General features: G+C 62.5%; 51 protein-coding genes and 3 tRNA genes (2 of these 54 only partly in view). 25 read left to right on the plus strand and 29 right to left on the minus strand.

The features are described from left to right. Together DKK67_RS11775 and DKK67_RS11780 are read right to left on the minus strand one after the other, a co-directional pair. Positions 1–84 carry the 5' end (the start) of an argininosuccinate synthase gene (locus DKK67_RS11775; protein ID WP_111496880.1) on the minus strand. It extends 1131 nt beyond the left edge of the window, so 84 of the gene's 1215 nt are visible here — the first part of the coding sequence; it begins with the start codon at positions 82–84; its stop codon lies off the left edge, out of view. A gap of 197 nt (positions 85–281) precedes the next feature. Further along, positions 282–1187 (minus strand): flagellar protein MotY, encoded by a 906-nt coding sequence (locus DKK67_RS11780; protein WP_111496520.1) that lies wholly within the window; start codon positions 1185–1187, stop codon positions 282–284. A gap of 171 nt (positions 1188–1358) precedes the next feature. Between DKK67_RS11780 and pyrC the strand changes: the two genes are divergently transcribed. Both pyrC and rnt read left to right on the plus strand, forming a co-directional pair. Then, positions 1359–2393, plus strand: a complete 1035-nt coding sequence (gene pyrC / locus DKK67_RS11785; protein WP_111496521.1) for a dihydroorotase — start codon at positions 1359–1361, stop codon at positions 2391–2393. Positions 2394–2471: 78 nt separating this feature from the next. After that, a complete protein-coding gene (gene rnt, locus DKK67_RS11790; RefSeq protein ID WP_111496522.1) occupies positions 2472–3107 on the plus strand; it encodes a ribonuclease T in 636 nt (211 codons plus the stop codon). A gap of 90 nt (positions 3108–3197) precedes the next feature. On the opposite strand, the gene DKK67_RS11795 is transcribed toward rnt, so the two are convergent. After that, the gene (locus DKK67_RS11795) at positions 3198–5183 is read right to left on the minus strand and encodes an SDR family oxidoreductase (protein ID WP_111496523.1); all 1986 of its coding nucleotides are present in this window, start codon (positions 5181–5183) and stop codon (positions 3198–3200) included. A 404-nt stretch (positions 5184–5587) separates the two neighbouring features. Here DKK67_RS11795 and DKK67_RS11800 point away from each other — a divergent pair, with 404 nt between their 5' ends. Then, positions 5588–5887 carry a hypothetical protein gene (locus tag DKK67_RS11800; protein ID WP_111496524.1) on the plus strand — a complete coding sequence of 100 codons (300 nt, stop codon included), beginning with the start codon at positions 5588–5590 and terminating at the stop codon, positions 5885–5887. Positions 5888–5966: 79 nt separating this feature from the next. Beyond that, positions 5967–8786 carry an insulinase family protein gene (locus tag DKK67_RS11805; RefSeq protein ID WP_228160583.1) on the plus strand — a complete coding sequence of 940 codons (2820 nt, stop codon included), beginning with the start codon at positions 5967–5969 and terminating at the stop codon, positions 8784–8786. 105 nt (positions 8787–8891) lie between these two features. Here the strand turns inward: DKK67_RS11805 and mtnA are convergent, their stop codons facing one another. Beyond that, entirely contained in the window at positions 8892–9956 is a 1065-nt protein-coding gene (mtnA, locus tag DKK67_RS11810) for an S-methyl-5-thioribose-1-phosphate isomerase (RefSeq protein ID WP_111496525.1), read from the minus strand. A 169-nt stretch (positions 9957–10125) separates the two neighbouring features. Between mtnA and DKK67_RS11815 the strand changes: the two genes are divergently transcribed. The 7 genes from DKK67_RS11815 to DKK67_RS11845 all read left to right on the plus strand — a co-directional run bounded on the left by DKK67_RS11815 (position 10126) and on the right by DKK67_RS11845 (position 15215). Then, positions 10126–11457 (plus strand): TRZ/ATZ family hydrolase, encoded by a 1332-nt coding sequence (locus tag DKK67_RS11815; protein WP_111496526.1) that lies wholly within the window; start codon positions 10126–10128, stop codon positions 11455–11457. Positions 11458–11510: 53 nt separating this feature from the next. Beyond that, on the plus strand, positions 11511–12269 hold the full coding sequence (gene ubiG / locus DKK67_RS11820) for a bifunctional 2-polyprenyl-6-hydroxyphenol methylase/3-demethylubiquinol 3-O-methyltransferase UbiG (RefSeq protein ID WP_204355778.1): 759 nt from the start codon (positions 11511–11513) through the stop codon (positions 12267–12269). Then, positions 12266–12928 carry an HAD-IA family hydrolase gene (locus DKK67_RS11825; protein WP_111496527.1) on the plus strand — a complete coding sequence of 221 codons (663 nt, stop codon included), beginning with the start codon at positions 12266–12268 and terminating at the stop codon, positions 12926–12928. Before ubiG ends, DKK67_RS11825 begins: the two co-directional genes overlap by 4 nt. Positions 12929–13089: 161 nt before the next feature. After that, entirely contained in the window at positions 13090–13833 is a 744-nt protein-coding gene (locus tag DKK67_RS11830) for a YciK family oxidoreductase (RefSeq protein ID WP_111496528.1), read from the plus strand. A gap of 28 nt (positions 13834–13861) precedes the next feature. Next, positions 13862–14101 (plus strand): glutaredoxin family protein, encoded by a 240-nt coding sequence (locus DKK67_RS11835; protein ID WP_111496529.1) that lies wholly within the window; start codon positions 13862–13864, stop codon positions 14099–14101. A 130-nt stretch (positions 14102–14231) separates the two neighbouring features. Further along, positions 14232–15005: a peroxide stress protein YaaA gene (gene yaaA / locus DKK67_RS11840; protein WP_111496530.1), complete on the plus strand. Its 774-nt coding sequence runs from the start codon at positions 14232–14234 to the stop codon at positions 15003–15005. A gap of 9 nt (positions 15006–15014) precedes the next feature. Beyond that, positions 15015–15215: a DUF2788 domain-containing protein gene (locus DKK67_RS11845; RefSeq protein WP_111496531.1), complete on the plus strand. Its 201-nt coding sequence runs from the start codon at positions 15015–15017 to the stop codon at positions 15213–15215. Between the two features lie 35 nt (positions 15216–15250). On the opposite strand, the gene DKK67_RS11850 is transcribed toward DKK67_RS11845, so the two are convergent. Then, complete coding sequence (locus tag DKK67_RS11850) at positions 15251–15763, minus strand: TetR/AcrR family transcriptional regulator (RefSeq protein WP_111496532.1); 513 nt, start codon at positions 15761–15763, stop codon at positions 15251–15253. A 72-nt stretch (positions 15764–15835) separates the two neighbouring features. On the opposite strand from DKK67_RS11850, the gene DKK67_RS11855 reads away from it, so the two are divergent. Continuing rightward, positions 15836–16765 (plus strand): DMT family transporter, encoded by a 930-nt coding sequence (locus DKK67_RS11855; protein ID WP_111496533.1) that lies wholly within the window; start codon positions 15836–15838, stop codon positions 16763–16765. 51 nt (positions 16766–16816) lie between these two features. Here the strand turns inward: DKK67_RS11855 and DKK67_RS11860 are convergent, their stop codons facing one another. The 4 genes from DKK67_RS11860 to DKK67_RS11875 form a co-directional block, all read right to left on the minus strand. Further along, positions 16817–19039 (minus strand): OsmC domain/YcaO domain-containing protein, encoded by a 2223-nt coding sequence (locus DKK67_RS11860; protein ID WP_111496534.1) that lies wholly within the window; start codon positions 19037–19039, stop codon positions 16817–16819. 204 nt (positions 19040–19243) lie between these two features. After that, entirely contained in the window at positions 19244–19828 is a 585-nt protein-coding gene (locus DKK67_RS11865) for an SCO family protein (protein WP_111496535.1), read from the minus strand. A 38-nt stretch (positions 19829–19866) separates the two neighbouring features. Further along, complete coding sequence (locus tag DKK67_RS11870; protein WP_111496536.1) at positions 19867–20307, minus strand: copper chaperone PCu(A)C; 441 nt, start codon at positions 20305–20307, stop codon at positions 19867–19869. 68 nt (positions 20308–20375) lie between these two features. Continuing rightward, entirely contained in the window at positions 20376–20723 is a 348-nt protein-coding gene (locus tag DKK67_RS11875) for a hypothetical protein (RefSeq protein WP_111496537.1), read from the minus strand. Positions 20724–21070: 347 nt separating this feature from the next. Between DKK67_RS11875 and rdgC the strand changes: the two genes are divergently transcribed. Continuing rightward, positions 21071–22006, plus strand: coding sequence for a recombination-associated protein RdgC (gene rdgC, locus DKK67_RS11880; protein ID WP_111496538.1), 936 nt, complete (start codon positions 21071–21073; stop codon positions 22004–22006). 139 nt (positions 22007–22145) lie between these two features. Next, positions 22146–22580 carry an REP-associated tyrosine transposase gene (locus DKK67_RS11885; protein WP_111496539.1) on the plus strand — a complete coding sequence of 145 codons (435 nt, stop codon included), beginning with the start codon at positions 22146–22148 and terminating at the stop codon, positions 22578–22580. Positions 22581–22698: 118 nt separating this feature from the next. Here the strand turns inward: DKK67_RS11885 and DKK67_RS11890 are convergent, their stop codons facing one another. Then, the gene (locus DKK67_RS11890; protein WP_111496540.1) at positions 22699–25434 is read right to left on the minus strand and encodes a bifunctional acetate--CoA ligase family protein/GNAT family N-acetyltransferase; all 2736 of its coding nucleotides are present in this window, start codon (positions 25432–25434) and stop codon (positions 22699–22701) included. Between the two features lie 222 nt (positions 25435–25656). Between DKK67_RS11890 and DKK67_RS11895 the strand changes: the two genes are divergently transcribed. Then, the gene (locus DKK67_RS11895) at positions 25657–26586 is read left to right on the plus strand and encodes a histone deacetylase family protein (RefSeq protein ID WP_111496541.1); all 930 of its coding nucleotides are present in this window, start codon (positions 25657–25659) and stop codon (positions 26584–26586) included. Here DKK67_RS11895 and DKK67_RS11900 read toward each other — a convergent pair. The 5 genes from DKK67_RS11900 to DKK67_RS11920 form a co-directional block, all read right to left on the minus strand. After that, positions 26576–27337 carry a substrate-binding periplasmic protein gene (locus DKK67_RS11900; protein WP_162628825.1) on the minus strand — a complete coding sequence of 254 codons (762 nt, stop codon included), beginning with the start codon at positions 27335–27337 and terminating at the stop codon, positions 26576–26578. The two genes, DKK67_RS11895 and DKK67_RS11900, sit on opposite strands and share 11 nt — an antisense overlap. An 81-nt stretch (positions 27338–27418) precedes the next feature. Continuing rightward, positions 27419–27826, minus strand: coding sequence for a flagellar export chaperone FliS (gene fliS, locus DKK67_RS11905; RefSeq protein WP_111496543.1), 408 nt, complete (start codon positions 27824–27826; stop codon positions 27419–27421). 36 nt (positions 27827–27862) lie between these two features. After that, positions 27863–29842: a flagellar filament capping protein FliD gene (fliD, locus tag DKK67_RS11910; RefSeq protein ID WP_111496544.1), complete on the minus strand. Its 1980-nt coding sequence runs from the start codon at positions 29840–29842 to the stop codon at positions 27863–27865. A gap of 279 nt (positions 29843–30121) precedes the next feature. Then, positions 30122–30553, minus strand: a complete 432-nt coding sequence (locus DKK67_RS11915) for a flagellar protein FlaG (RefSeq protein ID WP_111496545.1) — start codon at positions 30551–30553, stop codon at positions 30122–30124. A 72-nt stretch (positions 30554–30625) separates the two neighbouring features. Further along, on the minus strand, positions 30626–32065 hold the full coding sequence (locus tag DKK67_RS11920) for a flagellin N-terminal helical domain-containing protein (RefSeq protein ID WP_111496546.1): 1440 nt from the start codon (positions 32063–32065) through the stop codon (positions 30626–30628). 539 nt (positions 32066–32604) lie between these two features. Between DKK67_RS11920 and DKK67_RS11925 the strand changes: the two genes are divergently transcribed. Further along, positions 32605–34116, plus strand: coding sequence for a flagellin N-terminal helical domain-containing protein (locus tag DKK67_RS11925; RefSeq protein ID WP_111496547.1), 1512 nt, complete (start codon positions 32605–32607; stop codon positions 34114–34116). Between the two features lie 221 nt (positions 34117–34337). After that, positions 34338–36338 carry a tetratricopeptide repeat protein gene (locus DKK67_RS11930; RefSeq protein WP_111496548.1) on the plus strand — a complete coding sequence of 667 codons (2001 nt, stop codon included), beginning with the start codon at positions 34338–34340 and terminating at the stop codon, positions 36336–36338. A 32-nt stretch (positions 36339–36370) separates the two neighbouring features. On the opposite strand, the gene DKK67_RS11935 is transcribed toward DKK67_RS11930, so the two are convergent. After that, positions 36371–37018 (minus strand): TIGR04282 family arsenosugar biosynthesis glycosyltransferase, encoded by a 648-nt coding sequence (locus DKK67_RS11935; protein ID WP_111496549.1) that lies wholly within the window; start codon positions 37016–37018, stop codon positions 36371–36373. Continuing rightward, the gene (locus tag DKK67_RS11940) at positions 36996–37727 is read right to left on the minus strand and encodes a TIGR04283 family arsenosugar biosynthesis glycosyltransferase (RefSeq protein WP_322873914.1); all 732 of its coding nucleotides are present in this window, start codon (positions 37725–37727) and stop codon (positions 36996–36998) included. The genes DKK67_RS11935 and DKK67_RS11940 overlap by 23 nt, the downstream gene beginning before the upstream one ends. A gap of 142 nt (positions 37728–37869) precedes the next feature. Between DKK67_RS11940 and DKK67_RS11945 the strand changes: the two genes are divergently transcribed. Beyond that, positions 37870–37946: transfer RNA gene (locus DKK67_RS11945), tRNA-Arg, on the plus strand. Positions 37947–38141: 195 nt separating this feature from the next. After that, positions 38142–38786 (plus strand): hypothetical protein, encoded by a 645-nt coding sequence (locus DKK67_RS11950; RefSeq protein WP_111496551.1) that lies wholly within the window; start codon positions 38142–38144, stop codon positions 38784–38786. 21 nt (positions 38787–38807) lie between these two features. On the opposite strand, the gene DKK67_RS11955 is transcribed toward DKK67_RS11950, so the two are convergent. Continuing rightward, entirely contained in the window at positions 38808–39428 is a 621-nt protein-coding gene (locus DKK67_RS11955; protein WP_111496552.1) for an L-threonylcarbamoyladenylate synthase, read from the minus strand. Between the two features lie 44 nt (positions 39429–39472). Then, on the minus strand, positions 39473–39811 hold the full coding sequence (locus DKK67_RS11960; protein ID WP_111496553.1) for a BolA family protein: 339 nt from the start codon (positions 39809–39811) through the stop codon (positions 39473–39475). Positions 39812–39925: 114 nt separating this feature from the next. Here DKK67_RS11960 and DKK67_RS11965 point away from each other — a divergent pair, with 114 nt between their 5' ends. The 4 genes from DKK67_RS11965 (at position 39926) to DKK67_RS11980 (ending at position 47360) form a co-directional block, all read left to right on the plus strand. After that, positions 39926–42094 (plus strand): DNA topoisomerase III, encoded by a 2169-nt coding sequence (locus DKK67_RS11965; protein ID WP_111496554.1) that lies wholly within the window; start codon positions 39926–39928, stop codon positions 42092–42094. Between the two features lie 192 nt (positions 42095–42286). Continuing rightward, entirely contained in the window at positions 42287–43012 is a 726-nt protein-coding gene (locus tag DKK67_RS11970) for a response regulator transcription factor (protein ID WP_111496555.1), read from the plus strand. Between the two features lie 34 nt (positions 43013–43046). Beyond that, positions 43047–44708 (plus strand): FecR domain-containing protein, encoded by a 1662-nt coding sequence (locus DKK67_RS11975; protein WP_111496556.1) that lies wholly within the window; start codon positions 43047–43049, stop codon positions 44706–44708. Positions 44709–44741: 33 nt separating this feature from the next. Then, positions 44742–47360 (plus strand): CHASE2 domain-containing protein, encoded by a 2619-nt coding sequence (locus DKK67_RS11980; RefSeq protein WP_111496557.1) that lies wholly within the window; start codon positions 44742–44744, stop codon positions 47358–47360. Here the strand turns inward: DKK67_RS11980 and DKK67_RS11985 are convergent. Continuing rightward, on the minus strand, positions 47346–48497 hold the full coding sequence (locus DKK67_RS11985) for a fibronectin type III domain-containing protein (RefSeq protein WP_162628826.1): 1152 nt from the start codon (positions 48495–48497) through the stop codon (positions 47346–47348). The two genes, DKK67_RS11980 and DKK67_RS11985, sit on opposite strands and share 15 nt — an antisense overlap. Before the next feature lie 262 nt (positions 48498–48759). On the opposite strand from DKK67_RS11985, the gene DKK67_RS11990 reads away from it, so the two are divergent. Further along, complete coding sequence (locus tag DKK67_RS11990) at positions 48760–49257, plus strand: GNAT family N-acetyltransferase (RefSeq protein WP_111496559.1); 498 nt, start codon at positions 48760–48762, stop codon at positions 49255–49257. Positions 49258–49498: 241 nt separating this feature from the next. Here DKK67_RS11990 and DKK67_RS11995 read toward each other — a convergent pair. Together DKK67_RS11995 and DKK67_RS12000 are read right to left on the minus strand one after the other, a co-directional pair. After that, positions 49499–49575 (minus strand) — tRNA-Met (locus DKK67_RS11995). 91 nt (positions 49576–49666) lie between these two features. Then, a tRNA-Met gene (locus DKK67_RS12000) sits at positions 49667–49743 on the minus strand. 360 nt (positions 49744–50103) lie between these two features. On the opposite strand from DKK67_RS12000, the gene DKK67_RS12005 reads away from it, so the two are divergent. After that, the gene (locus DKK67_RS12005) at positions 50104–51156 is read left to right on the plus strand and encodes a DUF484 family protein (protein ID WP_111496560.1); all 1053 of its coding nucleotides are present in this window, start codon (positions 50104–50106) and stop codon (positions 51154–51156) included. Between the two features lie 6 nt (positions 51157–51162). Here DKK67_RS12005 and rnhB read toward each other — a convergent pair whose 3' ends face one another. The 7 genes from rnhB to bamA form a co-directional block, all read right to left on the minus strand. Further along, positions 51163–51828 carry a ribonuclease HII gene (gene rnhB / locus DKK67_RS12010; RefSeq protein ID WP_111496561.1) on the minus strand — a complete coding sequence of 222 codons (666 nt, stop codon included), beginning with the start codon at positions 51826–51828 and terminating at the stop codon, positions 51163–51165. Continuing rightward, positions 51818–53044 (minus strand): lipid-A-disaccharide synthase, encoded by a 1227-nt coding sequence (lpxB, locus tag DKK67_RS12015; RefSeq protein ID WP_111496562.1) that lies wholly within the window; start codon positions 53042–53044, stop codon positions 51818–51820. The genes rnhB and lpxB overlap by 11 nt, the downstream gene beginning before the upstream one ends. A 4-nt stretch (positions 53045–53048) precedes the next feature. Then, entirely contained in the window at positions 53049–53840 is a 792-nt protein-coding gene (gene lpxA, locus DKK67_RS12020) for an acyl-ACP--UDP-N-acetylglucosamine O-acyltransferase (protein ID WP_111496563.1), read from the minus strand. Beyond that, on the minus strand, positions 53840–54277 hold the full coding sequence (gene fabZ / locus DKK67_RS12025; protein ID WP_111496564.1) for a 3-hydroxyacyl-ACP dehydratase FabZ: 438 nt from the start codon (positions 54275–54277) through the stop codon (positions 53840–53842). Before fabZ ends, lpxA begins: the two co-directional genes overlap by 1 nt. An 11-nt stretch (positions 54278–54288) precedes the next feature. Then, a complete protein-coding gene (gene lpxD, locus DKK67_RS12030; protein ID WP_111496565.1) occupies positions 54289–55320 on the minus strand; it encodes a UDP-3-O-(3-hydroxymyristoyl)glucosamine N-acyltransferase in 1032 nt (343 codons plus the stop codon). A gap of 112 nt (positions 55321–55432) precedes the next feature. After that, complete coding sequence (locus tag DKK67_RS12035; RefSeq protein WP_111496566.1) at positions 55433–55927, minus strand: OmpH family outer membrane protein; 495 nt, start codon at positions 55925–55927, stop codon at positions 55433–55435. A 74-nt stretch (positions 55928–56001) separates the two neighbouring features. Further along, positions 56002–57671: the 3' portion of an outer membrane protein assembly factor BamA gene (gene bamA, locus DKK67_RS12040; RefSeq protein WP_111496567.1), read on the minus strand. Its footprint extends 649 nt past the window's final position; only the last 1670 of its 2319 coding nucleotides appear in the window; its start codon lies off the right edge, out of view; its stop codon occupies positions 56002–56004.

A 57671-nucleotide genomic window follows, 5' to 3' on the forward strand; every position in this document is an offset into this window, starting at 1 on the left:
GTAGGTGTCCTGGAGCCAGCGCACGATGACCGACGTGTCCAGGCCACCGGAATAGGCCAGCACCACCTTATTGATATTTGACATGTCCATGCTCCGACTCGATCAGAATAGGAACACCAGCGGCCGCCCCGAGGCGGTTCGCCAGCCGTTCCTACAATGGATGAACGACGCCCCGGCGTGTCAGCACCGGTGCGACCGATTCAGAATGAAGGCGCATATTGTACGGCAGCGCCGCCGCGCTTCCAATTGCAGCGTGCAAATGGTTGCCCGGACGGGCATGGTCAGCCGTTGCTGCGAGGGTCGATGTCCGCCTCGGCCTGCTGCAACGAGCGGCGCTCGCCCTCTCGCTCCAGGCGAACCGTGGTGCGGCGGTTGTCGGCCGGGTTACCGGAGGCCGGGTAGCGCTCGCCGTGGTAACGGGTGACGATCTTGTCGGCCGCGATGCCATTGGCCTTGAGATACTCCGCCACCGCATTGGCGCGGTTCTCGGACAGGGTGCGGTTGTGGATGCGGGTGCCGCTGCGATCGGTGTGGCCATCCACGAAGATCCGCGCAATGCTGCTGTCGGCGTGGATGAACTGGACGATCAGGTCGAGGCGATCCAGATCGGCATCGCTGAGCCGGGCGCTGTCGAGCTTGAAGTGAATCCGCGAGCGCTTGATCTGGTCGAAGTTCACCGGGAGCAGCCCGGCGACGCAGGTCTGGTAGTCCTGGTAGGTGCCGGCGAAGTTGATGTTCGACAGCTGGACCCGGACCGGCTCGCTGGAATAGCGGGCTTCGCTGGTCACCGTCGGCGCCATGCCCTTGAGCAGACCGTGAACCATGGCCATCGCCCGCGGCGTATCCACTTCCACCGAACGCTGCTCGGTGGTCACCTGTACCCGCCCCAGACGCGTCGGCGCGACGCCGGGCCGCCAGCTCGGCGCTTCGACGTTCAGGTAACCGGCGCCCACTTTCATCAGGCGGATGTCCGACTCCAGGTAAAAGCGCAGCTCATCGCCGGCCCGATGCTGGAACACCGCTCGACCGTACCCGGGCACCTCATGGGTGAGCGAACAGCTGAAAACCGAGGAGGCCAGATACCATTGGCTGTTTTCGATGCCGGCGCCGTAACTGGCCGCTTCGGTCCCCGTCAGGGGGAACGCCAGTAAAGGAACGACCAGCAGGGGGCGCAGAGAACGTCGCATCGCCGATAACCCGTGGTGACTGCGTGAAAAAGTTGCGTTGACTCTTCACCTATCGGCCAACGGGGGCGAACCTTTAGCCGTTCGCCGGAAATTTCCCGGCCGTCCATCCAAACGCCGGGTCTGGTATACTCCGCAGCAAATTCTGTTCACCGGATTGGAAGATTGACGCCCATGACCACGACCCTGACGCTGACCCGCCCCGATGACTGGCACCTGCACGTACGCGATGGCGAGGTATTGGCCGATGTCGTTCCGGCCACGGCGCGCTGCTTCCGGCGGGCGATCATCATGCCCAACCTGGTGCCACCGGTGGTCAACGCCAGCGACGCCCTGGCCTATCGCCAGCGCATCATGGCCGTGCTGCCCGAGGGCGCGGATTTCGACCCGCTGATGACCCTTTACCTGACCGAGCAGACCACCGCCGAGGACATCCGCCAGGCGCGCGAGGCGGGCGTGATCGCCGCCAAGCTCTACCCGGCCGGCGCCACCACCAACTCATCCTCCGGCGTGACCGATATCCGCAACATCGATGCGGTGCTGGAAGCCATGAGCGAGTGCGGCATGCTGTTGCTGGTGCACGGCGAGGTGACCGACAGCGACATCGACATCTTCGATCGCGAGAAGATTTTCCTGGAGCGCGTGCTGGCGCCGACCCGGGAGCGCTTCCCGGACCTGAAAGTGGTGCTCGAACACATCACCACCGAGGATTCCGCCCAGTTCGTGCTGGAAAGCGACCGTAACCTGGCCGCCACCATCACCCCGCAGCACCTGCTCTACAACCGCAACCACATGCTGGTCGGCGGCATGCGCCCGCACCTGTATTGCCTGCCCATCCTCAAACGCCAGCGCCACCAGCAGGCCCTGCAGGACGTGGTGGTTGGCGGCGATCGCCGTTTCTTCCTGGGCACCGATTCGGCGCCCCACGACACCAGCCGCAAGGAAAGCGCTTGCGGCTGCGCCGGCTGCTTCTCCGCGCCGGCGGCGATCGAACTCTACGCCGAAGCCTTCGACGACCTGGGCGCGCTCGACAACCTGGAAGCCTTCGCCAGTTTCAACGGCCCGGACTTCTACGGCCTGCCGCGCAACACGGACACCATCACCCTGGTGCGCGAGCCCTGGACCCAGGCTGAGAGTCTGCCGCTGGGCAGCGGTCGTATCACACCGCTGCGGGCGGGCGAGCAGATCCGCTGGCGTCTGCAGGCCTGAAGCCGGCGGGCCGCAACCGAATCAAGTCATTAACAGTAAGGGTACTCAGTGATCGAGGAAGACAAACCAACCTCCCCCATGGCCGCCCGTTTTCGCGGCTTTCTGCCTGTCGTCGTGGATGTGGAAACCGGCGGATTCAATGCCGACACGGACGCCCTGCTGGAGGTGGCTGCGGTCCTGATCGAAATCGACGATGACGGCTGGCTGCAGCGCGGCGAAACGATCGCCTACTCGGTGCATCCGTTCGACAACGCCAACCTGGAACAGTCGGCCCTGGACTTCACCGGCATCGACCCCTGGGATCCGGAGCGCGACGCGGTGCACGAGCGCGATGCCCTGAGCGACGTTTTCGGCCCGATCCGCAAGGCGGTGAAGCGCAACGAGTGCAAGCGCGCGGTGCTGGTCGGCCACAACGCCACCTTCGACCACAACTTCCTGTTCGCCGCGTCCGACCGCTGCGGCATCAAGCGCAACCCGTTCCACCCCTTCTCCACGTTCGACACCGCCACCCTGGCGGGCCTGGCGTACGGGCACACTGTGCTGGCGAAGGCCTGCAAACTCGCCGGCATCCCGTTCAGCAATCGCGAAGCGCACTCCGCGGCCTACGACGCGGAGAAAACCGCCGACCTGTTCTGCGGCATCGTCAATCGCTGGAAGGAATTGGGCGGCTTCCCGCCGCCGCAGGTGGAAGAAGCGTCCGACGAGGCCGAGTAACCCGGCCAACCCGGTTTTCAGACATAAACCGGTTTTCAGACGTAAAAAGGGCCAGTCAGCGACTGGCCCTTTTTCGTTCCGGACGACGACTTACCAGTAAATCCCCCGCATGATCGCCGCAAAGGCCACTTGCTCGGTGGAGACTTTCGGCTTGTCCCGGCTACGGCTGCCCGCGGCGGCGGGCGAGTCCGGGAACATGCGGTAGCCGGTGTTCATCACGATCTCGCCCATCTTCGGCGCCAGGGCGTGCAGCACCTGCGCGAAGACGCCCAGCCGGGTGGCGATGCGCTTGGGCCGGTGGATGATGGCTTCGGCCACCATGTCCGCGGCCTCGTCCGGCGTCAGCGTCGGCACCTGGTCGTAGATCTTGGTGGGTGCGATCATCGGCGTCTTCACCAGCGGCATGTTGATGGTGGTGAAGGTGACGTTGCGGTCGGACCACTCGGCGGCGGCACAGCGGCTGAACGCATCCAGCGCCGACTTGGACGCCACGTACGCGGAGAACCGCGGGGCGTTGGTCAGCACGCCAATGGACGAGATGTTGACGATGTGGCCGCGCCGCTGCTCCAGCATCGACGGGGCGAAGCCCATGATCAGGCGCACCGAGCCGAAGTAGTTCAGTTGCATGGTGCGTTCGAAATCGTGGAAACGGTCAAACGACAGATCCAGCGAGCGGCGGATGGACCGGCCGGCGTTGTTGACCAGCACGTCCACATGGCCGTGGTTGTCGAGCACCGTCCGCACGAACTCGTCGCACTGGTCCATTTCCGAGAAGTCGCAGCGGTAGGCGTGAACGCTGGCGCCGCGAGCCTCCAACTGTTCCGCTACTTCCTTCAGGCGCTCCGGCTTGCGCGCACCGATCACCAGGATCGCGCCGGCATCCGCCAGCTTCTGGGCGGTGGCCAGGCCAATGCCCGAGGTCGCGCCAGTAATCACGCAGACCCGCCCTTCGACGGTGCCGCGCAGGGTGCGGTCCTTGAACAGATCCGGGTCCAGGTGGCGCTCCCAGTAGTCCCAGATCACCGGCGCATAGTCGGCCAGGCGTGGCACCTCGATGCCCGTATCCTTGAGCACGCGTTCGGTCTCGCGGGCGTCGAAGCGCGTCGGGTAATTGAGGAAGGACAGTACCGACGGCGGGATGCCCATGTCGTCCAGTACCGCGGTGGTCAGGCGTTTGACCGGGGGCAGGTTCTTCAGGCTCTGGCGGATGAATGGCGGCACGAAACCGAACATGCGGCTGTCCACGCGCATGGCCATGCGCGGCGCGTGGCCGGCCTCGCAGAAGATATTGAGGATCTCGCCCATCTTGTGGGGATCGCTGTCCACCAGGTGGAAGCAGTTACCGTCCTCCCCCTCAAGGTGAGCAATATGATCCAGGGCCGCCACCACGTAATCCACCGGCACAATGTTGAGGCGCCCGCCTTCCAGACCGATGGTGGGCACCCACTGGGGCAGCGCCGCACGAATCTTCTGGATCATTTTGAAGAAGTAATAAGGCCCGTCCACCTTGTCCATCTCGCCGGTCCCGGAATGGCCGATCACCATCCCCGGACGGTAGATGCGGAACGGAATCGTGCACTCGTAACGCACCACCCGCTCGGCGTCGTGTTTGGTCTGCAGATAGGGATGCTCCAGATGCTCCGCCTCTTCGAACATGTCCTCGCGGAAGGTGCCCTTGAACATCCCAGCGGCGGCGATGGACGAGACGTGATGGAAGCAGCCCGCTCCCATGGCGGCGGCAGCAGCGACCGCCTGGTGGGTGCCATCGATGTTGGCGGCGCGCTGGGCGTCGTCGTCAGCGCCCATGTCGTACAGCGCGGCCAGGTGGAAGAAATGGTCGATACGGCCCTTGAGGCTTTTCATCATCTCGGGTGCGATGCCCAGCTCCGGCGACGTGAGATCCCCCACCACGGCCTGCAGACGGGAATCGTCCACCTTGAGGCGCTCGCGCAGCCGGTCGATCTTGTCGAGGGACTGCTCCCGCACCAACAGGTGCACCGTGCCGCCCCGCTGCAGCAGTTTCTCTACCAGAAACCGGCCGATGAAACCGGTTCCCCCCGTCAGGAAGTACTCCATAGGTTGCCCATCCATTCTTGTGGTGCTTATTGTCCGGAGCCAGGGCGCGAGCCGACCGGCTCCCTTTGTTTGTGTCTGCTCACCCGGCTACAGGACACCGGGTTGATCGCAGTTTACGCAATGCCGGGTTGAGAGTAATGTGATTTATTAGAGCTTTTACTCCGTAGTTAACTGTTTTTATTAGAATCTTAACTCTAATAGCAGAAAGGAAAACCGCGTTACCTGAGCGGTCGGAGACGGGGCCCCGAAGCTCTCAGGCGGCTCAGAACAAGCCTAGCACAGGCCTTGCCACCTGCCCGCTCGAGGATGATCCGGCGGTGCTGTCCCGATTTTTCCGGACGGGCATAGGCAGCGTCGGAATGCGGTGAGATAATCCGCCCCTTTGAACTTTTCAGGAGTACCCCATGTCAGAGCATGACGCCAATTCCGAGCGCTACATCAAGATTGCCCGGGCCTGCCTGCGCGCCATCAATGACGCCGGTACCAGCAGCGACGATCGCGAGCAGAAGATCCAGCAGGTGTACCAGGCCATTGATGAAGCCTTCCAGGCGGAGCTGACCGAGTACCAGCAATCCCTGGCTGTCATGGGCTCGGTACTGGAACGCATTGCCTCCGGCGAACTCAGTGCCGACGCGGCGGCCGAGCTGGCCCGCAAAACCATCGCAGGCTCCGGCCACAACGTCACCAGCCGCCCCATCCACTGAGACACCGGGGTTCCAACCAGACCCGCGCGGGCGCTTCGGCGCTCGCCCGTGGACTACTGCACCCAAGAAAAGGAGTATCGTGTTGATCGGTCACAGGTCCCTGTTCCGTCACCTGGTCATCCTGTCCCTGTTACTGCCCGCGCTGGCCCTGGCCGCAACGGCACCCGTCAAGAGTCCCAACGACGACAACCAATATCGCTATCTGGAGCTCGAAAACGGCCTGAACGTACTGCTGATTTCCGATCCGGACGCCGACAAGGCGGCCGCCGCCATGAACGTGTCGGTGGGCAGCGGTGACGATCCCGATGATCGCCAGGGACTGGCGCACTTCCTCGAACACATGCTGTTCCTGGGCACGGAGAAATACCCGGAGCCCGGCGAATACCAGCAGTTCATCGCCAGTCACGGTGGGTCCCACAACGCGTTTACGGCGTTCCAGGACACCAACTACTTCTTCGATATCCAGGCCGACGAGCTGGAACCGGCGCTGGACCGTTTCGCCCAGCAGTTCGCCGCACCCCTGTTCACCGCCGAGTTGGTGGACCGGGAGAAGAACGCCGTCAATTCCGAATACTCCTCCAAGCTGAAGGAGGACGGCCGCCGCTTCCATTCCGCCGAGGAAGCCGTCATGAACCCGGAACACGCCATGAGCCGGTTTGCGGTGGGCGATCTGGACACCCTGGCCGACCGTCCGGGCGATCCGATCCGTGACGATCTGGTGCAGTTCTGGAAATCGCACTATTCGTCAAACCTGATGAGCCTGGTGGTGCTGGGCAAACAGTCACTGGATCAACTGGAGGCGATGGTCAAGCCCCGCTTCTCGGCGATCGAGAACCGCCAGCTGGCGCCCCATGAGCACACGGCCCCCATCTTCAAGCCGGGCTTCCTGCCGTCGTTCCTGCAGGTGCAGTCCCTCAAGGACGTGCGCCGTCTGGAGCTGACCTTCCCGCTGCCGTCCCAGCAGGACGAATACGCCGACAAACCGGTGGGTTACATCGCCAACCTGCTCGGCCACGAAGGTCAGGGCAGCCTGCTCAACGTGCTCAAGCAGGCGGGTCTGGCCAACAGCCTGGCCGCCGGCCAGGGTCAGGACACCGGCCACGAGAGCAGCCTGAACATCAGCCTGTCACTGACGCCCCAGGGGGTGGAGAACTGGCGCAACGTCATCGCCCTCACCTTCGACTACATCGACCGGATCCGTCAGGACGGCATCCAGGAAACCTACTTCGACGAGCTGCGGCAGCTGTCAGAGACCGGCTTCCGTTTCCAGGAGAAGCGTTCGCCGATCCACACCGTCAGCTCGCTGGCCATGCAGATGCAACGGGTCAAACCCGCCGACGTCCTGCGCGCGCCCTGGATGATGGAGGATTACACGCCGGCAAAATACCGCGCCGTGCTGGATCGCCTCACCCCGGACAACGTGCTGATCTCCCTGATGACGCCGCAGGCCCTGCCCAAGGACGCCCCGCGCACCGAATGGTACGACACGCCCTACCAGGTGACCGACTTCGACCCGGCCCAACTGGACGACGCGCCCGAAGCCCTCGCGGCCCAGCTTGGCCTGCCGGAGCGCAACCCGTTTATCCCGGAGGATTTCAGCATGGTGCCGGGCCAGACCATGGCTCACCCGATCAAGCTGGACGCGCCGGGTGCACCGACGGTCTGGTACGCGCGCGACAAGCATTTCGGCACCCCCAAGGCCAACGTCTATCTGAGTCTGCGCTCGCCCCTGACCCGGGATTCCGCCCACGGCCAGGTGCTCACCGAGCTGCTGGTAGACAGCATCCGCGACAACCTCAACGCCTACGCCTATCCCGCCCAGCTGGCCGGGCTGGACTATCGGGTGTACTCGCACCTGCGCGGCATCACCCTCCGCGTGGGCGGCTACAACGACAAGCTGCACGTGCTGCTGCGCCGGATCATGACCCAGGTGGCAAATGGCGAGATCGACCCCGCCCGTTTCGAGATCAACCGCAAGCGCATGATCGACGAGCTGCGCAACCAGGCGAAGAGCAAGCCGGTCAGTCAGGTCATGTCGGAAATGCAGAGCGCGCTGATCGAGGGCGCCTGGCCAACCGGGGACAAGCTGGCGGAAGCGGAATCGGTCACGCTTGGCGAGCTGCGTGAGTTCGCCCGTGACTACCTGAAGGAAGTGGATCCGGTGATGCTCGTCCACGGCAACCTGACGGAAGCCGCCGCCATCAACCTGCAGCGTCAGGCCAACGCCCTGCTGTTCGACGACAGCGACATCAAGTCGGTGCCGCGCAGCGGCGTACGCAAGCTGCCGGAGGGCGAGACCGATATCGGGTTGCAGGTGGATCATCCGGACACCGGCTATGCCCTCTACGTGCAGGGCGATTCCACCGAATTCGACGAACGCGCCCGCTTTGCGGTGCTGGCGCAAATCATCAGCAGCCCATTCTACGAGAGTCTGCGCACGCACCAGCAGCTGGGCTATATCGTGCAATCCTCGTCGTTCGAGATGCTGGAAGTGCCAGCCCTGGGCTTCATGATCCAGTCACCCAACAGCGGTGCGGACAAGCTGGACCAGGCGGTTGGCGAGTTCCTGACAAACTTCGAAGGCAAGCTGGCCGACATGAGCCCGGCCGAAGTAGCGCGGGAGAAGCAGGCGGTGCTCAGCCAGTTGCTGGCGCAGGACCGCCAGCTCGGCGAGGTTTCCGAGCGCTACTGGCGCGAGATTGACCGCCAGGCGTTTGACTTCGACAGCCGCCAGAAGATGGCCGAGGCGATTCGCAAAGTGTCCCTCGACGACCTGACCCACACCTACCGCGAAGAGATCGAGCCGCGCCTGCGGTCCCTGAAAGTCACCGCTGGCCAGCAGGTCACCGATGACCGGGCCGCCCTGGACACGCTGCGCAGCGCGTCCTTCGTGTACTGATCCCGCCAACCTGGCGGGGCGGCTCTGCCACAAGCCGCCCCGCCCTCTCTATCCGTTTCGTTTCAATCTGAAGCTTACTGCCCACTGAATCACTGACCACGCAGGTCAGAATACGGCGCGCATGGCCTCGAGGCTGGGCCTTTCGATGACGCCCTTCTCGGTGACGATGGCATCGATCAGTTCCGCCGGCGTCACGTCGAACACGGGGTTATAGACGCTCACACCGTCCGGCGCCACGGACACGCCGCGTACCGCCCTGACCTCACTGCCATCCCGCTCTTCGATGGGAATGTCCGCGCCGGACTGCAGCGCCATGTCGACGGTGCTGGACGGCGCCACCACCATGAATTTCACCCCGTGATGCCGGGCCAGCACCGCCAGGCTGTAGGTGCCGATCTTGTTGGCCACATCGCCGTTGGCGGTGATCCTATCCGCTCCCACGATGACCCAGCGCACCTCGCCCTGACGCAGGATCTGGGCGGCGGCGCTGTCCGCGTTCAGAGTCACCGGAATGCCTTCCTGCTGAAGTTCCCAGGCGGTCAGGCGGCTGCCCTGCAGCCAGGGGCGGGTTTCGTCGGCGTAGACCCGCGTCAGCCGACCGGCGCGCCACAGGCTGCGCACCACACCCAGCGCCGTGCCGTAACCGCCGGTGGCCAGGGCGCCGGTGTTGCAGTGGGTCAGCACCGCGAATGGGCTGTCCGGCATGATGCCCAGGGCGTGTTGCCCCATCAGCCGGTTGGCGGCCACATCCTCGGCGTGAATGGCTTCCGCCTCACCGGTCAGGCTGGCGACCGCATCCGCAGCGCTGGCGCAGGTCTGCAGCCGTGTGCGCATCCGCTCCAGCGCCCAGAACAGGTTCACCGCCGTGGGCCGGGAGGCCGCCAGGCGATCGATGGCATCGCCCACCGCCATTTTCCAGTCAGCGTCCCGGCCGGCTCGCTGGGCCGCCAGCACCACACCGTAAGCGGCCGTGATGCCGATGGCCGGCGCGCCGCGAACGACCATATCGCGGATGGCGTCGGCCACGCCCTGAGCGTCGTTGTAGGTCAGCCAGATTTCGTCATCCGGCAGCAGGCGCTGGTCGAGCAGCGCCAGGTGGTCGCCATGCCAGAGGATGGCCAGGGTGCCGAGGCTGTCGGAGGTAGAGTTGGCGGCGGGTGAATCGGTCATGGAAAAGCGTCCTGAAACTGAGGAGTTACTGGCCCCCGATTATAGCCCGTCCGGACGACTCCGGGCACCCGATCCGCTGGTTCCGTCCGGTCCGTATCGCTATACTGGCGGACACGCCGACGCCGCCCGTTCACGGCGTCAGAACCGGATTCTCCCAACCAGGACTGGCATGACCGCAGACACCATCACCGCTGTCGACACCCGCATCAACGCGCGCTGGATCATCCCCGTCGTTCCCTCGGGCACGGTCCTCAATCACCACGCCCTGCTGATCCAGGGCGACCGCATCGAAGCCATCGTGCCCCAGGCCGACGCCGACCGCGATTACCGCGCCCGCGAAACCCTGGACCTGGGCGACCACGTGCTGCTGCCGGGGCTGGTCAATGCCCACGGTCACGCCGCCATGTCGTTGATGCGGGGCCTGGCGGACGACCTGCCGCTGATGACCTGGTTGAACGACCACATCTGGCCGGCGGAGGCCAAGTTCGTCAGCGACGACTTCATCGCCGACGGCACCCGGCTGGCCATTGCCGAGATGCTACGCACCGGCACCACCTGCTTCTCGGACATGTACTTCTTTCCCGAGATCGCGGCCCAGACCGCCACCGACGTGGGCATCCGCAGCCAGATCTGTTTCCCGGTGATGGACTTTCCCACCGCCTGGGGCAGCGGGCCGGACGACTACCTGAGCAAAGGCGCCGACCTGATCGATCAGTGGGGCCAGCACAGCCACGCCCGCATCGCCATCGGCCCGCACGCGCCCTACACCGTCTCCGACGGCCCGCTGAAAGCCATCGTCGAGCTGGCGCAGGACAAGCAGGCCGCCATCCAGATTCACCTGCATGAAACCGCATTCGAGGTGGCCGACGCCCTGGAGAAATCCGGCATCCGCCCGACCCAGCGGCTGGCCGACCTGGGCCTGCTGACGCCCAACACCCAGTGCGTGCACATGACCCAGGTGGATCCCGGCGACCTGATGCGCATGGCCGAGAGCGGCGCCCACGTGGTGCACTGCCCGGAATCCAACCTGAAACTGGCCAGCGGCTTCTGCCCGGTGGACAAGCTGCAGAAGGCCGGCGTCAACGTCGCCATCGGCACCGACGGGGCCGCCAGCAACAACGATCTGGACCTGTTCGGTGAAGTCTCCACCGCCGCCATGCTGGCCAAGGCCGTGGCGGAAGACGCCGCCGCCCTCTCCGCCCACGATGCGCTGGCCATGGCCACCCTCAACGGCGCACGGGCACTGGGTCGCGACCACGAGATCGGCTCGCTGGAAGCAGGCAAACTGGCCGACGTGATCGCCATCGACCTGAGCGACCCGTTCAACCAGCCGATCTACGACCCGGCCTCGCACCTGGTCTACAGCCGTCACGGACGCCAGTTGAGCCACAGCTGGATCGGCGGCGTACCCCAGGTACAGGACGGACGACTGACGCGGATCGACGTGCCGGACCTGATGCTTCGCGTAGATCAATGGGCACAACGCATCCGCCAGGGCTGAAGAGCCGCCCGGCGTCGATGCCGACAGACTTGCTGACAGGAAACCTGAGAATCATGACCGGTAACAACACAAGCGGTAACAACGTGAGCGGTAGCAACGTAGACCAGAACGAAATCGCCAAATTCGAGGCCCTCGCCAGCCGCTGGTGGGACCCCAACAGCGAGTTCAAGCCCCTGCACGAGATCAACCCGCTGCGCCTGAACTACATCGACGAGCGCGCCCCTCTGCCCGGCCGCAAGACGCTCGACGTCGGCTGCGGCGGCGGCCTGCTCAGCGAGGGCATGGCCCAGCGCGGCGCTCACGTCACCGGCATCGATATGGGCGAAGCGCCACTGTCGGTGGCCAAGCTGCACGGGCTGGAGTCCGGCATCAAGGTGGATTATCGCCGGGTCAGCGTCGAAGAGCTGGCCGAGGATCCGGAGCACGCCGGCCAGTACGACGTGGTCACCTGCCTGGAGATGCTGGAACATGTGCCGGATCCTGGCTCGGTGATCCGCGCCTGCGCCAAACTGCTGCGCCCCGGCGGCGACCTGTTCGTCTCCACCATTAACCGCAACCCCAAGTCGTTCCTGTTCGCCATCGTCGGCGCCGAGTACGTGCTCAACATGCTGCCCAAGGGCACCCACGAGTGGCGCAAGTTCATCCGGCCTTCGGAGATGTCGAACTTCCTGCGTGACGCGGGCTTCGAAGTGAACGACCTGACCGGCATGACCTATAACCCGATTACCCGCATCTACAAACTGGGCCGGGACGTGGACGTGAACTACCTGATGCACGCCAAACGGCACGACGACCGGAGCGACACGGTTTGAACCGCCCGCGCGCCGTCCTCTTCGACCTCGACGGCACACTGATCGACACGGCGCCGGATTTCGTCCGCTGCCTGAATGCCGTGCGCACCCGTTACCGGCTGCCTCACCTGCCGGAAGACGTGATCCGCGAAGCCGTATCCGACGGCGCCCGGGCGATGATCCAGGTGGGCTTCGACCTGACGCCGGACGACGACGATTACTTCGACCGGCACAGCGAATTCCTCGACATGTACGAGAGCGAGATCGCCGTCGATACCCGCCTTTTCCCGGGTATGGAGGACGTGCTGGGCTGGCTCGAGGACAACGGCATCGCCTGGGGCATCGTCACCAACAAACCGCGCCGCTTCAGCGTGCCGCTGCTGCACGCCCTGGACCTGCACGACCGCTGCGATGCCCTGGTGTGCCCGGACGACGTGGATCAGCGCAAGCCGCATCCCGAATCCCTGTTCCTGGCCAGCGAACTGCTCCAGGTGCCGCCGCCGCAATGCATCTACGTGGGTGACCACATCCGCGATATCGAAGCCGGACGACGCGCCGGCATGACTACCATTGCCGCCCGTTACGGCTACGTCCGCCACCCGGGAGAAATCGGCGAGTGGCAGGCCGACTACATCATTGATTCCGCCGCCCAGCTGCTGAGCCTGTTACAGAGCCGCTAGTGGCACGGGCACAGGCACGCAGCACGCTGTTATCCAATCGTTTTTCGAATCAGACAGTGATCGATCCCGGTAAATCGGGCAGGCTACAATCAGAGATGACGGATCGCTCCCATCGGGCGATTCATGCACCGCCCCGCCGGGCCGAGTAAGGAGACCGAACCATGCAAGACTACCAAGCACCGGCCGACCTGCTTAAAGATCGCATTATCCTCGTCACTGGCGCCGGAGACGGCATCGGCCGCTGCGCCGCCATGACCTACGCCGCCCACGGCGCGACGGTCATCCTGCTGGGGCGCACCATCAGCAAGCTGGAGTCGGTTTACGACGAGATCGAGGCCGCCGGCCATCCCAAGCCCGCCATCGTACCGATGAACCTGGAAGGCGCCGCGGTCAAGGACTACGAAGAGATGGCCATGACCATCGAGGAACAGTTCGGCCAGGTGGACGGCATCCTGCACAACGCTGGCCTGCTGGGGCAGCGCACGCCGATCGAGCTCTACGACCCGGAAGTGTGGGACCAGGTCATGCGGGTGAACGTCACCGCGCCCTTCCTGCTCACCCGGGCGCTGATTCCGGCCATGCGCAAATCCAGCGACGCCTCGATCGTGTTCGTATCCTCCAGCGTGGGGCGCAAGGCGCGCGCCCACTGGGGCGCCTACTCGGTGTCCAAGTTCGCCCTGGAGGGCCTGAGCCAGCTGCTGGCCGACGAGCTGGACGACGAGCGCCACAACGTACGGGCCAACAGCCTCAACCCCGGCGCTACCCGTACCAACATGCGCGCTCACGCCTACCCGGCGGAAAACCCGGACAGCAACCCGACGCCGGAGGACATCATGCCGATGTTCCTCTACCTGATGGGCCAGGACAGCCACGGCGTCACCGGCCAACAGTTCGACGCGCGCTGATCCCATGAGCCGGGACAACCTTCATCCGATGCAGTTGGTGTTCTACACCACCGACCACTGCCAGCTTTGTGAACTGGCCGAGGCGCTGCTCGTACAAACGCCCATGGATCCGCCGATTCCCGTGGACGCGGTGGACATTGCCCAGTCCGAGGCCCTGGTGGCGCGCTATGGCGAGCGTATCCCGGTACTGCGGCGCGCCGACAACGGCCAGGAGCTGGACTGGCCGTTCACCCGGGATGATCTGCTCTCGTTTCTGGGCAAAACCTGAAGCGATGCATTAGATAGAAATACTCAATTTAAACAGCAATAGGTTATAATTTATTATTATCAAAAGTTGATAATCGATTGCTGCGACAGACCCGATTCCGAAGATCCGATCCGACAGTGAGGAACCAATCATGCTGATGGTCATTTCCCCGGCCAAAAACCTGGACTACGAGAGCCCCCTGGCGACGCAGAAATACTCCCAGCCGGCCTTCCTGGACGACGCCTGCGAACTGATCGACCAGCTCAAGCCGCTGGAGCCGCACCAGGTGAGCAACCTGATGGGCATCAGTGAGAAGCTCGGCGAGCTCAACGCCCAGCGCTACCAGGACTGGCACACACCGTTCACCCCGGACAACGCCCGCCCGGCCGTGCTGGCTTTCAACGGTGACGTCTACACCGGCCTGGATGCGCCGTCCTTCAGCGACGCCGACTTCGAGTTCGCCCAGGATCACCTACGCATCCTGTCCGGCCTCTACGGCATACTGCGCCCGCTGGACCTGATGCAGCCCTACCGCCTGGAGATGGGCACCAGGTTCGAGAATACCCGCGGCAAGGACCTGTACGCGTTCTGGGGCAACAAGCTGACCATGGCCCTGAACGACGAACTGGCGGACGAGGGTCAGGTGCTGATCAACCTGGCCTCCAACGAGTACTTCAAGAGCGTCAAGAAGAAGGAGCTGGACGCGCGGGTCATCACGCCCCAGTTCAAGGACTGGAAGAACGGCCAGTACAAGATGATCAGCTTTTACGCCAAGAAGGCCCGCGGTCTGATGTGCGCCTACGCCATCAAGAACCGCATCAACTCGGCGGAAGACCTGAAAAAGTTCGATGTGGCGGGCTATTACTTCAGTGAGGAACAATCCAGCGGCGACAACTGGGTGTTCCTGCGTGACGAACCGGCCTGAACCTGACCCATGAATGAAGCCCTGTTCTCGGAAATCGCACTTTACGTCCTGCTGACGGGGCTGATTGTGTGGATGGGCTTCATCGTCTGGGATCTGGCGAAGAAGTCCAAAGCCGGCCGCTTCGGCACGATGGCGCTGTTCATCGTGCTGGGCGCCGGTGTCCTGGGTTTCGTGATCAAGACGATCCTGGTGGAAGTGATGGGGATCTGAATCGCCCCTTCCTCTCCTCCCCCGCCTCAACCCGCCTACAACAACCGTCGCGCCAGCAGCCTGGCACTCTCAACGGCACACTCGCCCGTCAGTGGCCAGGTCTGCGTCAGCCCTTCGTGCAGCAGCATGAACTCGTCGCGGCACGCCTCCAGTCCCGTGGCGCGCACCATGCCGTCAGCGACTTCGCCCTTGTGACGTTGCAGCATCTCCCGTAGCGCCGGCTTGTCCGGATGCGCGGCAACGGCGCTGTGGAACAGGCAGCCGTAGGACGCGTTCTCCGCCATCCACCGACCAACCCGCTCGAACATCTCGCCCAGCACCTGTTCCGGTCCGCCGGACAGATCCCCGAACAAATGCGCCAGATACCGGGTATGCCGGTGTTCCAGGGCCGTCAGCACCATGTCCTCACGTGACGGGCAGTACTTGTAGAGCGTGCGCAGACTGACCTGCGTGGCGTCCCGCAGGCCATCCACGCCGATCTCCGCAAAGCCGTGTTCGGCAAAGGCGCGCTCCAGCCCCGCCGCAATTTTCTCTTGTGTCGTTTCCATGGTTGACAGAGTAAAACGATCGCTCTACCTTCGCAAGTAGAACGATCACTTTACCGATCAGTGGGAGGCCTCATGAAAGCGACGACAACCACGAACCTGTTGCACCGTATGGCCGCAACGCCCGTGCTGGAGGCCGGACTGGTCATCGCCTGGAGCTCCGGCTTTATCGGCGGGACCCTGGCCTCCATGACCGCGTCGATCTTCCTGGTGCTGTTCTGGCGCTTCCTGCTGACGGCGCTGATCCTCCTACCGCTGGCCCTGCCGCAGTTGCGGCGGATGCCGGCACGCGACATCGGCCTGCAGGCACTGATTGGCAGCTTCGCCATGTTCGGCTACCTGGCCACCATGATCGCGTCCATCGACATGGGCGTGCCGCCTGGCACCGCGGCGCTGATTGCCGCACTGCAGCCGCTGGCGACCGCGGCGTTGTCGGGCGTCATTCTGGGAGAGAGCGTTGTTCTACGCCAGTGGGCGGGACTGGCCCTGGGCTTTCTCGGGGTAGCGGTATCCGTTGTCGGCGGGCTGAACGACGCCCCCCTGCTGGGTTACGGCCTGGCGCTGGTGAGCATGGCCTGCATAGTCACCGCCACACTGATCACCAAAGCCAAAGCCCGGGCGACGCCGATCGTCCCCACGCTGGCGGTTCAATGCGCGGCCTCCGCCGCTCTGTTCGCGCCACTGGCGATGATGGACGGCGGCTTGACCCCGGAACTGACTCCCGCGTTCGGTTACGCCGTCGTCTGGTTCATCCTGTTCTCGACACTGGGGGCTTACGGGCTCTACTGGGTCAACCTGGCGCGCACGTCCGCCACGCGCGTCTCCAGCCTGATCTACCTGACACCGCCGGTGACGACCGTTTGGGCCTTTGCGATGTTCGGCGAGCCGATCACGCTGCCGGCGGTTGCCGGTTTCCTGCTCAGTCTGGCGGGCGTCTGGCTGGCGCGGAATCGGCAGCCGGATGGGGAACTCACGCTACCGCGAGAGAGCCGCGGGATGGGATAGCGGCTGGAAGGAGACAGCCCGGCGCTGCGTCCGGGCTGTCGCGCCTGAGTTTCAGGCGCCCTGCGTTTTCTTCAGACTCTCCTGTTCACCCTGAGCGTGACGCGCGGCGCGGGCCGCATGCAGTTTCTTGTAGCTCTCGATCAGGCGCAGGTGCTTGTCCAGGCCCTCCAGCTGCATGTTGGTCGGGGTCAGGCCGTGGAAACGCACGCTGCCGTCGACGGTGCCGACCACGGCGTCCATGGTCTGCTCGCCGAACATGCGGCGGAAGTTGTAGAGGTAGTCGTCCAGTTCCAGCTCGTCGTCGAGCACCACTTCCAGTACGGCGCACACGGCGCGGTAGAACAGCCCACGCTCGACGGTGTTGTCGTTGAACTGCAGAAACGCCTCGACGAACTCCAGCGCCTCTTCGTGCCACTGCAGCGCCAGACAGATCAGCGCCTTAAGCTCGAGAATGGTCAGTTGGCCCCATTCGGTGTTCTCGTCGAATTCCACACCGATCAGGGTGATGATCGTCATGTAGTCGTCAAGCTGGCTGGCTTCCAGGCGCTCCACCAGGTCCGCCAGCTGTTCGTCGCTGAGGCGGTGCAGGTTTAGGATATCCTCGCGGTAGTCCAGCGCCATGTTGGTGTTATCCATGATGAGGTCCTCGACCGGATACACCTCGGAATAGCCCGGCACCAGGATGCGGCAGGCCGGCGCGCCCAGTTCCTCATAGACCGCAACGTAAACCTCCCTGCCCAGCTCGGCGAGGATGCCAAACAGGCGCTCGGCCTCCTCGTCATTGGTACCGGAGAAATCCCACTCGACAAACTCGTAGTCGTGCTTCGCGCTGAAGAAACGCCAGGAGACCACGCCGGTGGAGTCGATGAAGTGCTCCACGAAGTTGTTGGGCTCGGACACTGCCTGGCTGTTGAACGTCGGCGGCGGCACATCGTTCAGCCCCTCGAAGCTGCGGCCCTGCAGCAATTCGGTCAGGCTGCGTTCCAGCGCCACCTCGAGGCTCGGGTGCGCGCCGAAGGAGGCAAACACGCCGCCAGTACGCGGGTTCATCAGGGTGACGCACATCACCGGGAACTGGCCACCCAGGGACGCGTCCTTCACCAGCACCGGGAAGCCCTGCGCTTCCAGCGCTTCCAGGCCTTCGACGATGTCCGGGTACTTGGCCAGCACGGCCTGCGGCACGTCCGGCAGGACAATCTCATCCTCGATGATCTGCTTCTTCACCGCCCGCTCGAAAATCTCGGACAGGCACTGCACCTGCGCCTCGTTACGGGTGTTGCCGGCGCTCATGCCGTTGCTCAGGAACAGGTTCTCGATCAGGTTGGACGGGAAATACACCGTCTCGCCGTCGGACTGGCGCACGAACGGCAGCGAGCAGACACCCCGGTCACTGCGGCCGGAGTTCGTGTCGATCAGGTTGGACCCACGCAGGTCCCCCTCCGGGTCGTAGATGGCGCGGCAGTGCTCGTCCAGGATGCTCTCGGGCAGCTCGTCGTTCGGGCCGGGCTGGAACCACCGCTCGTTCGGGTAATGCACGAAATCGCTGTGGGCGATCTCCTGGCCGAAGAACTGGTCGTTGTAGAAGAAGTTGCAGTTCAACCGCTCGATGAATTCACCCAGCGCGGAGCACAGGGCACTTTCCTTGGTGGCCCCCTTGCCGTTGGTGAAGCACGCCGGCGACGCCGCGTCGCGGATGTGCAGCGACCACACGTGCGGCACGATGTTGCGCCAGGAGGCAATCTCGATCTTCATGCCCAGGTCTTCGAGGATGCCCGTCATGTTGGCGATGGTTTCTTCCAGCGGCAGGTCCTTGCCCTCGATAAAGGTGCGGTCGGCGCTGTCGGTGTCCACCATCAGCAGGGCCTGGGCGTCCTCGTCCAGATTGTCGACCGTCTCGATCTGGAACTCCGGCCCGGTCTGCACCACCTTTTTCACGGTACAGCGGTCAATAGCGCGCAGGATGCCCTGGCGGTCCTTGTCCGACAGGTCCTCCGGAAGCTCCACCTGGATGCGGAAGATCTGGTTGTAGCGGTTCTCCGGGTCGACCACGTTGTTCTGCGACAGCCGGATGTTGTGGGTCGGGATATCCCGCGCCTTGCAGTAGACCCGCACGAAATACGCCGCGCACAGGGCCGACGACGCCAGGAAATAGTCGAACGGGCTGGGAGCGGACCCGTCGCCCTTGTAACGCAGGGGCTGGTCCGTGACGACGGTGAAGTCGTCGAACTTGGCTTCCAGTCGAAGGTTTTCGAGAAAGTTGACTTTGATTTCCATTGCGGGGATTACCAGGTTCGGAGAATTTGACGGGCTCAACGATCGAGCCACCGCCATTATCCAGTTTTGCGGGGGCGGCGTCTGCACCGATTGCGCAGCGAACCGTACGCGTTGCTGCGTACCGGGCCGGCTCACCGGACACGAAAAAGCGCCCCGCCGGCGGGCGGAGCGCTCTCAAGATGAAGGCTGCCTGCGACGGAGCCGTTATCCCCGGCTGGCGTCGATCAGGTGTTCCAGATCGGCCTTCACGGCCTCGACCGGATCGCTGTCGCGGGTCAGGAACTGGGCGTTGCCCCGGGCATCGAACGCGATGACGGCCGCGGCGTGGGAGACGTCGTAATTGCCGTCCGCGTCCGGCTCGCCGTAGCTGTAGGAAACGCGGAAACGATTGGTCACGTCGTCCAGCTGCTCTTTATCGCCGGTCAGACCGATGAACTGCGGGCCGAAGGCGTTGGTGTAGGTGGTCAGGGTTTGCGGCGTGTCCCGCTTCGGGTCCACCGACACGAACAGCACCCGGAACGCCTCCCGATCAGACGCATCCAGCTGCCGGGTGATCTGCATCAGCCGCGCCAGTGTGGTCGGGCAGACGTCCGGGCAATGGGTGTAGCCAAAGAAGACCAGGGCCGGCTTGCCGGCGTAGTCCTGCTCGGTCACCGTCCGGCCATTCTCGTCGACCAGCTCAAAGTCGAGCGACGGCAGCTTGTCGGAAATATCCGCCGTGCGCCAGTCATCGGCTTTGCAGCCAACGAGCATCACGGCGATCAGCAGCAGGAAAAGGTGTCTCAACATCGTGTATCCAGATTATCAGCTTGTTCGGGTATCGGGCGTCACATATCCGCCGGCGATACCACGTCGAAGGTCACCGGCAGAGGGTCGTGCCCTTCGAATTCCAGTGTGACCTCCACGTCGTCGCCCAGTTCCAGCGGCACCGAGCGCTGCATCAGCATCAGGTGGTAGCCGGACGGCGCCAACTCGAAGCTCTCACCGGCCTTGATTTCGATCGCGGGCACGGCGTGCATGTGCATCATGCCGTCTTTTTCCATGCTCTGGTGGATCTCCACCTTGCCGTAGGCATCGCTGTGGGCCCCCACCAGCTTGATGGTCTCGTCACTGCCGTTGTGCAGGTGGAAGTAACCCGCCCCAGGGATATCACCGGGGAGCAGGCGCACGCGCGCATCCGACACCTCAACGTCGCCGGCGAAGGCCATTCCGGTGGACAGCACGAACGCCGTGGCGCCCATCAACAAAGCGTTGGCAAGGTTACGCATGGAGTCATCCTTATCTCGAATGTTGCTGTGGTCTGAGAGCGCGTGCTGACGATCGGCACCGACGATCTCTAACAGAAGGCCGCCAGGCCGCAGTTGGAGGTAAACTGGCGGGAATTAACATCCAGCACGATCTGATGTTTGGCGGTGTCGTAGAAGAAAGACTTGAAGCCCTTATCACTGTCCGCCACCCGATAAGTCCCGCAGATGCCGTAACCGACCCGCACTTCCTCAAGGTTGGCCAGCTCCACCATACTCGCGCTGGCCGACGGCATGGTCTTGGCAATGGCCCGCTGGATCTCGAACCCTTCCTTGGTCTCCGACAACGCCTGCCCCCCGAAAATCGTCGCGCCCAACAGCGCGCAGCCCAGCAGGGGAATGGCGAAGACAAAATAGAAAGGACGCGGCAGTTTCTTCATCTCAATCAATCGCTTTGGTGTATGTGGAGACATTACGAGCGCACGGACACCGTGGATGCCCTGGCGGCGTTTGATGGTCACGGATTATGCAATAGGTGGGCACGCGGTGGGAAGTTCGGGGATGCCGCAGGACTCGTGGGAGTGATGAAGGATCGCTGAACACCGATATCGCCCTTCCCCCACCATCCGTCTTTGCCGACACTGTCTTTTCCCGCGGGTATTTGCTTCAATGCCCGGTCTCCGTTTTCGAGAGTGTCCGCCGTCGTTTCTGGCCTTTATCCGGCCCGGTCTGTGCCGGCTCCGGCGGGCGCTCTGCTCAGTAACCACGTAACTCAGGGAACATCCGAATGCTGTTTCGTAACGCCCGAATCTATCGGTTCACCAAGCCGTTTGATGTCGCTCTTGATGAGCTGGAACGCCAGTTGGAAGCGGACGCTTTCAAACCCTGCGGTCCGCAGGAGTCTTTCCGCCAGGGCTGGGTTCCGCCGCTGGGGCGTCATGGCCAGCAGCTGGTGCACAGCGCCAACGGCTATCACCTGATCGCCCTGCGCAAGGAAGAGCGCGTGCTGCCGGCGGCTGTGATCAAGGAGGCGGTCACAGAGCGTGTCGAGATGATCGAGGCCGAGCAGATGCGCAAAGTACCGCGCAAGGAGAAAGACGAGATCAAGGAGCAGTTGACCCAGGAGCTGCTGCCCCGCGCCTTCACCAAGTCCAAGCGCACCTTTGCCTACCTGGCGCCCAAAGACGGCTTCATGGTGGTGGACGCCGGCTCCGACAAGCAGGCGGAAGAGATCGCCACCACCCTGCGTAAGGCCATCGGCTCCCTGCCGGTGCGTCCGCCCGCGCTGGAACAGGCGCCGACGTTCACCTTCTCCGGCTGGCTCAGCGAGACCGTGGATCTTGCGCCGGCGTTCGAGCTCGGTAACGAGTGCGAGCTGAAGGACACAGGAGAGGAAGGCGGCGTGGTGCGCTGCAAGGGCCTCGACCTGCTGGGCGACGAGATCCGTAATCACCTCAACGCCGGCATGCAGGTGACCAAGCTGTCACTGAGCTGGGAGGACAACATCTCCTTCGTGCTGGACGAGGAACTGACTCTGCGCCGCCTGAAATTCGGCGAGGACTTCCAGGAAAAGCTGGACGACATCGACGCCGACGATGCGGTCGCCAAGTTCGATGCCTCCTTCAGCCTGATGACCCTGGAATTGGCGCGCCTGTTCCCGGCGATGCTGGAAGCGCTGGGCGGCGAGGACCGTTCGGCGATTGTCGAGGAAGACGCGGCGTAGGTCGCCGCTGGGGCGGCCCGCGGGGCCGCTCCGAAACTGAAGTTTCGGCTACACTCTGGGGCACCTGCCAGGCAATGTAGCGGGAGCTTTAGCTTCCGAGGCGCCTAACAGGCGCCCAGATTCCATGGATGGAATTCACATGTCGTACAAAGAAGCCGTTCGGCACCGTCAATCGGTGATCGGCCAAGAGTACCTCATCACGATCTGCCTTCAGGATCGACAGCCCCTCTTCCAGCACTTTGATTTAGCCCGCGCTGTTGTCCATGCCTTCCGAAAAATGGAAGCCCAAGCTCAGGCATCCGTTCTTGCCTGGGTTGTGATGCCGGACCATCTGCATGCTCTGATTTCACTGTCGAACCCTAAAGGGCTAGGCAATACGGTCGCTCACTTCAAGATCGATGTGTCCCGATGTGCCAGCCGCCGAATTCCGTGGCAAAAGGGATTTCATGAGCGAACATTGCGGAAAGCGGATGATCGAAAGGATATTGCCCGGTATATCATTCTGAATCCCGTGCGAGCGGGTCTTGTTGCCTCCGTGCGGGAGTATCCACATTGGGACTCGGTTTATCTTTGACGTGCATTCGGCAGCCTTGGCGACTGCTCCGAAACTGAAATTTCGGCTACACTCTGGGGGCTTCTCCCAGGCAATGTAGCGGGAGCTTTAGCTTCCGAGGCGCCAGAAAGGCGCCCTACTACCCCCTCAATTTCTCCCGCTGCCAATCCGTCTCCGGCTCGTTGAGCGGCAGGCGCAGGTCCATGACGTCTTCTTCCATGTTGTAGGTGAGCTGGAAGCCCAGGCTGCGGGCGAGGTTGAGCATGGGCTGGTTGTCCGGCAGGACGTTGCCGATCATTTCCACCGTGCCCCGCGAGCGGCAATAGTCGATCATCTTGCGCATGAGGATGTAGCCCAGCCCTTCCCCTTTCAGGTGGTCGCGCACCATCACGGCGAATTCGCACTGCAGGTTGTCGGCGTCGGTCCAGACGCGCACGGTGCCGAGAGTTTCCTCACCCTTGCCGTCTTCCCGTTCGGCGTTGGCGATAAAGACCATTTCCCGGTCGTAGTCGATCTGGACCATCTGGGCCACGTCTTCGTGGGAGAAATGCTTGCGGTACTGGAAGAAGCGATAGCGGATGCTTTCCGGCGACTGGCGCTGGTGGAATTCCAGGTGCGCCGGTTCGTCCTCCGCCAGCACCGGGCGGACGATGACCTTGCGGCCGGACTTGGGCAGCACCACCCACTCTTCGAGCTCGCGCGGGTATGGCTGGATGATCGGCCGGCCCGGTTCCCTGGCCAGATCGATGGCCACGTCCACCGCGACGGCACCATCACGATCGAACAGAAGCGGCAGGATTTCCAGCCCCTTGATCTGGGGAATGTCGATGACGATCTGCGACAGGGTCACCAGGGTCTCGCAGATCGCACGGATGTCGTCTTCCGGCTGCAGGCTGTATTCCCGCAGCAGGCGGTACATGTAGGTGCGGCGCAGCAACTCCTTGGCCAGGACCATGTTCAGCGGCGGCAGGGCGATCTGGCGGTCGGTCATGACGTTGACGCTGGCGCCGGCGGCACCACAGACCACCAAAGGCCCGAACAGGGCGTCGCGGGTGATGCCGGTACTGAAGGCGATGCCCCCCAGGTGCTGATAGGTGCGCTGGACGGCAAACCCGAGGAAGCCGCTGCGCGGGAAGTGGGCGCGGTACTCTTCCATCAGGACGTTACAGGATTCGATGATGGCGGATTCGCTGTTGAGCCCCTGGATCGTCGACTTGTAGCGGCCGCGGCCGGTCTGCTCCTCCAGGAACGGGTGGCAGCCGCGCTCGTGGATCAGGGTGACGTCGATGGGGCGACGCTCCACCTGGAAGCTCTCCACCACGCCGTCCACATCGTCGCAATACACCGTGTCGACGGTGCGGATGCCGTAATCGGCAATGACCGCCCTCGCCTCGCTGTTGGACAGGTGGTTGCGCCCGGAGCGGTGCGCCTTCATGACGATCTTGCGCGCCAGGGCCCGGTCGGCGTAGTGGTCGGTGAAGGACTCGGGGGTCTCCCGCAGCAGCCTCTGCACGCGCTGGTGATGGACGTGCTGCATGAAGGCCTTGACCGCCTTCTCCGGCGAGAAGAAGGAGGGGATGCCGGCACGATAGAACTCGTCGCGGGCATCCAGCACGGTGGCCTGTCCCAGCCAGCAGGTGAAGATATTGAGCCGCGTGCCCTTGGCGGCCTGTACCACGGCGTCTGCGATCTGCAGGCTGTCTTCGGTGAGGCTGGGCGCGTACATCACCAGCACATTGGAGACGTTGGAATCCTTGGCCAGGATGCGGATGGCCTCGGCGTACAGTTCAGGCGAGGCGTCGTAGTTCAGGTCAATCGGGTTCTTGCGGGTCCAGTAGGACGGCAGATGATTGGCCAGGGCGTCGATGGTGTCGTTGGAGAGGCTGGCCAGTTCGCCATCCAGCGCCGCCAGGCGGTCCACCGCCAGCACGCCGGGGCCAACGCCATTGGCCATGATCACCAGTTCCTCGCGCCGCACCGGACGCATACGGGTCAGCGATTCCAGGGCGTCGAACATCTGGCTCAGGCCATCCACCCGCAACACACCGGCCCGGCGCAACACGGCGTTATAGATCGGATCGGTGCGGGTGACACCGATCGGTCGCTCCGCCGGCATCCACTCGGATTCCGGCACCCGGCCGCTCTTGACCGCAATCACCGGCTTGGTGCGGGAGGCCACCCGCACCGCCGACATGAAGCGGCGCGGGTTGGGAATATTTTCGATGTGCAACAGGATCGCGCGGCAGCGGGTGTCCTGGGCGAGGTAGTCGATGAGGTCATCGTGACCGATGTCCATGCCGTCGCCGAGGGTCAGGAAATGTGAGAAGCCCACGCCCCGGGCAAAGGCCCAGTCGATGATGCTGCTGGCCACGGTGCCGGACTGACCGACGAACGCCACCTTGCCGGGAATGGCGCCCATGTGGGCGTAGGTGGCGTTGAGGGAGCGGAACGGCACCATCAGACCGATGGTGTTCGGTCCCAGCACCCGGATGCCGGCCTCGCGGGCGGCGTCGCGTACCGAGTACATCAGTGGCTGGCCGGTCTTGCTGTGGGCCCGGGACATGCCGCCGGTCATGACGATGGCGGTGCGCACGCCCGCCTCACCCAGTTGGCGCACCATACGCGGCACGGTGTCCGGCGGCGTACAGACAATCGCCAGATCCGGCTTGAAGGGCATCTTGGCGACCTTGGGCACACAGGGCACACCGTGGACGGTCTGGTACTCGTTGCGGTTGATCACCAGCAGCTTGCCGGGAAACCCGCCGCCCATCAGGTTGCGCAGAACCATACCGCCCAGGCTGTCGGTGCGCTCCGACGCCCCGGCGATGACGATGGAATCCGGATTGAACAGGCTTTCCAGATAACGCGTACCCACGGTTTCTTCTCCCCCTTTGGCCTGCTCTCATGGTAGGCGGTCGACGGCCGGTTGAAAACGAAACTTTTGCGTTTCCAAGGCAAATTCCGGCCCGGCGTGCCGCCCCGGAACCCACTGGCCCGCCTACAAAAATCCAGCAAAGAAAAAAAGCGGCCCCGGGGCATCCCTGTTAATATGGCTATAAAAGACGCACTCCAGTGATACAGCACCACGGGATCAATAATGACAACAGCGTTCTTCTATCATGAGGATTTCCTCAAACACGACATGGGGCCGGAGCACCCCGAGTCGCCGGACCGCCTGACGAACCTGATCAGCTATCTGGCCGACAACGGCCTGGACCAGGCACTGGATTGGGTGCGCCCGGAAGAAGTCACCCGTGACCAACTGCTGCAGGTGCATCCCGACACCTACCTGCGCCAGCTGGACATGATGCAGCCGACCCGCGGCCGTGTGTTCACCGATCCCGACACCGCGATGATGCCCCACACCCTGCGCGCCGCCCGACTGGCCGCCGGGGCCAACGTGCAGGCAGTCGACATGGTGGTCTCCGGCCAGGCCACCAACGCGTTCATCGCCGCCCGCCCGCCGGGCCATCACGCCGAGCGCGGACGTTCCATGGGCTTCTGCTTCTACAACAACATTGCACTGGCGGCGCGTCATGCCCTGAACTTCCATGGGCTGGAACGGGTCGCCATCGTCGATTTCGACGTGCACCAGGGAAACGGCACAGTGGACATCGTGCAGGGCGACGAGCGGGTGCTGATGTGCTCCAGCTTCCAGCATCCGTTCTACCCGCATTCCCACGTCTATCGCTGCGCGGAAAACATCGTGAACACGCCGGTTTCCGCCGGCACCACCGGCTCCGATTATCGTCGGCTGGTGGAGGACGCGTGGCTGCAGAAACTGCAGGACTTCAAGCCACAGATGGTGCTGGTGTCCGCCGGGTTCGACGCCCATGCCGCGGACCCCATGGCGGAGCTGCAACTGCAAGTGGACGACTACCGCTGGCTGACAGACCTGATCACCAGCGTGGCCGCCGATTCAGCCGACAACCGGGTGGTGTCGACACTGGAGGGTGGCTATCACCTGAAAGCGCTGTCCGAGGGTGTTACGGCGCATCTTGAGGGGCTAACCGCCATCAAGGATTGAGCGGCGAGGTGTTGCCGGGTAACGCGAAGATACTGTCCAGAGTGCCGTCCTGACGCAGACTTTCCAGGGCCGCCCTCATCTCGTCTTCCAGTTCGGGGTGTAGAGCTCGACGGGACATATACAGATGCCCCTCCTGCCCGGCCCGAAAGTTGCGCATGCGGAAATCCTCCGGTGACAGATCGAGAGACGCCAGGGTGTGATAGATCGCCTGGTCACTGCACAGAATGGCACTGACACGCCCCAGCTTGAGCATCTCCAGCGCCTGAAAGATATCCCGCACGGCAAACTTGTGGATGCCCTGTGCCCGGGCGAACGCCTCGCCGTAATAGGTTCCGTGAACGAAGGCGACGGGTTTGCCCCGCAACCCTTCCAGGGTCAACACGACGTCCGATGATCTCAGGCCTGTCATGATCGCGCGCGTCGTGACAACCGGCCCGAGATCAATAGCCTCGTCCGCCAGCCGGGGACTTTCAAAAAGCACCACGAAATCCACCTCGCCGCGCAACAGCTCGGTGATGGCCCGGCGGTGGGGACGCAGTTCGTACTTGACGGGAAGGTCGGCCCGGGTGACCAGTTGGTGGGCCAGGTCGACCAGGGAGCCCTCGGGGGAGCCGTAGCGGCCGGCGTAACCCCAGGGCCAGACTTCGGGGATGGCAAAGATGGCGGGCTCATCGGCATCGGTCGCGTAGACCGATGCGCTCCCCAGCACGAGAGCCAGGGCAGCCAATCGCAGCAAGGCGGTCAGGTTCAAACTCGTGCTCTCAGGCAATCATCGAAGCTGCCAATCTAGCACGGTCTGACCCACCTTGCCGCTTTTACCGGACCGCAGACGTCAGACCGCCGCCTGCTGACCCGAGGAGGTCATAACCTCCTCGCGAATGCCGTCCCAGCCGTCCTTGATCTGGCGCAGCAGGCTGGACACTTCGTCCAGCTTGGCCACGTCGTTGTGCCGGTTGGCTTCGAACAGGGTGCGCTCCATATACTCATAGAGCGATTCCAGCCGCTCGGCCAGTTCGCCGCCCTGCTCGAAATTCAGGAAGCCGCGCAGGCCGCCGATGATCTCGATCGCCTTGCTGATCAACTGCCCTTTGCCAGCGATGTCATTGGCCTGCATGCGCGCTTTGGCCATGTTGATCCGCTCCAGGGCACCGTTGTACAGAAGCTGGATCAGCTTGTGCGGATCCGCATCGGTGATGCTGGTCTGGGTGTTGACGCGCTGATAAGCCTGTAAACCGTTCATGATGAACCTCTCACTTCTCCTGCAAGCCAGCGATGATTAGCTGTCATTGCTGTTGTTGGGTGCCAGCGCGGCCAGTTGCTGGCTGATGTATTCCTGGGTGTTATTGAGCTGCGCAATCAGCGAATCGGCCGCCGTGAACTGACTGACCAGCCGCTCCCGGTATCGGGTCATGCGATCTTCCAGTTCGAGACGCTCTTCCTCGATCTCGGCCAGGTCGTCCTGAAGGTTGTCGGTCCGGTTCTCCAGGGTGCCATCGGAGCCCAGGATATCGGTGACCATATTGACCGTCTGCTCACCGATCCCCTCGATGAAGGACACGGTGCCGCGGGGACCGGTCTGGTCCCCGGTGATGCGAACCTGCATGCCGGCGGCGCCGACAGAGCCTTCCACGAACAGGATTTGACCTTCCCCGGTCGCACGCTGGCCGTTAATGGTGCCCGCCACGTCCTTGCCCACCGTACCGGTGGCCACGCTCAGCCCCAGGTCCGCCGCGGAATTGGTGTCTACAGATGCGATGCTGACGTTGGATTCGCTACCGAACGCGCCGGACTTGAACGACAGGGCACCGCTGGTGCTGTCGAAATCCACCTGCACGGACTTGCCGGAGCTGCTCAGCGCCGTATTGGTGTTGAGCTGCTCCTGGATCTGGGCGGCCAGTTCCTCACGGGTGTAGGTGCCCGCATCCAGGGTAATGCTGACGGAGGTTTCGCCATCCACCTTGAACGTCAGGTTGTCATTGTCGCCGTCGATGGTGACTGATCCTGCGCCCACGTTGGTGCCGGTCAGCGAGCCCTGGGTCGCCGCCTGGGTGATGTTGATGCTGTACTCACCCGGCTCGGTATTGATACCGCTGCTGACGAACTCCACCTGGGCATCGCTGGTCCGCCCCTGCTCGGCAAACAGGGCTGTGACGTCGTCCGGGTTCGCCTCAAGCTGCTCAACGAACTTCTCCTGGTCGAACTCAAGCTTACCGGTCTCGTAGTCAGTGGTGATGCCCACGTCCGCCAGGGTGCGCACCGCAGAATCTTCCAGCCCCGGCACGATGCGGGTCAGCATGTTACGCAACCCGTTCTGGATACCGCGCACCGTGGAATCGCCGGACAGAACGCCGGCCGTCTGCGTCTCGGAGTTATAACCCGCCAGACCGGAAATGGTGTCCTGCAGCGCGTTGAATTTTTCAACAAAACTCGCCACACGATCCGTCACCGCGCCGGTGTCCTGCTCGACCTTGACCGTGGACGTGACACCCTCAGCCTTCACCTCGAAGGTCAGCCCGTCGATGACGTTGTCGATGGTATTGCTGGAACGGGTGATGCTGATCCCGTTGACCTGGACCACTGCGTCCTTGGCCTCAACCGTCTCGGTCAGGTTCTGGGCGGTGCCGTTGAAGACGAACTGGGACAGGCCGGCGGCGTCGGTGTTGTTGCCGTCGCTGTCATTAACGCCGATGCGAATGGCGTTGTCGGTACCGGTTTCGTCCGAGGACATGACCAGACGATAACCGTCGCCGGTGTCGATCACGCCGGCGGACACGGCCAGGCCGGAATCGTTGATCTCGTCGGCAATGCCCTGCAGCGTGTTGTTGGAGCTGTCGATATCGATCAGCTTGGTTTCACCGCCGACGCTGATGCTGAGGGTACCGGTGCCGACCGGGGTGGCGTCACGATCCTCGAAGGTGCCGGACGCGAGAGACTGGGCCTGGGCCAGGCTGTCCACCTGCACGGTGTAGCTGCCGCGGCTGGCTTCGGTGCTGTCGACGGTGACTGCCACATCCTCGTTGGAGGAGGAGGCGGAGAAGGATTTGAGATTGTCGGCTGCACTCAGCTGACGCATTGGCAGGCGCAATTCCGTAATCGCGCTGCGCAGCGTGCCGTAGGCTGAGATCAGCGTCTCCGCCTTTTGCTGTTTGCTGTCCAGCCGGTTGGTGACCGGCTCTTTCTCCGCAGCCACCAGCTGATCGACGAGATCCGAATTCAGGACCCCGGAACCGATACCCAGTGATGAAATGCCTGCCATAGTTTCAGCCCCTCAAGAAGGCAACCTATCCCTTTGTACGCTTATCGGCCAAAAGCGGCAAAACTTTGCCCTTTGCCCCGATCGCTTTGTAACAATATGTATCCAGACTGCGAGATCTCACAGTACGCTTACGACACTCCGCCGCAACCGCGCCAGCCATTGAAGCCTCCAGAAAAGCACTGCCATTTCAGGTCCCTGGATGCAAAACACCGCCGACCCCATAGGAGCCGGCGGTGCTGAAATACCGCTATTTGGGCCCGGCATGACACCGGCAAGACCCTACACTTCGATATTGAATAGCGTCAGCGGTTCGTCCTGCTGCAAGTTTTCGGCCAACCTCAAAGCCACGTCGTCCGGAATCTGCCGAATGACCTCATCGGTCTGCTGGTCCACCACCCTCACGATTGTCTTGCCGGAGTCGTTGTCGACCTCAAACTGGAGGTCGCGCTGAACCGTCTGCACGAAGTCGTTGAGTTGGGAGACCGCCTTATCCAGAGATTCTTTCTGGGCTTCCTGCTGATTCTCAAGACGCTGCACACGGGACTGGTCAGAAGCCTGTCGCAGTGCCACCACCCTGGAATCGGAAGCCGCCTGGGCTCGAGCGGAAGGCGTGTTTCCTTCAGCCTGAGGTGACGCAGACGCCCGAGCCGGAGGCTGATCACTGGAGCGAACCAGCTTCAAATCCGGGCCATTCAGGTTTACGTCAGTCATAGCTCACCCCACTATCCTGATACGGCGGAAAGCCGGCCCCCGAAAGGGCCGGCTTTTACCGTGCTATCCCTGTTACTGCAGGAGGGACAGAACCTGCTGCGGACGGGCATTGGCCTGAGCCAGGACCGAGATACCGGCCTGCTGCAGAACCTGGGACTTGGACAGCTTCGCGGTTTCGGATGCGAAGTCGGCGTCCAGGATCCGGCCCTGGGCAGCGGACAGGTTCTCAGAGGTGGTCGCGATCGCTTCGATGGTGGACTCGAAGCGGTTCTGGATCGCACCCAGGTCCGCACGCTGGCTGTTAATCGAGGACAGCGCGGCATCGATCGTTTCGATAGCGGCGTTCGCGCCATCAGTGGTCGTGATGTCAATCTCAGCTACGGAGCTCAACGTACCACCCCCGTCAGCGATTGCTGTTGTTCCGCCAGAAACACTGAAGGCGCTACTAGAGGAAAGGTCAACAGTGCCCGTCACAGTACCTGCGGTCGCAGAGCTGAAATCGACACTACCACCTTCACTACCAGCCATGGTGGCTGCGGCCGTTCCGGTGTTTGCGTAGCTCGAGATACTGATGTCAGCACCACTCTCGCTAGTCAGCTTCAGTTGCTCAGTACCGGATTCCGTAACAACCTGAGCCGTAATACCGGTTACCGCGGAGTTATCATTGATCGCATCTGCAAGTGAGGAATAGTCGCCGCCAGTAACGGTCGCGGAAATCGAGACCTCTTCCCCAGTTCCATCGTTCTCACCGGCCAAATCAAAGCTAACTGTACCGTCAGCAATACCGCTCAGAGTTGCCTCAGTTCTTGCACTCGCTGTTACACCAGTATCGGCACTGAAAGCGTTAATACCCGCAGCAATGTCCTGCGCTGAATCTCCGGCCACTGTCGTGTAGGTGCCGCTGGCACCATTACCAGAAACCTCTATCGCCTCACTTCCGGCAACAGCGTTAGATGCAGCCGCTTGACCAAGCGCGGTACCGCTTGCACCAAAGGTATAGTTGCCAATATCCGTTCCACGCGCGCTGCCCATGGTGACATTGATAGTCTGGTTGGCATTGGCGCCGACCTGGAACTGGGCGTTAGTAAAGTCGCCGTTCAACAGGGTCTGGCCGTTGAAGTTGGTGGTGTCGGCGACGCGGTTCAGTTCCGCCTGCAACTGGCTTACTTCGGCCTGCAGCGACTTCCGGTCAGAAGAGGAATTGGTGTCGTTGGCCGACTGGACCGACAGCTCACGAATCCGCTGCAGCAGGTCACCGGCCTGCCCCAGCGCGCCTTCAGCGGTCTGTGCCAGGGAGATACCGTCGTTGGCGTTGCGCTGGGCAACGTTCAGGCCGCGGATCTGTGAATCGAAACGAGAGGAAATCGCCAGACCAGCCGCATCGTCTTTAGCCGAGTTGATGCGCAGACCGGAGGACAGACGCTCAAGAGCCTGGTCCGAGAGAGACTGGGACTTGTTCAGGTTGTTCTGAGCGCTTAAGGACGCAACGTTAGTGTTGATACCGAGAGCCATGATGCTTCTCCTTGAAACCGTCAGTTTTGACTGGAAAGAGGTCTGGCGCCCGTTTTCATCAGTTGGGTGCGCCGCCCTGCTGTAATGCTTAGCGGCGAGGGTTAAGAATCCTTTAGAAAGAATTTCGGATTTTCTTGTTAACTAATGTAAATCACTATCACGCTTTCAGTTTTATTTTACTTTTCATAAAGATAGGTCGATAAAAAATCCTTCCTCATATCGCCTCAACGCCTAAAGCGGGTGCAAGACCCGGCCATCCCATCGAGTGCGTCTGCCGCTCGTGACTTCCCCACACTCGGTTGAAAAAGCGGCAATTCCCTTCCTGCCGGTCAGTCAAAATATCGGCGCCCGCAAGCCGACCCGTCTCGCGACAAATTATTTTTTACAATCATTATCAGTGACTTATAAATAAAAACAAGAAACTGGCACACACTTCGCTTCTGGCACGGCAACGCTTGCATTTTAACGAACGTTTGCCGGTAGGGCGTCCTTTTGATCGGGCACTTGGGTTCCGGCTTTTCCTGGCAAGGAGAAACAGCATGCCTCAGATCATTAATACGAACCTTGCGTCGCTGAATGCGCAGCGCAACCTGAACACGACCCAACGGGACTCGGACACCGCGATGCAGCGTCTGTCCTCCGGCCTGCGCATCAACTCGGCCAAAGACGACGCCGCCGGCCTGGCCATCTCGGAGCGATTCACCTCCCAGATCGATGGTCTGAACCAGGCGATTCGGAACGCCAACGACGGCATCTCCCTGGCACAGACTGCCGAAGGCGCGCTGGGACAATCCGGCGATATCCTGCAACGGATTCGCGAACTGTCGGTCCAGTCCGCCAACGCCACCAACTCCGCCTCCGACCGCCGGGCCCTGCAATCCGAGGTCAACCAGCTCAAGCAGGAGCTGGAGCGGGTGGCTACCACCACCGAATTCAACGGCCTCAAGCTGCTCGACGGCTCTTTCCAGGCCCAGCAGTTCCAGGCCGGCGCCAACGAGAACCAGACCATTGCCGTCTCTATTCAAGGCGCACGAACCACGGATCTGGCCAACAACAGTGTGAGCGCCTCAAACACCACTGCCGGACAAGGCAGTGGATCTGTTTACGCCGCAGCGGCTGGCGATGCGTCAGCGGCAAACACCATTGCTGCTCAGACGCTGACCGTCTCCAGCTCACTGGGTGAGGCCACTGTGGATGTTGAGAGCGGCGATACCGCCGAAGACATCGCTGCGGCGATCAACCAACAGGTGGATGCCACGGGGGTCGAAGCACAAGCCCGAACCACGGCTGACTTATTCGGCCTTGGCGGTACAGGCACTGTTTCCATGACGATATCGAGTGGAGGCGAAAAATCGACGATCTCCGCCCAGATTGACGACGTCGACGATCTGCGTCCCTTGGCGCGCGAGATCAACTCCGCGTCAGGTACCACAGGTATTACCGCTGAAGTGGAGGATGGCCGACTGACGCTTGTGCAAGCGGAAGGTAAAGACATCCTGGTTGAGGATTTCACATCCAACGCCACAACACCTACCGCCAGCTTCCGCGGTGGCGCTGAAGTGGACGGAGACGCCATCACTCTTGATGGGTCAGACGACACCGCCGATAGCGCGCGTGCTTCAGGCGAAATCACTTTCGACTCGTCTTCGAGCTTTGCCGTATCATCCAGTATTGACGACACCGCCGGCAGCATTTTGGATGAGGCCGGTGGCACCGCCGTCGGTTCCACCACAGAGGATGTCTCCAGCATCGACATCAGCACCGTGGAAGGCGCCAACAGCGCCATTGCCGTGATCGACGCCGCCCTGGAGAAAATCAGTGGCATCCGCGCCGACCTGGGTGCCGCCCAGAACCGGCTGGATTCCACCATCTCCAACCTGAGCACCACGTCCGAGAACCTGTCAGCCGCCCGCTCCCGTATTCGCGATGCGGATTTCGCGGCGGAAACCGCGGAACTGGCGCGGACCCAGGTGCTGCAACAGGCGGGTCTTTCGGTCCTGTCCCAGGCCAACGCCCAGCCGCAGCAGGTCTTGCAGCTGCTGCAGGGCTAAGCCTCAGCGGAACCCGAAAAGGCCGGCAACTTGCCGGCCTTTTTTACGCCCGTCTTTTGCACCAACTTTGAAAATCCGCACGTTCCGCCTGCCGACACCGACCATGTCGTAAAACTGGCACGCCTTTCGCTCTACCTCTCCCAAAGGCCCATTCCCGGCCCAAAGCTGCAGATTATTGCCGGTGCCACCCTGCCGGCGGCAAGGAACAGACGAGGTGATCCATGCACGCACAGCACCACCCGCAAGTTGGTCAGAACGATAGAGTCGCGATTGCGCGCCTGTTGCTCGCCGCCAATTCGACCTACAACCAGTCGAACGATCCCGGCAACAGCTATGCGGCCCGGCTGGAAGCTCGTGAGGACAGCCGCCACTATCTGGCTCAGGTAATGGAGCGGACCCACGACAACGCGGCAGCCTGGGGACTGCTGGGCCGTCTGGAAATGGACGACGGCAACCTGGACACCGCCCAGGCGCTGTTTGAGCGCAGCCTGTCCATCGACCCGGATCAGCCCCAGCAATACACCAACCTGGGTTACTGGGCGCTGGCCTCGGAACGCCCGGCCCTGGCCGAGCAGTATTTCCAGGAAGCGCTGAACCGGGATCGCCAGTCGGCCTCGGCTTTCTGCGGTATGGCCCACGCCAAGCGCCAACTCGGTCAGTTCGATGTCGCCTACCTGCACTACCGCAAACTGCTGCAGCTCAACCTGGAATGGCCGTCGATCTACAGCGGCATGGTGGCCTGTGCCGCCCAGCTCAGCGTTGATCAGGCGGACCAGGAACTGGCCTACGACGCCATCACCCTGCTCTCGCGCGACGACATTCCGCACCAGGACCTGGGACGCTTCGTGGCGGCGATCCTGCGCCACCAGTACGACCTGGACAACCCCGATGCCCGGGTGCTGCTTGAAGCCGCGGCTGACGACGAGCTCCTGCTGCTGGCCCTGGAAAAGACCCTGATGCCGGACCCGGCCGTGGAATCCTTCGTGACGCTGCTGCGTAACGCCATCCTGAGCGAAGTGGCGACCACCGCCACCCTGCGGGACGGGCTGCACCGGCTGGCCATCGGCATTGCCCTCTACGCGGACCGCACCGGCTACGCCCTGCCCGCCGGCGACAACGAGGCTCGGGTGATCGACGCCATCAACAGCAGCGTCTGCGCGCAATTCGCGTTGGGCGAAAGCATGGAGGCCATTGCCGGTTCCCTGATGATCAGCGCTCTTTATGGCGCCCTGTTCCACCAGCCGTTCGCAACGCAACTGGGCCGCTGGGGACTGACCGAGTGGCCGACAGGCCTGCAACCGCTGTTGGCAGCCAGCTACTATCACCGCGCCACCGAGGAAGCCATCAAACAGGGTTTTGAGGAAAAGCAGGATGAGCTGGCGCTGGCGCCAGAAGATGTGCCCCAGGCCTGGCCGCACTGGCAGACGTTGAGTCAACATCCCCAAACCAGCCTCAAGGCCATCATGCGCTCGCGCCTGCGCCTGGATACCGACAACCTGCCGGACACCCTGCGTCTGATGGTATGCGGTGCGGATTCCGGCCAGCGAGCCCTGGAGCTGGCGCGCAGCCTGAGCGATGTGGAAATCATCGCCGTGGACGAGAACCTGTCCAACATTGCCCGCGCCAGTCGCACGGCCCAGGATATGGGCCTCGAACAGATCGTGTTCTGGCCATGGTCTCTGGCGAGCCGGTTCATTGCCGACGGCAACCGGGTCGACTGGATCGAGCTGGGCCGACCGCCCTCTACCCACGCCAGCCACGTGTCGCTCGCCGGAGTGGTCAACCAGGCGTGCCAGCAAGGCAGCATCGTGCACCTGCGGACCAGCATGGCCGGCGATTCCACCGCCGACGCCCAGATCCGCCAGCTGATTGCCCGGCACCAACTACCGGAAACCAACGATTCCCTGCGTCAACTGCGTAATCTGATTACAGAGAACGCCCAGGACCCGGCCCTGGCGGCGCTGCTCGAAGAAGAGGATTTCTACGGTCTGGGCGGCTGCCACAACCGCTGGTTCCGGCCGCAGGATCCGCACCAGCTTCGCTCGCTGCTGGCACTGATGTGCAACGAGGTGGACTGGAAGCTGGTCCGTGCCCAGGACAGCGACGGTCACGGCCTGGCCCTGTCACCGGTACAGCGGCAACTGCGCGCCGAGGCCAGCGGCAGCGATGTGCAGAGCGTCTGGGGCCAGCCTCTGGGCCTCTATTTCATGCGTCGTCGTTAAGACCTCTCGGAACGGCGGCCCTTTGGCTGATGTCAGGGCCGCCGCGAGTCCAGGAAACGCTGCCAGTCGGCCAACGTATCCACGTCCCAGCGGGCCGGCAGGCAATGCACGCGGCAGCCGGCCTCGACCAACGCATCCCGGGTTTGCTCAAGCGCCTTGTCGGTGCCCCAGGCTATGCCATTCAGAACAGGACCCAACGGCCGCCGGGCGCCTATGAGAACAAAGCCGCCGTCATCCGACGGTCCCAGCACCACGTCATCATCAGCCAATGCCCGGATGGCCTCAGCGATGTAGGCCGCATCCACCGACGGACAATCACTGCCTACGATGACCGCCGCCCCGGCCTGTTTCAGTTCGGCATCCAGCGCTCCTGACATACGCGCTCCCAGATCCTTCCCCGCCTGGATGCGCTGCGCTACATCGGCAGCTTGCAGGCGGTCGAGAATCGACGTGGCGTGGCCCGGGTCGTCAGGCCGTGCACGATCCCACCAGAACGACACGGGCAGCCCTGTCGATAGCAGATTGTCGAGCACAGCACCCGTGAGGCGGATATGGGCGTCAAGCGCACCGCGCTCGCCGAGGTCCGCCGCCAGCCGCGTCTTGACGCGGCCGGGTTCCGGCCACTTGGCAAACTGGATCAGGCGAACGCCGTCAAAATCACTTGGTTTTGGTCGCGGCATTGGGGGACGCAGCCTTGGAGGGTGTGACGTTGGGATAGTAGAGGCGAGCGAGGTGGACGGGGTCCTCACCACGCCAGTAACGGAAACGCAGCTGCCACATCAGCAGGATGGTCCGCAGAATGCCGTGCTTTTCCCAGCGACGGCTGTCCGTCACCGCCCGGGAGCTGACGCAAAAGGGCTTGGAGAGTGGCAGCAGACGCCGGCTCAGGGCAATGTCCTCCATCAGCGGCACGGTCTCGAAACCGCCCACTTCCTCGAAGATGGCGCGTCGCACGAACATCGCCTGGTCGCCCGTGGCTATGCCGGTGATGCGCGATCGCAGGTTCATGGCGTGACCGATCACCCGCAGCAGGACACGATCGCCGGACAGACGCACGTCGAACCGCCCCCAGGCTGCCGGGCTGTCGACGAAGCGCTGCAGGTGCTCGAGGGCGTCCAGCGGCAGGCGCGTGTCGGCATGCAGGAACACCAGCACCTCACCGCCAGCAACGGCGGCACCGGCATTCATCTGGTGTGAACGGCCACGCGGCGACTCCACCAGTCGATCGCAGAGTGAGCGCGCCTGCTCGACGGTGGCGTCGTCGCTGCCGCCATCCACCACGATCACCTCGTGCCCTTCCTCACGCCATCCCTGCAGGTCGTTCAACGCCATTCGGACGCTCTCCGCCTCGTTGAGTACGGGAACGATAAACGACACATGCAGTGGCACGGTAACCAAGAAGGACTCCAGAACTTTCGAATGACGGTGGGACCGTTAAATTAACAGGACAGCGGCTCCAACACCAAGGTTCCCGTCCAACCCGCAGCGCGGTTGAGCCGTGGCAACCCGATGGGTATGATACCCGTCCTTCGCCCCCGTAGCTCATCTGGATAGAGCGGTCCCCTCCTAAGGGACAGGTAGCAGGTTCGAGTCCTGCCGGGGGTACCACTCCTATTGCATCCCCACAGCTTAAGCGCCCGCAATGCCACCTCTCGTCAGATTTCCGGCACCCGACAGGGCACACGTTGACGACGCCCCCGCTGGCCAACGCAACGCCCCAGCCCCGCCCCCTCGCCATTCTGGCCCACTTTGTGCAAAGGCCAAGGCAGAGTAAATCACTTTGCCGATCAGGGGCGTACCACCATGTCACTGCTGTCATCGCTGGCCCGGGCCAGTGCCAGTTTCCAACAGGCCGCGGAAAATCGCGCCGCGGCGAAACAGAACGCCGCCCAGGCCGCTGCAAAGGCGACGCCGGCCAAGCAGGAAACCGGTTCCGACGACAGCGTCACCCTGACCGGCGACACCCCATCATCCTCGAAAAACCGCCTGTCGGTGACATCCTACAAGCAGAATGTGGGGCAGGATCATGCCTTTGTGCAGGATACCCTGCGGCATAAACTTGCCGAATATAACCTGAATCCGGCAACGCGCATTGCGGTGGAAAAAAACGAGAGCGGCGGTTTTGCAGTGAAGGCGATGATGCCGGAAAGCACCCGCCAGCAGATCGAGAAAGATCTGGACAACAACAAGGCGTTCCGGGAGGCATTCAACCGGCTCAGCGTCAACGAACCGACCGTTTCCTTCGTCGACACGGCCCTGCGCCTGAATCAGGCCTACGGCGTCAACAACGCGGTTCTGGACCAGATGGTGAGCGAGAATCAGCAGTTCAACGGCCTGCAGGATCTCGCCCACCGCTACGACAGCCTGCGTCGGAATGTAGGCTCGACCACGGCTGAAGCGGCCGGCCAGGCCAGACAGTATGCGTTCAGCCTGAACGCACGCGCCTGATCCGACCGCCCTGAGGCGCCGTTACCGGAACGGCGTCGGGTCGCCCTTGCCTTCCCTGACCAACTCTGGCACTTCCCCACAGAAGTTAACCACCGTCGTCGCCTCGAGTCCGCAGAAACCGCCGTCGATGATCAGGTCCAACTCATGCTCGAGGGTTTCACGAATGTCGTAGGGGTCGGTCATCGGGTCGGTTTCCCCGGGCAGGATCAGGGTACTGCTCATGATTGGTTCCCCCAGCTCAGCCAGCAACGCCTGGACAATGGGGTTGTCCGGCACCCGCAGGCCGATGGTGCGACGCTTGGGGTGCAGCAGCCGCCGCGGTACTTCGCTGGTGGCATCCAGGATGAAGGTGTACGGCCCCGGCGTGTAGGTTTTCAGCAGCCGGTACTGGGTATTGTCCACCTTCGCGTATTGCCCGATGTCGGACAGGTCCCGGCAGACCAGCGTAAAGTTATGCTTGTCGTCCAGTTGCCGGATCCGCTTGATGCGGTCCGTCGCCTGCTTGTCTTCCAGCTGGCAGCCGATGGCATAGGCGGAGTCGGTGGGATACACCACCACGCCACCGTTGCGGAGAATGTCCACCGCCTGCTTGATCAGCCGTAGCTGGGGCGTTTCGGGATGAATCTGGAAAAACTGGCTCATTGTGCATCCTTACTTGGTTGACAACCGGACGGGGCCCGGGGCACTCAGTGTTTGTCGTGCTTCGAGCCGCCCATGCACTGTGGCGATGAGGGCGCAACGCCATTGCGGGTTTGCCATTCCTCCGGGGTATAAAGGTGCAGGGCCAACGCGTGGACGCCGGCCTGCAGCTCAGCGCCCAGCACGCCGTAGATGGCCTGATGACGCTTGACCCGATTCTTGCCTTCGAAGTCGCCACTGACCAGGGTGACCTTGAAGTGGGTTTCGGAGTTGGGCGGCACGCTGTGCATGTGGCTTTCGTTTTCCACCCGCAGGTGGTCGGCCTGGAATCCGTCAGTCAGTTTCTTCTCGATGGCCGACTGAATGGGTGCGGCTGTTTCGGGCATAATAGTCCTCCCTTTGCTGGATGCCGTTATTGTAACGTAATCCGGGGGTCCCCGGCTTGACACTCAACAGCGGCTTCGCCATCTTCCATCGCCTGTTTTAACCGCGGTCGTGCCATGCGTCTTTTTATTGCCGAAAAACCCAGCCTCGGACGGGCCATTGCCAGCGCCCTGCCCGGCGAAATCCAGAGAGGCCGCGGCTGGCTCCGCTGCGGCGAACGCGACGTGGTGACCTGGTGTATCGGCCATCTTCTGGAGCCGGCAGAGCCCGGCCACTACGATCCACGCTGGCTCAAGTGGCGCCTGCATGAGTTGCCGATTTTCCCGGAACATTGGGAACTCGCGCCCAAGAACAGCGTGCGCGACCAGCTCAGGATCGTCGAAGGCATGCTGGCCAAGGCCGACACCGTGATCCACGCTGGCGATCCGGACCGCGAGGGCCAGTTGCTGGTGGACGAAGTCCTGCGATACTGCCGCTATGGCCGACCGGTCGAACGCCTGCTGATCCAGGACCTGACGCCGGCGGCGGTGTCCCGGGCGCTCAACCAGATGCGCGACAACCGCGATTTTCGGCGTCTGTCCCATTCCGCCCTGGCCCGCCAGCGCGCCGACTGGCTCTACGGCATCAACCTGACCCGCGCCTACACCCTGCGTTACCAGCAGCAGGGTCAGCAAGGGGTCTATTCCGTCGGCCGCGTCCAGACCCCGGTTCTGGGGCTGGTGGTGGAGCGGGACCAGACCATCGCCGATTTCGAACCGAAGCCATTCTTCACCCTGACCATCAACTGCGACACCCCGTCGGAGACACCGCAGTCGTTCGAGGCACGCTGGCGCCCGGACGAACGTTTCCGCTCGGCCATGGATGAGGAAGACCGCGTCCTCGATCGCAAGGTCGTCGAATCGGTTGCCGAGGCCGTCCAGGATCAGAGCGGCACTATCACAGACGCCCGCTTCCGCGAACGCCAGGAAGCCCCGCCATTGCCACTGTCGCTATCGATACTTCAGATCGAAGCCGGCCGACTGTTCGGCATGAACGCCAAGGCGGTACTGGACTCGGCCCAGAACCTGTACGAGAAACATCAACTGATCACCTATCCACGTTCCGACTGCCGCTACCTGCCGGAAGAGCACTTCAGTCAGCGACACGATGTGATCCGCGGGCTGTGCGGTGTCGCGCCCGGGCTGACCGAATTCGCCGACCGCGCCGAACTGAACCGCCATTCACGGGCGTGGGACGACGAAAAGGTGGACGCCCACCACGCCATCATCCCCACCATGCGGCAGCGGCCGGCCGGTAACCTGAGCCGTAACGAGCGCCGCGTCTACGAGCTGGTGGCCCGCTATTACCTGATGCAGTTCTTCCCGGAGGCGATCCATCGTGAGGGTCGCCTGGATCTGACCATCGAGAGCCATGCGTTCCGCGCCACCGAAACCGGCGTTGTGGCACCAGGCTGGAAAGAACTGGAACTGCGCAAGAAGGAAGCGTCGGAAAAACCGTCCAGGGCCCTGCCCCGCCTGGATAAGGGCAACGAAGTGCAGTGCCGGTCGTCCGAGATAAAAGACAGGATGACCCAGCCGCCGTCGCACTTCACCGACGCGACACTGTTGTCGGCGATGACCAACATCGCCCGTTTCGTTGCCGACAGCGAGCTGCGCAAGACCCTGCGCGACACCGACGGACTGGGCACCGAGGCCACCCGCGCCAGCATCATCGAGACCCTGTTCAAGCGCGAGTACCTGTATCGTGAAGGGCGCTATATCAAGGCCACTGACAAGGGACTGGACCTAATCGCCGCCCTGCCATCGGCGGTGGCCAAACCGGACATGACCGCCGTCTGGGAGGCCACGCTGGAGCGGATCCGTCAGGGCGAAGGCGATCCGCGCGCCTTCCTCGGCTCCCTCGAGGACCAGATCCGCGAATTGCTGGCCCCGTTGCGTGACGGCACTACAATGGGGGGTACAACGCATTGGGCGCCCGAGCAGACCGGCGTCCACTGCCCCCAGTGCCGCTCGCCCATGCGCGAGCGGGAAGGCAAGTTCGGGCGCTTCTGGGCCTGTTCACGCTATCCGCAGTGCCGAGGCACCCGCCCCATCGAGGACACAACGGACCATGCTGACGGCGCCGATCAGGCTCCGACGCCCTGCCCGGCCTGCTTTTCACCGCTGATCCGGCGCCACGGCAAAAAAGGTTGGTTCTGGGGCTGCAGTAATTACCCCGGGTGCCGACAAACAGTGAGCGATGTGGACGGCAGACCGGCCACGGCCGGCCCCGGACCCGCCGGATAAAAGCGGGACGCGGTAGGCGCGCCGTATAGGCAACCGCGCCCTTTATTACAACGATGTGGCACAATCGCGACGCTTGGTTAACAGTCGGCAACACATTGACACTGACCGCCCCGAGGCAATTTGCAAGAATGTTTTCCATAATGGCCCGGATACCGCATGGACAACCGGGCCTAATATTGCAGGAGACACCCAATGCGTATCGCATTACTGGAAGATGAACTGGCGCAGGCACGCAACATCGAGAGCCTGTTGGGAGACAATGATCATCAGTGCGATAGCTATCAGACCGGCCAGTCCTTTCTGAGCGCCGTCACCCACCGCAGCTACGACCTGCTCATCCTCGACTGGCAGATTCCCGACATGACCGGGATCGACGTGCTGCGCAGCGTCCGTGAGCAGCTCAACTGGCCCATTCCCGTGGTTTTTCTGACCCAGCGGGACAGCGAGCAGGACATCGTCCAGGCGCTGGATGCCGGTGCCGACGACTACCTGTCCAAGCCCGCGCGGCCGGCGGAACTGCTCGCCCGCATCCACGCCCTGGCCCGGCGCACGAATCCGGACGTCGAGCGCCAGGTCCAGGAGTTCGGCCCGTTCAAGATCGACACCAAATCACGGGTCATTCTCCTTCACGGCGAGGCGCTGACGCTGACCGACAAAGACTTCGACCTGACCCTGTTCCTGTTCCAGAACAAGGGCCGGCTGCTGACCCGGGAAATGCTCCTGGAGCGGGTCTGGGGCGTGACGCGCGACATCAACACGCGCACGGTGGACACCCACATGAGCCGTCTGCGACGCCGGCTGGGGATCAAACCGGAGAACGGATTCCGCATCAAGACCATCTATCAGCGCGGCTACCGCCTGGAAGCCATGGATGAGTTGTCCGGTGACGCCGACCTGGCGGAGCCGGTCACGCCCTGATCGAATCACACGAGCCGAATTGACGAAACGCCGTATGCCCGCATTGCAGCGACCCCACAAAGCACAGCGCCTGAGGCGAGCTGGCCTGATTGCCGGCCTGATTACCATGCTGGCCGCCCCGGCAACCCGTGCCGAACTGCCTGTGGCCATGGGGTCACAACTGACCGCGACCCCAGGCAATCCGACATCACCGGTCACCGAATGGCGCTACACGCTGCGCCCGGGAGAGAACCTGGATACGGTGGCACGCGAGTTGTTGTCCGAACCGCATACGCTGGCTCAGTTGATGCAGTACAACGGCTTCCAGCAATCTCGCGACCTGTCCCCGGGGCAGAGTCTGCGGATCCCGGTCAACTGGCTGGAGCAACAGCCGGAGCCGGCTCGTGCGGTCACGGTGTCCGGCCCGGTCCAGCACATTGACGGGGTGAACGGTAAGCGGCGTGTTCTCACGACTGACATCCAGTTGCGGGCCGGCGATGAAATTCGCACCGGTTCAGGGTTCACGGTGGTGCAGCTGGCGGACGGCTCGCTGATCCGCCTGGGCCGGGATACCCACCTGGTTTTCAACCGCCTGTCCCGTTTCGGCAAAACCGGAATGGTCGACACCCGCATGCGCCTGGACCGGGGGGAACTCGACGCCGAGGTGGAAACCCTGGTCGAGGACGGCTCACGCTTCGAGGTGGACACGCCATCGGCGGTGGCCGCGGTGCGTGGCACCAAGTTCAGCCTTCAGGCGAACCGGCAGCAGACGCGCCTGCGTGTCATCGAAGGCCGCGTAGCCTTCGGCCCCTCTGGACGCACCGTGAGCGTGCCGGCCGGATACAGCGGCACGGCCGGAGAAGGCACCCGCAGCCCGGTGGACATTCGCCGCCTGCCCGCGGCTCCGGCGCCGGGCGACTTGCCGGCGACCGTACACGAGCTGCCGCTCCCCATCACCTGGCCGGCCGTTGCCCGCGCCAGCCGCTACCAGGTGGATATCTTCGACGCCGACAGTGGCAACTGGTTATCCCGCGAGACCACTCTTAGCCCCGAGCTGAACCTGGGCAACCTGGAAAACGGCCGGTATGAGATCCGCCTCGCCGCGATCAGCCACCAGGGCACGCCCGGCATGCCGGTCACCAAAAGCCTGACCGTGGACCAGAAAGCCCTGGCCGCCGCATTGGACAAGCCGTCCCCCGACGCCAAACTGGACGACGAGATGCCGTCTTTCAGCTGGTCCTACCAGGGCAACAACGAGCTGGGCCGCATCGAACTCGCCGAGTCCCCGGATTTCAGCCAGCTCGTTGCCACCAGCGAGTGGGCCCCCGACAGTAACGCAATCCCGTCGCGCGCCCTGGAACCCGGCGAATATTACTGGCGCGTGGTCACCAAGGCCGGCGGCACCTCGCAGGCCACCAGCGAACCGCGCAAGCTGATGATCAACGGAACGCTGCCACCCACCCGGATCATCAACGTCAACTACGTGGATAGCCAGGTCCGTATCTTCTGGCAACAGGTCAATAAAGCCGACGAATACCGTCTACAGCTTTCCGAAGACCCGTCGTTTCAGCGTATTATCAAGGAAGCCAGCGTCGCCGACACCACGGCGGCCTTGCGCCTCATTCCCGGAAGACGGTATTTTGTGCGCCTAAAAGCGCTTTCTGAAGGCCCGATCAACGGTCGATGGGGACCGGGCAGGGAGCTTTTCGTCAATTGATCCGCATGACGCGGACCGTATCAAGCGAGACGCATGCAAAGGGATTGGTTCAGACTGACACGTACTGCCTGGAAACTGGCCCTCCCCCTGATAGGCATTGCGATCCTCCTGAAACTCGCCGGCATCCCCCAGCGTCTCGACCTGTGGCTCTACGACACCCTCGCCCTCAGCACCAGCCTGGCGCCGTCCAGCAGCCTGGAACTGGTCGCCATCGATGAGAAAAGCCTGCGCGAGCTGGGCCGCTGGCCCTGGCCCCGTTCACGTCACGCCCAACTGATCGACCGACTCCGCGACGCCGGCGCCAGGGTCGTGGTGTTCGACGTGCTGTTTACCGAACCGGGCACCGAAGATCCGACCATGGCCCGGGCCATGCGCGAACAGGGGAGCGTGATCCTGCCGGTGCACCTGTATCCGGCCTCGGCCGACGCGCCGCTGTCCGAGCAGCTCCCCACCCCCACACTCACCCGGGCCGCGGCGGCCCTGGGGCACGTCCACGTCGAGCTGGACGAGGACGGCATCGCCCGCGGGCTCTACCTCTACAGCGGTCTCGGGCGCGCCTCGTGGCCGGCCATTTCGCTGGCCGCGGCGCAGTTGGCCGATCACGCCCAAGGGGTCTCACTGCGCGACGACCAGCAGGTCTCCCCCTACGTCAACGTGCGCAGCCAGTACGCCTACATTCCGCTGGCCGGGCGTGTGGGCTCGATCCCCACCACGTCCTACAGTGATGTACTGGCCGGCCGGGTGTCCATGGAACGCTTCGCCGGCAAGACCGTATTCATCGGGGCCACCGCGCCCGGGTTCGGCGATGTCCTGCCCACCCCGCTGTCCGGCCTGGCCAGCCCGATGTCAGGGGTCGAGTTCCACGCCAACGCCTATTCCGCCCTGGTGCAGGACAAGCTGATGCTGGTGATCCCGGCTTACCAGCAGTTCCTGCTGGCGGCGGCGGTCATCGTATTCATCAGCCTGGCCCTGCCCCAGCTCAAGCCGTCTCACACGCTCTGGGTATGCCTGATGACCAGCGCACTGCTCCTGCTGGCGGTAACCCTGCTGTTCCGCCACGCCAGCACCTGGGTACCCGTGTCCCAGGCGCTACTGGTGCCGCTGATCGCCTACCCGCTATGGAGCACGCGCCGGCTGACGCTTCTCAACACCTTCCTCAACCGCCAACTGGATATCCTCAGCCGCGATCCAGGCCTCGGCCTTAAAGACATTCACCAGCAGCAACCGATCCGCATCGTTGAGGAGCTACGCCTGCTGCTCCAGGCCGAAGGCTGGTGGCTATCCCAGGACGATCTGATCATGGCGCAGCACGGCCTGAGCAGGCGCGATCGCCCCAAGTCGCTGGAGAGCGGTCTTTGGACCCACCGGGGCGATCAGAGCTGGATCCGATTCGCTCGCGGCAACCGGTCGTTCGAGCTGGGGCTGATGCTGCCCGCCTCCCTGGGACGGGAGGCCAGCCGGCGCTACCTGCAACGCCTGCGGCTGGATAGTCCCGGGTATTTCCAGGGTCGGGAAAGGAACTACCCGGGCGAGAACATCGGCGACCGCATCGAACGGGTGCAAGGTGCCATCGAATCCCTGACGGACATGCGGGAATTCATTGCCCGGGGCTTCGAGCGCATGCCCGACGGCGTCATCGTGACCGACGCCATGGCAACGATCCAGTTCGTCAACGGCCACATTGAGGAATGGTTCGGCGAGCCGCGACCGAGCCTCATCGGCATGTCGTTGCCCGGACTGCTCAACGCCCACGACCCGCGGGACGCTGCACCCTGGCAGGAAACCATCTCCGACACCCTGACCCTCGGCCAGACGCGAACCGTCGACCTGCAGGTCAAGGGCATGGATCTGCTGATTCACCTGGCACCGTTCAGCATGTCAGACGCCGACCAGCACGGCATCATTGCCAACATCTCGAATATTTCCGAATTGCGCGAGCAGCAGCGCCAACACCGGGAGGCCATCGACTTCATCTCCCACGACGTGCGCTCACCGCTGGTCTCGCAACTGGCCCTGATCGCCCAGCTCAAGCGCCGGCCGGAATCCATCGGCCCGGAGCAACTGGAGCACTTGGGCAATCTGGCACGGCGCAGCTATCAACTGGCCGAAGAATTTGTGCAGCTGGCCCGCGCCGAACAGTTGACCGAGACTCGATTCTACGACTGTGAGTTCCTGGCCGTGGTGGAGAACGCCCGTGACAGCGTCAGCGAGCAGGCGCAGAGCAAGGGGATCTATCTGGCACTGCACGGCGCCGACGACATCTGGCTCAGGGGCAATGCGGAACTGCTGGAGCGGGCGGTCATAAACCTGCTGACGAATGCGGTGCAGTACAGTCCGGCTGGATCGACGGTCACCATCCAGGTGTTCCGCGCCGGGCACCAGGTCTGCCTGACAATTTCCGACGAAGGCATGGGCATTGCCGCCCATGAGTTGCCGCACCTGTTCGACCGCTACCGGCGGCAGAAAAGCACGGAGCTGTCCGGTAACCGGGGCGCGGGTTTGGGACTGTCGTTCGTCAAGGTGGTGGTCGACAAGCACAAGGGCGAAATCAGCGTTCACTCGCGTGAAGGTGAAGGATCCTCCTTTACCCTGCGCCTGCCAGTGGCCGATCCTCTGGCCACCATCACCCCGAGTGAATCATCCCTGAATTGACTTGCTGACGACGTCCGACATCGGGCTGGCCAGCCCTTCCGTATCGATCGCGCGCACGGCGAAGTACCAGTCGCCGTCCGCCAGGTTTTCGATCGTGAACTGCGTCCGGCTGGCATCCTCGATCACGACGCTATGCGTCAGTGCTGAGGCGCTCTGGCCGTACACGATTTCGTAGCCCTGCAGTTCGCCCATGGCGATACTCACGCCGCTCTGGCGCGTCAACGGCGCATCCCAGCTCAGGGTTGCCGAACGATCGATGATGGTCGTGCTGCCATCGACGCTTTCTTCCCCACTTTCTTCGCCGCTGCCTGCCCCGTCGCCCTGACCCGCTCCGGCGACCAGCGCATAGAAGGCTTCAGTCCGGTCTGAGACCTCGTCCAGCGCCGCCAGCACCTCACCGTCGGCCACCTCACTCCGAAGCCCCTGGGAGATCACGGCGGCCTCCAGGGTCAGCTGTTCAATGGTCGGCGCCATCGCCTGACCGCTGTCGGGCAGCATGCCTTCCGACTGCACCCATGCCTCACTGTCGGCCAGCACCTCGTCGATCGAGCTCCAGGTCGTGCCATCCACCATCGCCAGAAACGCCGCGTTGATCACGGCCAGTTGAATCGCGTCGGTGCTGCCGCTGAACCCGTCCAGCCGCACCAGATCCGGGGGCGACAACTGCAGGGTGCCGGCGCTCAACCCAAAGTGGGCTTCCAGCTCGCCATAGGCCGCCAACAGGGCGTCCGGAGACAGCCCTTCGTCGGATCCACCGGCCAGCGCCACCGCCAGGGAAGACAAGGGCGTCAGGTAAACTTCACGCGAATCCGTCAGGTTGACCACCGCGCGCAGCCGGAAACCGGCGGAAAGAGGAAAGGTTTCGCCAAAGGCGACCGCGTTCGGCGTTCCGGAAAAACAGGCGGGCACCACGTCACAGGTCATGCGGGTTTCATTGTCGGCCGTCAGCTCGACCAGGACCCAGCCGTCCTTCTTACCGCTGATCGGCAACTGGAAACGGCCCTGGCTATCCGTGGTTACGGCACGCCCAAGCTTGCCAGCCAGCTCATAACGACCACTACGACCATCCCGGGTGATATTCCAGGCATTGACGATGCCATGGCCGATGACCCCCTTGATCGCGCCACCACTAACCACGATAGACTCGGAGGGACTGGCGGATGTTGAAGTCTCGCTGTCAGAGCCACCTCCACCGCCGCAACCGGCCAGAAACAGGCAGAAAAACAGACCGACCGCTGCGATCATTGACCGTTTAATGACGCAATTTGCCATTACATGACACCATAAGATTGACGTTACGGGGTCACTGTACGGATTTTACGCGTCCATTAATGCGCTTTACGTCATTATGCAGATTATTTTTTAGCCATTTTTTTGACATCACCGAATCGACCAGACCATGACGACCAACACCCTACACTTCACCATCCGCCGCTTTCGACCGGAATTCGACAGCCACGCCATCGGCCAGCTCTACCAGGCGTCCGTGTCCGTGCTTGGCGCCGGACACTACGAGCCGGAAGTAATCGAAGCCTGGCGCCGATGGGCGGACCACCCTCACGCCGTGGCCCAGCTCCTGAGCCAGGGAATGACGCTCATTGCCCAGCACAGCGGCCGTATTGCCGCCTTTGGCCAGCGCCACCCCGCCGGTCACATCAACATGCTCTACACCCATCCGAACTTTGCGCAGCGGGGACTCGGTCAGGCGCTTCTGGAGGAAATGATCGACGCGGCAAAACGGGAGGGCCTGTCCGGACTGTCCGTTGACGCCAGCCGTATCTCCCGCTCGCTCTTCGAGAAAAACGGATTTCGGGGCGACAGTCCGGAATGGGTGGAACGCGACAATCTGCGCATCGAGCGATTCCCCATGACATTGCAGTTTTCGGGGGACAGGTAAGGACAAAAAGAAAGAATGGATCGCTCCGACGAGAGCAGCGCCCCTCCGCACGCCGGGCGACTCGGCAACAGGAGGAAAAGACAGGTCACCCGATCGGCCTTTATCGATGGGCACCGGGGAGCAAGCCCTCTAAAGCACTTGCGTCAATCACTTCGCCGAATGCTGAGCGATAAAAGCGATGCTTTAAAATCCCTCGCGCACAAAAAAGAAAAGGCCAGTCATTCGACTGGCCTTTTTCAATTGGTAGCGGGGGCTGGATTCGAACCAACGACCTTCGGGTTATGAGCCCGACGAGCTACCAGACTGCTCCACCCCGCATCAAACTGATTGTCGCTCCGCTTAATTACTTGGACCGATCTATCTGGATATCGATCCCGGAAACGGCCGAATGACTCATTCGGACTTTAATTGGTAGCGGGGGCTGGATTCGAACCAACGACCTTCGGGTTATGAGCCCGACGAGCTACCAGACTGCTCCACCCCGCATCAAACTTTTCTTCCCAGACCAAACTTAGCGATAGCGCTTAAGGTCGGCCTCAAACCCGAAGGTCGTTATGACTCCCTTCGGCCTTTTCAGGTATGGCGAGCCCGACGTATTAACAGACTGCCTTACCTGTATCAAACCTTTGCAAATCAAAGCGTTGCCTTTAACCGCCTCGATCTCAGTGGCGCGTATAATACGGCCCAAACCCACACCTGTCAACGTATTCTCACTTCGGATTTCACACATTGCAAAACGCTGTGCTGTTTTCCGGATAGACCTTGCCTGATCGGCCGATACGGGGTATTCAAGAGGTTCCGGGTAGCGCCTGTCTCCGTTGATTCATCAGCAGAAACCAATCCGATATGTCCGAGAACGACAATCAAAAATCGACATCGAGCCAGGTTGAGTCGCTTATCCAGCGCGTCAGACACAACGAGGCCATTGCCAGCAAACTCTTTGATATGGAACTGGCGATGATGCAGGCCCCGGATCTTTCGACGTTCGCAGACCGCCTCACCGAACAGGCCCGCAAACGGTTTGACCTGGACGATGCCTGGTTTGTTCTCACCGATATCGACGACAACCGTCGAATCATGGAGCTGATGGACGCCCAAGGCGCACTCTCCGAGCGACTGATTGTCGACACCCAGGTGTTCTTTCAACTCGTCGATAACCACGAGCAGCCGCTACTGAGCGCCGATTGCGGCCCGCTGCGAGCATTGATTCCCGCTCACCTCAGCAGCCGCATCCAGTCGCTGGCCCTGCTTCCTTTGCAGATGGAAGGCCGCCCGGTAGGCGCCCTGGTTCTGGGCGCTGCGGATCCCAGCCGTTACCAACCGGGACTGGATGCTTTCTTCCTGCGCCAACTGGCCGTGAAGACATCAGCGGGATTGACCAGCATCTGGGCCCGGGAACAGTTGAAACGGCTCGCTACCCGGGATCCCCTGACGGGGTTGCGCAATCGCCGCGAAATGGAGTCGGCGCTGGCACAGGAACTGAGCCGTGGCCGCCGTCAGAATCACCCCATCACCCTGTTATTTCTCGACCTGGACCGGTTCAAGGCCATCAACGACGAACTGGGCCATGAAGCCGGCGACGCCTGCCTGATCCATGTGACGCGGCAACTGCAATCACAACTTCGGCGAGACGACAGTTTGTTCCGCTTTGCCGGCGACGAATTCGTCGCCCTTCTGCCGGGACAGGAGGAGGACAACGCAAGCCGCGTCGCGTCACGCATGCAGAACGCTCTCAGGGACGCTCCCTTCCGCTTCGGCGACTCGAAAACAGCCATCCAGTTCAGCTATGGTATGGCGAGCGTCACACCCGAGCAGAACGCAACGGTTGCCGACGTCATCAGACTGGCGGATCAGAGGCTTTACGAGATGAAACGGGCATACGACGCCCCGTCGCCCTGACGGCCGTCAGGCATCGAAGAGGTCAGCCGGGAAAACCGGCGCATTCTCCCCGGAGGCGACACCAACGGCGTCGAGAGCTTCACGCACCGGACGAAAGGAGCGGCGGTGGATCGGTGTCACCCCCAGCTCCGTCAGGGCCGAAAGGTGCGCCGCAGTGGGATACCCCTTGTGGCCACCGAGACCGTAACCTGGATATTGGCGATCCAGTTCCACCATTTCCCGGTCCCGCGCCACCTTGGCCAGGATCGAGGCCGCCGAGATAGCAGCGACACGACCATCGCCCTTCACCACCGCTTCGCTGGGCCAGCGCCAGCGCGGACACCGGTTGCCATCCACCAACACAAACTCGGGAGCCGGCCCCAGCGCACCGACGGCTCTCTCCATGGCCAGCATCGTCGCCTGGTAGATGTTGAGCCGGTCGATTTCATGCACTTCACAACGCCCCAGACTCCAGGCCATGGCTCGGTCGCGAATCTGTTCGGCGAGGGCCTCCCGACGTTTCTCCGTCAGTTTCTTGGAATCCATCAGCCCTTCGATCGGCTTTTCCGGATCGAGAATGACCGCGGCGGTGACCACCGGTCCGGCTAGCGGGCCTCGACCGACCTCGTCGACGCCGGCCAGCAAGCGCCCCTGATAACGACAGACAAACGGCGGGAGTGGTTTAGAGGCCACGTTCTTTCCCCTCGATTACAGGCACCAGGGCATCAGCGGCCCGCTCGTTGGCGTTGCGCCGCAGGGTCTCATGCAATTCCGCAAAAGCCTGTTTTAACGCGTCCAGGTCAGGACCGGGTTTCAGGCGATCCAGCACCGCTCGCCCCAGGGCTTCCGGGGTGGCTTCCTCCTGCAGCAACTCGGGTACCAGCTCACGCCGCGCCAGCAGGTTGGGAAGCGATACGTGGGGCACCTTGACCAGTCGTGAGGCCAGCAAGAACGTCATGCGGTTGAGGCGATAACCCACCACCATCGGCTTTTTCAGCAACATGGCTTCCAGGGTCGCCGTGCCGGAGGCCAACAGGACAACATCGGCGGCAGCCATAACCTCCCGGGAGCGTCCCAGAACCAGCTTGACCGGAAGCTGCACGTCCTGCTCATCAAGCAACGTTCGCAGTTGCTGCTGCCGGGCTTTGTTGACGCAGGGAATGACGATCTGCAGATCATCGCGCCGTTGCTGAATCCAGTGCGCCGTCGCCAGGAACAGCGACCCCAGCCGATCGACCTCCCCCGCCCGACTGCCGGGGAGAATCGCCAGCACCGGCTGCCCGGGCTCCAGCTCGAGGGCGCGACGAGCGGCCACCGTATCCGGGGTCAGCGGAATATCGTCCGCCAGTGGATGGCCGACGCAGGCCACGGGCACGCCGTGTTCTTCGTAGAACCGTGCTTCGAAAGGAAACAGCGTCAGCATCTTGTCCACCGCACGGGCGATCTTGAAGATGCGCTTGCGCCGCCATGCCCACACCGACGGGCTGACGTAATGGGCAGTGGGGATGCCGGCCTGGCGTAGTTGAAGCTCCAGGCCGATGGTGAAGTCCGGTGAGTCGATACCAATCACAATCGCCGGCGGTGTCGCCAGGAAATAGTCTCGTACCCGCCGGCGAATCGACACCAGCTCGCCAATACGTTCCAGCACTTCGAACAGCCCCATGACCGAGAGCCGGTCCATGGGAACCAGTGAGTGAAACCCGGCGGCCTCCATCTGCTCACCGCCGATGCCGGCAAAGCGGGCATTGGGATAGCGTTTACGCAACGAACGAATCAGACCGGCACCGAGAAGGTCGCCAGACGCTTCGCCAGCCACGATACCAATGGTGAGGTGTCGATCGCTGATCACCGGTGGAGAAGAAGACTCCACCGGCTGTTCGTCGACGGAAGCCGCCAGGGTTACGGCCATTTCGTCAACGAACGATGCCGCGATGGGCGTTTCGGAGGGAATCCGTCAGCATCCGGACTTCCGAGGATTCGGCAAAGTCCTTTTCGAGCGTCTCGATGGCCTGCGCCAGAGTCAGCCCCTGACGGTAGATGACCTTGTAGGCCCGTTTCAGCTCGGAGATGATTTCCCGCGAGAAGCCACGACGTTTCAGACCTTCGGCATTCAACCCGTGCGCTGACGCCGATTGACCACTGGCCATCACATAAGCCGGGATATCCTTGAGAACGATGCTGCCGCCGGCGCTCATGCTGTGGGCGCCGATATGACAGAACTGGTGCACCATGGTGCCACCGCCCAGGATGGCCCAATCCCCCACCGATACATGACCGGCCAGGGTGGCGCAGTTCGCCAGGATCGTGTTGTCGCCGACCACGCAATCGTGGGCCACGTGGACATAGGCCATCAGCAGGTTGTCGCTGCCAATGCGGGTTTCTTTGCGATCCTGCACCGTACCGCGGTGGATGGTGCAGTTCTCGCGAATGACATTGTTGTCACCAATCACCAGTGTGGTGGGCTCGCCAGCGTACTTCTTGTCCTGGCACTCTTCACCAATACTGGAGAACTGGAAAATGCGGTTATTGCGGCCGATCACAGTCGGCCCCTTGATCACGACGTGGGACAGAATTTCGGTTCCGTCTCCTATCTCCACGTCTGGTCCGACAAAGCTCCACGGGCCGACAGTGACGTCCTTGCCCAGCTTTGCAGACGGGTCGACAATCGCCTGAGGATGGACTCCCGACCAAACCTTTGTCGCCATCAAACTTCTCTCTCAGCGGTCATGATTTCCGCGACGCAGGCCACTTGCTCGCCGACCAGCGCACGGCAGTCAAACTTCCAGATGCCGTGCTTGTCCGACAGAAAACGGGACTCAAGCCGCAACTGGTCTCCCGGCACGACAGGTCGCTTGAAGCGGGCCTTACTGGAGCCGGCGAGGTAGTGTATCACGCCATCCGACGGTTTCCGGTCAACGGTCACAAACCCGAGAATGCCGGACAATTGCGCCATCGCCTCGATAATCAGGACACCCGGCATGATCGGCTTGCCCGGAAAATGCCCGTTAAAGAACGGCTCGTTGATGGAAATGTTCTTGTATCCGGCGATGGACTGCCCTTTTTCAACTTCCGTGACGCGATCCACCAGCAGGAACGGATAGCGGTGGGGCAGGAATTCCATGATTTCTTCAATGTGCATCATCAGGTACGGCCTCAGGCTCGTTTAAGCAGTTTCTTTTCCAGTTCGCGCAATTTCCGCGCCATCTGATCCAGATTGCGGAACCGCACGACACTCTTCTGCCACCGCTTGTTTGTATCCACACCCGTCCCCGAAGAATAGACGCCGGGCTCTTTCAGGCTGCGGGTCACCATCGTCATACCGGTCAACTGCACCTGATCGGCGATCTCCAGGTGACCACCGATACCGCTTGCACCGCCGAACACACAATGCCGCCCCACCTTGGTGCTGCCGGCAATGCCGACCAGCGCCGCCATGGCCGAGTGGTCACCGATGCTGACGTTATGAGCGATCTGAACCAGGTTGTCGATTTTGACCCCATTGCCGATCACGGTATCGTCCAGCGCGCCGCGGTCAATGGTGGTGTTGGCGCCGATTTCAGTATCGTCACCGATCACCACACCGCCCAACTGGGCGATTCGATGCCAGACGCCTTTCTCGTTGGCAAAGCCGAACCCATGCGAGCCGATAACGGCACCGCTGAGGATGAGGCAACGCTGCCCCACGCTAACGTCGTGGTAGAGCACGGCCCGGGCTTCCAGGACGGTGTCGTCCCCCACACAGGACCGTTCGCCAACGACGCAACCGGGCCCAATCACAGCGCGCTCGCCGATCGTGGCGCCCGCCTCGATCACCGCGTTGGGCCCAACGGCCGCCGAGTCTGCAACAGTGGCCGCCGGATCGACGACCGCCGACGGATGAACGCCTGCTCCGGGCTTGGGTGCCGGATCAAACCAGTGGCTCAAACGAGCATAACCGAGGTAGGGATTGTCCAGTAACAGGACATTGGTCGGACACTCATCAGCCATGCCCGGGGCGACGATGACCGCCGAGGCGCCGGTTTCTTTGAGGAAACGCCCATAGGAAGGATTGGAGAGAAAGGATATCTGGCCGGCGCCGGCATTCTGGAGCGTCGCCATGCCCGAGATTTCGGTGCTGGCATCCCCGATGACCCGGCCTCCCAGCGCCTCGGCGATATCACCCAACGTATGGACTGTGTTCGTCATTGCCCTTCCCACCTAACGCGTTCCACCTAACGTTTTCCCTGCAAATAACCGGTTCCACAACACCTCGGACAGGCCCCGGCCAATTATCTGAAACCTGTCCGTTTCCGCCGTCTTACCGGTTCAGCTTTTCAATCAGCTCTTCGGTCAGATCCATGTCCGGCTTGGCGAGAACGACCGCCTGTCGCGGAAGGATCATGTCGAGGTCGTGCTCTTCGAGCAGCGCTTTCACCGCTTCATCCACCTGCGGCTGGGCATCCTCCAGGAACTGCTTTTTGCGATTGCTGACCGTGGTGTTGAGACGGTTCTTGAGATACTGGTATTCCTGCACCTTTTCCTGGAACTGGCCGGACAACTCTTTGCGCTCTGATTCATTCATCATAGCGCCATCTTTCTCCAGTCGTTCCTTGAGGCTCTGGGCCGTTTCCTGGGCTTCGCGCACCTTGGCTTCGTCGTCCTTGAATTCGGTTTCCAGCTTCTGGCTGAACTTCTGGGCACTGTCGGACGCGAACAGCGCGTGCCGCAGGTCGACCACGCCAATATTGGTGTCAGCCAGTGCCGGCACCGCCAGCATCAGGGCCAGGGCGGCGGTCATCATCTTCTTGAGCATGGAAAAACTCCTGTCTGTGCGTCTCGTTTTGTTGGCATTGTACCGGTTAAGCCGTGCCTGGAAACGGTGGCGGCCTAGAAACTTGAGCCCAGTGAGAACTGGAAAATCTCGGTTTCGTCGTCGTCGCCGGGATTAAGTGCTTCGCCGAGGCTGAATGCCAGGGGCCCAATCGCCGTGATCCACTGAAACCCAATACCCGCTGCGAAGCGCAGCTCGCCAGCTTCCGGGTCATAACCACGAGCGGTATCGAAGACCTGACCACCGTCAAGGAAGAACGCGGTCCGCATCGAGCGAGTATCGCCGGCAAACGGCGTCGGGAAGATCAACTCGACGCTGCCCTCGGTAAGCACGTTACCGCCAAACGGATCCGGATCCGAATCATCACCGGCGGCGTTGGTTGCCAGGTTCCCCAGAGAGTTTGCCTCGTACCCACGGACTGAGCCGTAACCCCCGGCATAGTAGTTCTCATAGAACGGCAGCTCGCTGCTGTCGCCATAGCCATCGCCGTAGCCGATCTTGGTGCGGGTATGGAACACCCAGGTCTCGGCATCATTGAGCGGCTGGAAGAAGTTGGTCCGGTGCGTCAGCTTGTAATAGGTCTGGTCACTGCCCGGCACCGCGACGTCCAGCGACAGCGAGTGGCTGAAACCATCCGTTGGCAGGACACCCCGGTTCAGCGAGTTGCGGCTCCATGACCCTGTCAGGTGGTAGGTATTGAAAGAGTCACCGTATTCGTCGATGAACTCCGTCACCTCCTGGGCCGGGAACTCGTCCAGCTTGATATTGGTTCGGGTATAGCCGACGCCGAAATTCAGACGCGTGATGCTGTCGATGGGGTAACCGAAGTCAAGGCTCGCACCGTATTCGTCAAGCAGGTACGAGGAAATGTCTTCCTCGTCGTAGTCCGTTTCGCGGGCATAGATGCTGAAGCCCCGGCTGACGCCATCGACCGTATAGTAAGGGTTGGTGTAGGAGAACTTCGCGCTCTTGACCGAGTCACTGTGGGTGGCGCCGATAGTCACCTCTTTACCGGTACCGAAGAAGTTGTTCTCCGACACGCTGGCACCGAGGATAACGCCCGAGCTCTGGGAATAACCGAGGGACGCTGACAGGCTGCCGGTGGGCTGCTCTTCGACCGTGTAGTTGACATCGATCTGGTCGTCCTCGCCCGGAACGCGCACGGTCTCCACGTCGACCGTCTTGAAGAAGCCGAGCCGCTCGAGCTTGGTCTTGGAGTACTCGATCAGGTCGGTGGAGGCGACGCCGCCTTCCATCTGCACCATTTCACGGCGCAAGACCTCGTCCCGGGTCGAGACGTTGCCCTCGAAATTGATGCGCCGCACGTACGCCCGATTGCCCGGCTCAACATAAAAGGTGATCGCAGCGGTGTTGTCGTCCGACTTTTCAGGTCGGGCGTTCACGTTTGCGAAGGTGTAGCCCTCACGCCCCAGTCGCCGGGACAGCGCCTCGGAAGTACTGGTAACGAGCTGCTGGGAGTACACATCGCCCGGTTTCATCTTGATCAGCTCACGCAGTTCGCTTTCCTTGAGGATCAGGTCGCCACGCAGATTGATCTCGGAGATGGTGTACTTCGGCCCTTCGTTGATCGACAGGGTGATGAAGACGTCTTTTTTGTCCGGAGAAATGGAAACCTGGCTGGATTCCACATTGAAATCGAGATACCCCCGGTCGAAGTACCAGGAGCGCAGGGTTTCCAGGTCGCCGCTGAGGCGCTCCCGCGCGT

The organism is Marinobacter bohaiensis (assembly GCF_003258515.1).
GTDB lineage: Bacteria > Pseudomonadota > Gammaproteobacteria > Pseudomonadales > Oleiphilaceae > Marinobacter_A > Marinobacter_A bohaiensis.

Coding starts and splice junctions, on each gene's coding strand:
- fliD (WP_111496544.1), bottom strand. CDS start 29,842: ATGGCAGGCATTTCATCACTGGGTATCGGTTCCGGGGTCCTGAATTCG.
- DKK67_RS11800 (WP_111496524.1), top strand. CDS start 5,588: ATGTCAGAGCATGACGCCAATTCCGAGCGCTACATCAAGATTGCCCGG.
- DKK67_RS11950 (WP_111496551.1), top strand. CDS start 38,142: ATGTCACTGCTGTCATCGCTGGCCCGGGCCAGTGCCAGTTTCCAACAG.
- DKK67_RS11795 (WP_111496523.1), bottom strand. CDS start 5,183: ATGGAGTACTTCCTGACGGGGGGAACCGGTTTCATCGGCCGGTTTCTG.
- DKK67_RS11885 (WP_111496539.1), top strand. CDS start 22,146: ATGTCGTACAAAGAAGCCGTTCGGCACCGTCAATCGGTGATCGGCCAA.
- DKK67_RS11980 (WP_111496557.1), top strand. CDS start 44,742: ATGCAAAGGGATTGGTTCAGACTGACACGTACTGCCTGGAAACTGGCC.
- DKK67_RS12035 (WP_111496566.1), bottom strand. CDS start 55,927: ATGCTCAAGAAGATGATGACCGCCGCCCTGGCCCTGATGCTGGCGGTG.
- DKK67_RS11955 (WP_111496552.1), bottom strand. CDS start 39,428: ATGAGCCAGTTTTTCCAGATTCATCCCGAAACGCCCCAGCTACGGCTG.
- DKK67_RS11860 (WP_111496534.1), bottom strand. CDS start 19,039: ATGGAAATCAAAGTCAACTTTCTCGAAAACCTTCGACTGGAAGCCAAG.
- DKK67_RS11865 (WP_111496535.1), bottom strand. CDS start 19,828: ATGTTGAGACACCTTTTCCTGCTGCTGATCGCCGTGATGCTCGTTGGC.
- pyrC (WP_111496521.1), top strand. CDS start 1,359: ATGACCACGACCCTGACGCTGACCCGCCCCGATGACTGGCACCTGCAC.
- lpxD (WP_111496565.1), bottom strand. CDS start 55,320: ATGACGAACACAGTCCATACGTTGGGTGATATCGCCGAGGCGCTGGGA.
- DKK67_RS11990 (WP_111496559.1), top strand. CDS start 48,760: ATGACGACCAACACCCTACACTTCACCATCCGCCGCTTTCGACCGGAA.
- DKK67_RS11930 (WP_111496548.1), top strand. CDS start 34,338: ATGCACGCACAGCACCACCCGCAAGTTGGTCAGAACGATAGAGTCGCG.
- DKK67_RS11895 (WP_111496541.1), top strand. CDS start 25,657: ATGACAACAGCGTTCTTCTATCATGAGGATTTCCTCAAACACGACATG.
- DKK67_RS11975 (WP_111496556.1), top strand. CDS start 43,047: ATGCCCGCATTGCAGCGACCCCACAAAGCACAGCGCCTGAGGCGAGCT.
- DKK67_RS11850 (WP_111496532.1), bottom strand. CDS start 15,763: ATGGAAACGACACAAGAGAAAATTGCGGCGGGGCTGGAGCGCGCCTTT.
- DKK67_RS11815 (WP_111496526.1), top strand. CDS start 10,126: ATGACCGCAGACACCATCACCGCTGTCGACACCCGCATCAACGCGCGC.
- DKK67_RS11875 (WP_111496537.1), bottom strand. CDS start 20,723: ATGAAGAAACTGCCGCGTCCTTTCTATTTTGTCTTCGCCATTCCCCTG.
- DKK67_RS11780 (WP_111496520.1), bottom strand. CDS start 1,187: ATGCGACGTTCTCTGCGCCCCCTGCTGGTCGTTCCTTTACTGGCGTTC.
- DKK67_RS11830 (WP_111496528.1), top strand. CDS start 13,090: ATGCAAGACTACCAAGCACCGGCCGACCTGCTTAAAGATCGCATTATC.
- DKK67_RS11920 (WP_111496546.1), bottom strand. CDS start 32,065: ATGGCTCTCGGTATCAACACTAACGTTGCGTCCTTAAGCGCTCAGAAC.
- fabZ (WP_111496564.1), bottom strand. CDS start 54,277: ATGATGCACATTGAAGAAATCATGGAATTCCTGCCCCACCGCTATCCG.
- DKK67_RS11965 (WP_111496554.1), top strand. CDS start 39,926: ATGCGTCTTTTTATTGCCGAAAAACCCAGCCTCGGACGGGCCATTGCC.
- lpxA (WP_111496563.1), bottom strand. CDS start 53,840: ATGGCGACAAAGGTTTGGTCGGGAGTCCATCCTCAGGCGATTGTCGAC.
- DKK67_RS11855 (WP_111496533.1), top strand. CDS start 15,836: ATGAAAGCGACGACAACCACGAACCTGTTGCACCGTATGGCCGCAACG.
- rnt (WP_111496522.1), top strand. CDS start 2,472: ATGGCCGCCCGTTTTCGCGGCTTTCTGCCTGTCGTCGTGGATGTGGAA.
- DKK67_RS11925 (WP_111496547.1), top strand. CDS start 32,605: ATGCCTCAGATCATTAATACGAACCTTGCGTCGCTGAATGCGCAGCGC.
- DKK67_RS12005 (WP_111496560.1), top strand. CDS start 50,104: ATGTCCGAGAACGACAATCAAAAATCGACATCGAGCCAGGTTGAGTCG.
- DKK67_RS11935 (WP_111496549.1), bottom strand. CDS start 37,018: ATGCCGCGACCAAAACCAAGTGATTTTGACGGCGTTCGCCTGATCCAG.
- ubiG (WP_204355778.1), top strand. CDS start 11,511: ATGACCGGTAACAACACAAGCGGTAACAACGTGAGCGGTAGCAACGTA.
- DKK67_RS11915 (WP_111496545.1), bottom strand. CDS start 30,553: ATGACTGACGTAAACCTGAATGGCCCGGATTTGAAGCTGGTTCGCTCC.
- fliS (WP_111496543.1), bottom strand. CDS start 27,826: ATGAACGGTTTACAGGCTTATCAGCGCGTCAACACCCAGACCAGCATC.
- lpxB (WP_111496562.1), bottom strand. CDS start 53,044: ATGGCCGTAACCCTGGCGGCTTCCGTCGACGAACAGCCGGTGGAGTCT.
- DKK67_RS11845 (WP_111496531.1), top strand. CDS start 15,015: ATGAATGAAGCCCTGTTCTCGGAAATCGCACTTTACGTCCTGCTGACG.
- yaaA (WP_111496530.1), top strand. CDS start 14,232: ATGCTGATGGTCATTTCCCCGGCCAAAAACCTGGACTACGAGAGCCCC.
- DKK67_RS11835 (WP_111496529.1), top strand. CDS start 13,862: ATGCAGTTGGTGTTCTACACCACCGACCACTGCCAGCTTTGTGAACTG.
- rdgC (WP_111496538.1), top strand. CDS start 21,071: ATGCTGTTTCGTAACGCCCGAATCTATCGGTTCACCAAGCCGTTTGAT.
- mtnA (WP_111496525.1), bottom strand. CDS start 9,956: ATGACCGATTCACCCGCCGCCAACTCTACCTCCGACAGCCTCGGCACC.
- DKK67_RS11970 (WP_111496555.1), top strand. CDS start 42,287: ATGCGTATCGCATTACTGGAAGATGAACTGGCGCAGGCACGCAACATC.
- DKK67_RS11960 (WP_111496553.1), bottom strand. CDS start 39,811: ATGCCCGAAACAGCCGCACCCATTCAGTCGGCCATCGAGAAGAAACTG.
- DKK67_RS11870 (WP_111496536.1), bottom strand. CDS start 20,307: ATGCGTAACCTTGCCAACGCTTTGTTGATGGGCGCCACGGCGTTCGTG.